This window comes from Paenibacillus ihbetae (assembly GCF_002741055.1).
Taxonomy (GTDB): domain Bacteria; phylum Bacillota; class Bacilli; order Paenibacillales; family Paenibacillaceae; genus Paenibacillus_AQ; species Paenibacillus_AQ ihbetae.
This window is the reverse complement of record NZ_CP016809.1, coordinates 4,757,854-4,815,524: the sequence shown is the minus strand read 5'-3', so window position 1 is coordinate 4,815,524 and position 57,671 is coordinate 4,757,854. Positions and strand designations below refer to the sequence as shown.

At 52.0% G+C, this 57,671-nt stretch carries 48 protein-coding genes (1 of these 48 running past the window's edge); 16 read left to right on the top strand and 32 right to left on the bottom strand.

The features are described 5' to 3' along the window. From BBD41_RS21620 to BBD41_RS21600, 5 genes are all read right to left on the bottom strand, one after another. Positions 1–1,900, bottom strand: the 5' portion of a protein-coding gene (locus BBD41_RS21620; protein ID WP_157929326.1) for a helix-turn-helix domain-containing protein. 389 nt of this gene lie to the left of the window's left edge; only the first 1,900 of its 2,289 coding nucleotides appear in the window; the start codon lies at positions 1,898–1,900; its stop codon lies off the left edge, out of view. 117 nt (positions 1,901–2,017) lie between these two features. Continuing rightward, positions 2,018–2,905: a carbohydrate ABC transporter permease gene (locus tag BBD41_RS21615; protein ID WP_077569070.1), complete on the bottom strand. Its 888-nt coding sequence runs from the start codon at positions 2,903–2,905 to the stop codon at positions 2,018–2,020. A 14-nt stretch (positions 2,906–2,919) separates the two neighbouring features. Further along, positions 2,920–3,834 (bottom strand): ABC transporter permease, encoded by a 915-nt coding sequence (locus BBD41_RS21610; protein ID WP_077567682.1) that lies wholly within the window; start codon positions 3,832–3,834, stop codon positions 2,920–2,922. Positions 3,835–3,943: 109 nt separating this feature from the next. Further along, a complete protein-coding gene (locus BBD41_RS21605; protein ID WP_077567683.1) occupies positions 3,944–5,596 on the bottom strand; it encodes an extracellular solute-binding protein in 1,653 nt (550 codons plus the stop codon). A gap of 17 nt (positions 5,597–5,613) precedes the next feature. Next, on the bottom strand, positions 5,614–7,236 hold the full coding sequence (locus tag BBD41_RS21600) for a discoidin domain-containing protein (protein ID WP_162292792.1): 1,623 nt from the start codon (positions 7,234–7,236) through the stop codon (positions 5,614–5,616). 400 nt (positions 7,237–7,636) lie between these two features. On the opposite strand from BBD41_RS21600, the gene BBD41_RS21595 reads away from it, so the two are divergent. Beyond that, entirely contained in the window at positions 7,637–7,864 is a 228-nt protein-coding gene (locus tag BBD41_RS21595) for a hypothetical protein (protein WP_157929325.1), read from the top strand. Between the two features lie 182 nt (positions 7,865–8,046). On the opposite strand, the gene BBD41_RS21590 is transcribed toward BBD41_RS21595, so the two are convergent. From BBD41_RS21590 to BBD41_RS21560, 7 genes are all read right to left on the bottom strand, one after another. Then, positions 8,047–10,392, bottom strand: coding sequence for a glycoside hydrolase family 3 N-terminal domain-containing protein (locus BBD41_RS21590; protein WP_099478685.1), 2,346 nt, complete (start codon positions 10,390–10,392; stop codon positions 8,047–8,049). 39 nt (positions 10,393–10,431) lie between these two features. Further along, on the bottom strand, positions 10,432–12,033 hold the full coding sequence (locus tag BBD41_RS21585) for a response regulator transcription factor (RefSeq protein WP_099478684.1): 1,602 nt from the start codon (positions 12,031–12,033) through the stop codon (positions 10,432–10,434). Further along, complete coding sequence (locus BBD41_RS21580) at positions 12,011–13,828, bottom strand: cache domain-containing sensor histidine kinase (RefSeq protein ID WP_099480730.1); 1,818 nt, start codon at positions 13,826–13,828, stop codon at positions 12,011–12,013. Before BBD41_RS21580 ends, BBD41_RS21585 begins: the two co-directional genes overlap by 23 nt. Before the next feature lie 33 nt (positions 13,829–13,861). Then, a complete protein-coding gene (locus tag BBD41_RS21575) occupies positions 13,862–14,692 on the bottom strand; it encodes a carbohydrate ABC transporter permease (RefSeq protein ID WP_077567687.1) in 831 nt (276 codons plus the stop codon). 17 nt (positions 14,693–14,709) lie between these two features. After that, the gene (locus BBD41_RS21570) at positions 14,710–15,585 is read right to left on the bottom strand and encodes a carbohydrate ABC transporter permease (RefSeq protein ID WP_077567688.1); all 876 of its coding nucleotides are present in this window, start codon (positions 15,583–15,585) and stop codon (positions 14,710–14,712) included. Positions 15,586–15,717: 132 nt separating this feature from the next. Continuing rightward, positions 15,718–17,028 carry an extracellular solute-binding protein gene (locus BBD41_RS21565; protein ID WP_077567689.1) on the bottom strand — a complete coding sequence of 437 codons (1,311 nt, stop codon included), beginning with the start codon at positions 17,026–17,028 and terminating at the stop codon, positions 15,718–15,720. A 156-nt stretch (positions 17,029–17,184) separates the two neighbouring features. Next, positions 17,185–18,204, bottom strand: coding sequence for a glycoside hydrolase family 130 protein (locus BBD41_RS21560; RefSeq protein WP_007127476.1), 1,020 nt, complete (start codon positions 18,202–18,204; stop codon positions 17,185–17,187). Between the two features lie 652 nt (positions 18,205–18,856). On the opposite strand from BBD41_RS21560, the gene BBD41_RS21555 reads away from it, so the two are divergent. After that, positions 18,857–20,116 (top strand): cytochrome P450 family protein, encoded by a 1,260-nt coding sequence (locus tag BBD41_RS21555; protein ID WP_099478683.1) that lies wholly within the window; start codon positions 18,857–18,859, stop codon positions 20,114–20,116. 110 nt (positions 20,117–20,226) lie between these two features. Here BBD41_RS21555 and BBD41_RS21550 read toward each other — a convergent pair whose 3' ends face one another. Together BBD41_RS21550 and BBD41_RS21545 are read right to left on the bottom strand one after the other, a co-directional pair. Further along, positions 20,227–21,141 (bottom strand): glycoside hydrolase family 43 protein, encoded by a 915-nt coding sequence (locus BBD41_RS21550; RefSeq protein ID WP_099478682.1) that lies wholly within the window; start codon positions 21,139–21,141, stop codon positions 20,227–20,229. Between the two features lie 22 nt (positions 21,142–21,163). Continuing rightward, the gene (locus BBD41_RS21545) at positions 21,164–21,772 is read right to left on the bottom strand and encodes a TetR/AcrR family transcriptional regulator (protein ID WP_077567692.1); all 609 of its coding nucleotides are present in this window, start codon (positions 21,770–21,772) and stop codon (positions 21,164–21,166) included. Between the two features lie 92 nt (positions 21,773–21,864). On the opposite strand from BBD41_RS21545, the gene BBD41_RS21540 reads away from it, so the two are divergent. Next, complete coding sequence (locus tag BBD41_RS21540) at positions 21,865–22,881, top strand: alpha/beta fold hydrolase (RefSeq protein WP_099478681.1); 1,017 nt, start codon at positions 21,865–21,867, stop codon at positions 22,879–22,881. A 94-nt stretch (positions 22,882–22,975) separates the two neighbouring features. Here the strand turns inward: BBD41_RS21540 and BBD41_RS21535 are convergent, their stop codons facing one another. The 5 genes from BBD41_RS21535 to BBD41_RS21515 form a co-directional block, all read right to left on the bottom strand. Continuing rightward, positions 22,976–24,436, bottom strand: coding sequence for an ABC transporter substrate-binding protein (locus BBD41_RS21535; protein WP_099478680.1), 1,461 nt, complete (start codon positions 24,434–24,436; stop codon positions 22,976–22,978). A gap of 72 nt (positions 24,437–24,508) precedes the next feature. After that, the gene (locus BBD41_RS21530; RefSeq protein ID WP_077567695.1) at positions 24,509–25,405 is read right to left on the bottom strand and encodes a carbohydrate ABC transporter permease; all 897 of its coding nucleotides are present in this window, start codon (positions 25,403–25,405) and stop codon (positions 24,509–24,511) included. Continuing rightward, positions 25,405–26,331 carry an ABC transporter permease gene (locus tag BBD41_RS21525; protein WP_077567696.1) on the bottom strand — a complete coding sequence of 309 codons (927 nt, stop codon included), beginning with the start codon at positions 26,329–26,331 and terminating at the stop codon, positions 25,405–25,407. Before BBD41_RS21525 ends, BBD41_RS21530 begins: the two co-directional genes overlap by 1 nt. A gap of 34 nt (positions 26,332–26,365) precedes the next feature. Continuing rightward, entirely contained in the window at positions 26,366–27,631 is a 1,266-nt protein-coding gene (locus BBD41_RS21520; protein WP_223260527.1) for a Gfo/Idh/MocA family protein, read from the bottom strand. Positions 27,632–27,690: 59 nt separating this feature from the next. Further along, positions 27,691–29,034: an acyltransferase domain-containing protein gene (locus BBD41_RS21515; protein WP_237086856.1), complete on the bottom strand. Its 1,344-nt coding sequence runs from the start codon at positions 29,032–29,034 to the stop codon at positions 27,691–27,693. 346 nt (positions 29,035–29,380) lie between these two features. Between BBD41_RS21515 and BBD41_RS21510 the strand changes: the two genes are divergently transcribed. Then, positions 29,381–30,403 (top strand): LacI family DNA-binding transcriptional regulator, encoded by a 1,023-nt coding sequence (locus BBD41_RS21510; protein ID WP_007127466.1) that lies wholly within the window; start codon positions 29,381–29,383, stop codon positions 30,401–30,403. Between the two features lie 267 nt (positions 30,404–30,670). Then, positions 30,671–32,650: a DUF4832 domain-containing protein gene (locus BBD41_RS21505; RefSeq protein WP_099478678.1), complete on the top strand. Its 1,980-nt coding sequence runs from the start codon at positions 30,671–30,673 to the stop codon at positions 32,648–32,650. A 163-nt stretch (positions 32,651–32,813) separates the two neighbouring features. Here BBD41_RS21505 and BBD41_RS21500 read toward each other — a convergent pair whose 3' ends face one another. Beyond that, positions 32,814–33,248, bottom strand: a complete 435-nt coding sequence (locus tag BBD41_RS21500; protein ID WP_099478677.1) for a carboxymuconolactone decarboxylase family protein — start codon at positions 33,246–33,248, stop codon at positions 32,814–32,816. A 95-nt stretch (positions 33,249–33,343) separates the two neighbouring features. Between BBD41_RS21500 and BBD41_RS21495 the strand changes: the two genes are divergently transcribed. Further along, entirely contained in the window at positions 33,344–33,799 is a 456-nt protein-coding gene (locus BBD41_RS21495; protein WP_099478676.1) for an Lrp/AsnC family transcriptional regulator, read from the top strand. 119 nt (positions 33,800–33,918) lie between these two features. Here the strand turns inward: BBD41_RS21495 and BBD41_RS21490 are convergent, their stop codons facing one another. The 8 genes from BBD41_RS21490 to BBD41_RS21455 form a co-directional block, all read right to left on the bottom strand. Further along, the gene (locus tag BBD41_RS21490; RefSeq protein ID WP_077567703.1) at positions 33,919–34,848 is read right to left on the bottom strand and encodes a dihydrodipicolinate synthase family protein; all 930 of its coding nucleotides are present in this window, start codon (positions 34,846–34,848) and stop codon (positions 33,919–33,921) included. Between the two features lie 45 nt (positions 34,849–34,893). Continuing rightward, positions 34,894–35,862 carry a phosphoglycerate dehydrogenase gene (locus BBD41_RS21485; protein ID WP_099478675.1) on the bottom strand — a complete coding sequence of 323 codons (969 nt, stop codon included), beginning with the start codon at positions 35,860–35,862 and terminating at the stop codon, positions 34,894–34,896. Then, a complete protein-coding gene (locus BBD41_RS21480; protein ID WP_077567705.1) occupies positions 35,862–36,689 on the bottom strand; it encodes a carbohydrate ABC transporter permease in 828 nt (275 codons plus the stop codon). The genes BBD41_RS21485 and BBD41_RS21480 overlap by 1 nt, the downstream gene beginning before the upstream one ends. Before the next feature lie 12 nt (positions 36,690–36,701). After that, on the bottom strand, positions 36,702–37,628 hold the full coding sequence (locus BBD41_RS21475; RefSeq protein ID WP_007127459.1) for a carbohydrate ABC transporter permease: 927 nt from the start codon (positions 37,626–37,628) through the stop codon (positions 36,702–36,704). Between the two features lie 108 nt (positions 37,629–37,736). Next, positions 37,737–39,056, bottom strand: coding sequence for an ABC transporter substrate-binding protein (locus BBD41_RS21470; protein ID WP_189636065.1), 1,320 nt, complete (start codon positions 39,054–39,056; stop codon positions 37,737–37,739). A gap of 214 nt (positions 39,057–39,270) precedes the next feature. Then, positions 39,271–40,914 carry a response regulator gene (locus tag BBD41_RS21465; RefSeq protein WP_099478674.1) on the bottom strand — a complete coding sequence of 548 codons (1,644 nt, stop codon included), beginning with the start codon at positions 40,912–40,914 and terminating at the stop codon, positions 39,271–39,273. Beyond that, the gene (locus tag BBD41_RS21460; protein WP_099480727.1) at positions 40,899–42,629 is read right to left on the bottom strand and encodes a sensor histidine kinase; all 1,731 of its coding nucleotides are present in this window, start codon (positions 42,627–42,629) and stop codon (positions 40,899–40,901) included. The genes BBD41_RS21465 and BBD41_RS21460 overlap by 16 nt, the downstream gene beginning before the upstream one ends. A gap of 31 nt (positions 42,630–42,660) precedes the next feature. Then, positions 42,661–43,965 carry an ABC transporter substrate-binding protein gene (locus BBD41_RS21455; protein WP_099478673.1) on the bottom strand — a complete coding sequence of 435 codons (1,305 nt, stop codon included), beginning with the start codon at positions 43,963–43,965 and terminating at the stop codon, positions 42,661–42,663. Between the two features lie 376 nt (positions 43,966–44,341). Between BBD41_RS21455 and BBD41_RS21450 the strand changes: the two genes are divergently transcribed. Continuing rightward, positions 44,342–45,265, top strand: a complete 924-nt coding sequence (locus BBD41_RS21450; protein WP_099478672.1) for a S66 peptidase family protein — start codon at positions 44,342–44,344, stop codon at positions 45,263–45,265. A gap of 81 nt (positions 45,266–45,346) precedes the next feature. Here the strand turns inward: BBD41_RS21450 and BBD41_RS21445 are convergent, their stop codons facing one another. From BBD41_RS21445 to BBD41_RS21435, 3 genes are all read right to left on the bottom strand, one after another. After that, positions 45,347–45,784 carry a DnaJ family domain-containing protein gene (locus tag BBD41_RS21445; RefSeq protein WP_077567710.1) on the bottom strand — a complete coding sequence of 146 codons (438 nt, stop codon included), beginning with the start codon at positions 45,782–45,784 and terminating at the stop codon, positions 45,347–45,349. 16 nt (positions 45,785–45,800) lie between these two features. Beyond that, on the bottom strand, positions 45,801–46,397 hold the full coding sequence (locus BBD41_RS21440; RefSeq protein ID WP_077567711.1) for a hypothetical protein: 597 nt from the start codon (positions 46,395–46,397) through the stop codon (positions 45,801–45,803). 225 nt (positions 46,398–46,622) lie between these two features. Continuing rightward, a complete protein-coding gene (locus BBD41_RS21435; protein ID WP_077567712.1) occupies positions 46,623–47,414 on the bottom strand; it encodes an ArsR/SmtB family transcription factor in 792 nt (263 codons plus the stop codon). A gap of 194 nt (positions 47,415–47,608) precedes the next feature. Here BBD41_RS21435 and BBD41_RS21430 point away from each other — a divergent pair, with 194 nt between their 5' ends. The 4 genes from BBD41_RS21430 (at position 47,609) to BBD41_RS21415 (ending at position 50,235) form a co-directional block, all read left to right on the top strand. Then, complete coding sequence (locus tag BBD41_RS21430; RefSeq protein WP_206098256.1) at positions 47,609–48,169, top strand: NADPH-dependent FMN reductase; 561 nt, start codon at positions 47,609–47,611, stop codon at positions 48,167–48,169. 57 nt (positions 48,170–48,226) lie between these two features. Beyond that, positions 48,227–49,402: an SGNH/GDSL hydrolase family protein gene (locus tag BBD41_RS21425; protein ID WP_099478670.1), complete on the top strand. Its 1,176-nt coding sequence runs from the start codon at positions 48,227–48,229 to the stop codon at positions 49,400–49,402. 21 nt (positions 49,403–49,423) lie between these two features. Continuing rightward, positions 49,424–49,768, top strand: coding sequence for an ester cyclase (locus BBD41_RS21420; RefSeq protein ID WP_099478669.1), 345 nt, complete (start codon positions 49,424–49,426; stop codon positions 49,766–49,768). A 65-nt stretch (positions 49,769–49,833) separates the two neighbouring features. Further along, positions 49,834–50,235 (top strand): ester cyclase, encoded by a 402-nt coding sequence (locus tag BBD41_RS21415; RefSeq protein ID WP_077567715.1) that lies wholly within the window; start codon positions 49,834–49,836, stop codon positions 50,233–50,235. Positions 50,236–50,358: 123 nt separating this feature from the next. Here the strand turns inward: BBD41_RS21415 and BBD41_RS21410 are convergent, their stop codons facing one another. Then, the gene (locus BBD41_RS21410) at positions 50,359–50,949 is read right to left on the bottom strand and encodes a TetR/AcrR family transcriptional regulator (RefSeq protein ID WP_077567716.1); all 591 of its coding nucleotides are present in this window, start codon (positions 50,947–50,949) and stop codon (positions 50,359–50,361) included. 356 nt (positions 50,950–51,305) lie between these two features. Between BBD41_RS21410 and BBD41_RS21405 the strand changes: the two genes are divergently transcribed. From BBD41_RS21405 to BBD41_RS21385, 5 genes are all read left to right on the top strand, one after another. Beyond that, a complete protein-coding gene (locus tag BBD41_RS21405) occupies positions 51,306–51,938 on the top strand; it encodes a nitroreductase family protein (RefSeq protein ID WP_099478668.1) in 633 nt (210 codons plus the stop codon). A 3-nt stretch (positions 51,939–51,941) separates the two neighbouring features. Further along, the gene (locus BBD41_RS21400; RefSeq protein WP_099478667.1) at positions 51,942–52,406 is read left to right on the top strand and encodes a VOC family protein; all 465 of its coding nucleotides are present in this window, start codon (positions 51,942–51,944) and stop codon (positions 52,404–52,406) included. Between the two features lie 443 nt (positions 52,407–52,849). After that, positions 52,850–55,333, top strand: a complete 2,484-nt coding sequence (locus tag BBD41_RS21395) for a DUF7948 domain-containing protein (RefSeq protein ID WP_099478666.1) — start codon at positions 52,850–52,852, stop codon at positions 55,331–55,333. Between the two features lie 182 nt (positions 55,334–55,515). Then, positions 55,516–56,322, top strand: coding sequence for a MerR family transcriptional regulator (locus BBD41_RS21390; RefSeq protein WP_162292791.1), 807 nt, complete (start codon positions 55,516–55,518; stop codon positions 56,320–56,322). Between the two features lie 16 nt (positions 56,323–56,338). Beyond that, the gene (locus BBD41_RS21385; RefSeq protein ID WP_077567721.1) at positions 56,339–57,571 is read left to right on the top strand and encodes an MFS transporter; all 1,233 of its coding nucleotides are present in this window, start codon (positions 56,339–56,341) and stop codon (positions 57,569–57,571) included. Positions 57,572–57,671 lie beyond the last annotated feature (100 nt).

Here is a 57,671-nt window from a genome sequence, read left to right as displayed (position 1 = left end):
GACAATAGTCGATCATTAAGCGCTCGAGCTCGGAGAAGGTTTCGAAGCGCGAGGCAAACATTTGCTCCACGGTCAGATCGGCGTTATCAAGCGGAATATTCATCTCCACAGATGTTTTAATGACTGTATTGATCATATCAAAACAAATATATTCGACTTGCTCAATCGAGATCGGCTGCGCGGCAACGCTGCTCATCATATGACACAGTACGCTTTCGGCCTCTTCGCCGTTACCTTGCTTGATCGCCATGACGAGCTGCTTCTCCATCTCAAGCGGATACCAAATGGTATTTTCCTTCGACTGCTTGATCTCGTGATACGCAATCACCTTGCCCGCACCTTTAACCAGCTTGTGCCGCAGCGCATAATCGGCCTGGGCGAAGGATTTATGGATCATCGCGATATCGTCGTGAACTCCCCCCACTCCGACGGTCACTGTGAGACTGTAATACTGACGAAACAGACTGGTTGCCTTCTCGGCTAAGCTTACTAGCGGCTTCAGCAGATCTTCCCGCCCCGCCCTCATATTAAGCACTAGCGCGACCCCGCGCCCTTGAAGAAACTCTACGCCGTATCCGCGGCCAACTTCATCCGCCAAATCCTCCAACATCTTCACCAAGCTGTATCGGATAACGTCCTGCATCGATGAGGTATGAGTCAGGGTGAACGCTTGTATATCATCGATCCGGAACAACAGTACCGCATAATAAGGTTTGTCGAATTGCAGCGATGCGTGCCCTAAGGTTTCCGGAATTAGATGACCGTCCAGTTTTCCGTCTAACAATGCTAAAATATACCGTTCCTTTAATAATGCGGCCTGACTCTTCAGTTCCAGCGATAAGCTCTCATTCTCCTTGGCAATCTCGCCGAAAGCCTCCGATATGATCTTTAGCTCGTCCCGGTCCGACGGTGTCTTAAAAATTCCCCGTTCATTAACGATAATCGCAAGCTTGCGGATCGGCCGGTAATTCCGAATCGAAAACACAATCGCCATGATGATGCCGATCAGCAAAACAGCCGTAACTGCGAAATTAAATATGGTTCTTGTTTCGTTCACTTTACTCAGCAGCTGCCCCTGATCTAATACGGCAATATAAGACCACCCTGTGGTTTCGGATGTAATAGGCAGCACGGAATACGGCTTGCCCTCAACAGTAACGGTGTCTTTCATCGCTTCTTGGCTTGCTTGCTTCACTGCTTCGAACACCGCGGCCATTTTGTTCTCGGAATCGTGATTGGAAACGCTCATGACCGGCGAATCCTGATCGTCGAGAATATAAATAAACCCGCTGTATCCGTTCAAGGAGCTCCGGATCATCTTTCGAAGCTCCTGTTCTTTTATCACAAAGAGGATAAGTCCGTATTTCTCCGGCAGCGGATGAACATACAACAATCTCCCCTTGTCATCCAGGCGTTTGTTTATTCCTTTTGTTATAGGAGATATGTCGTCCGACGTTAAATAATTTTGCAATTTGTACGTTCCGCTGGAAGCATAAAGAAGCTGCTGTTCGTTTCTTTCATAATAAATCGCCACATCTTGTATAAATCCGTTCGATGAACGATATTTCCTTAATTCATTGACCGCTGAGTACATCCCGTACCCATCTTGGGAGATCATGAATGGTGTCAATGCTGGATTCAGCGTGATTTGCAATGCCGTAAGATCCATTTCTTTGACCCTGGTATCCACGATTTCTTTAATTTGCCGCAGTTGGGTTGTCGTTGATTGTTCAGCTGCATTCTGAATAACGGAAATGAAGGATCCGTATACGACGGAGCTAATGATAAACAGCAGCACGACAACGATCAATACGTAAGAAAACAGATAGTGATAGAACCGCTTCGAATGCTTAAGCCCGTGACCGATTTCCTTGCACCAAGACTTCATCCATGATCTCACTAAGATATTTCCCTCCTAGGCGGCTCAGCTGTAATGTACCTTTATTATCGCGTGAGGCTGTCAGCAAGTCTATAAACTCACAACAAATTTACAATAAATTTACACACATTGTCATGTTCAACCTTTTAACGAGCCTACCAGCACACCCTTCACAAAGTATTTCTGCAGGAATGGATATAGCAATAACACAGGCAGGTTCGCAATGATCACAACGGCGTATTTGATCGACTCCGCTTCCATGATCCGCCGTGCCATCCCGGTTGTGTCCCCGGATTCCATCATGCTCGCCATCTGACCTTGAATCAGAATTTCCCTCAAAATAAGCTGCAGCGGGTATAAGTCCCTGTCTGTTAAGTAGATCAGTGCATTGAAGAATGCGTTCCAATGTCCAACTGCATAGAACAAAACCATGACGGCCAGTATCGGCTTGGATAACGGCAGCACAATTCTCAATAAAATTTTGATATCCGAACACCCGTCAATTTGAGCCGCTTCCTGAATTTCATAGGGAAGGCTCTGCTGGAAAAATGTCCGCATGATGATGATATTCCATACCGACACTGCGTTTGGGATAACCAAGGCCCATATCGTGTTGAGCATGCCCAGATCCTTAACGAGCAAATAGGTTGGAATCATTCCGCCGCTGAAGAACATTGTAAATACGATAAAGGCCATCAGGGCGTTTCTGCCTCTATAGTCCCTTCGCGACATCGGATAAGCGGCCATAACGGTAAGAACAAGATTGATCGCCGTACCTATTGCTGTATAAAGAACCGTATTCCCATAGCTTCTCAGCAACTCGCCGTTCTGCAGCACAATTTTATATCCGGCCAAAGTAAAGTCTCTCGGCCATAACCATACCTTTCCCGTTAACACGGCAGCCGTATCGCTGATCGAAGCAATCAAAACAAACCACAACGGATAAAGGACAGCTATTAATACCAGCGTGAGGAGGACGGCATTGACGATGACAAAACATTTATCCCCAAACGATTCTCTTTCCATGTTCGATTCCTCCCTTACCATAGGCTGGTCTTCCCGATCTTTTTGGCCGCATAATTCACAAGTACGAGAAGCACACAATTAATAACGGCGTTAAACAGGTCGACGGCTACCGAAAAACTGTACTGGGCGTCCAGAATACCGCTTCGGTATACGTATGTGGAGATGACGTCGGAGGCTTCCAAATTCAAGTCGTTCTGCATCAGCAGGATTTTCTCATAACCGACTGCCATAATATTGCCGACATTCAGGATTAACAGGATGACGATCGTCGGGGCGATGCCGGGCAGATTCACGTGCCAAATTCTTTGAAGGCGGGATGCCCCGTCCACTCGTGCGGCCTCGTGCAGAGCCGGGTCTATGCCGGCAAGGGCGGCGATATAAATAATAGAGCTCCAACCCATTTGCTGCCATACACCGGATAGGACATAGATCGACTTGAACCATACCGGCTCCATCATGAACGAAATGGGTTCACCCCCAAACCAAGTTATAACGCGGTTGATCATTCCATCTACAGGGTGTAGAAAGATGAAGATCATCCCAACCGTCACCACAATCGATAAGAAATGAGGAGCGTAGGTAACGGTCTGCACGGTCTTCTTGAATTTGCTATTCCGTACTTCATTAATCATTAACGCTAATATAATCGGAACCGGAAAGCCGACAACAAGCTCGTACAATCCGATTTCGAGCGTATTCCGTATCAATCGTTCGAAATAATAGCTATTAAAAAAACGTTCAAAATGATCAAATCCGACCCAAGGACTGTCCCAAATGCCACGATTGGCTATAAACTCCTTAAAGGCGATTTGCACCCCGTACATCGGGCCGTATTTAAAAATGATGAAATACGCTATAACCGGTAACGTGAGGGCGTATAACTGCCAATTTCTCCAAGCCGACTTTCTCCAATATTTCGATACAAACATCGCTTGCAGCCCCCTGCATCATCGTGATAAAACCAGTTCCCATGGAAATCCGCTGTTTTCCATGGGAACTGGAATGATAGAGATTAGAGATCAAAATCTTACCGTGTTCTTATCCGTTCTTGTATCTCTCATAAGCCGCCTGGTAAATTTCCATATATTCGGCCAGGCCCATCTTCTCAATCGTCTCCACATACGTTTCCCATTCACTGAACGGCACGTCGCCGGTGATGAACTTGGCTTGCATCTCACGAATATACGTGGAAATATCGGAATCGATCGCAGCCATTCTTGTATTTTCCTCCGTCGTGTAGCTGAACGGCGGCCACGTTTCTTCCGGTACATAGGGTTCCAGCAGTTTTGCAGCTTCTACGGATAACGGCAAGCTTTCACCGCCGCGGAAGTACTTTTGTGACACGATCCCTGGCATTCCCCCGCCCGGCCAGACAAGATATTGAGCGATCGCCTGGTCGAAGGACAGGCCTTTCGGATTTTTCACGATTTCGTCCAGAAATTCCGTCGTACCGTCAGCATTCCTTTTGAAAGTTACCCCTTCAAAGCCCATAAAGAACATTTCCGTGCCTTCGTCACTGAAGAAATAATCGATCCAGCGCATCGTCGCTTCCGGATGCTTATTGGCATTCGTGATGACAAAGTGTCCTAGTCCTGTAAGCGGCGAATTGCTGACTACCAGCTTATCGCCATGCGGCCCTGCCAAAACGGGGGCGCCGGTGAAATTCTCTATGTTCGCCCAGGATTCCGGATCCCAAGAGTTGTAAACGCCGTACACATCCTCACCCAACCGTGCAAGCAGCTCCGAAGAATTCACAGTAAAGATGTCCGGGTCGATTAATTCCTCGCTGTACAGTTTGTGAATATACTCCAGCATTTCCTTGTACTTCGTGTCGGTCGGGAAAAATCTCAATTCATCGGTTTCCGGATTTACATCCACATAAGCGTGCCGGGATCCGCGGTTTTGAAGACCCCAAGCGCCGTATAAATATTTGGTTAACCGGCCGATTCCGTCGGCTCCGAATGGAATCTCGTCCGCTTTGCCGTTCCCGTTCGGGTCTCCTTCTTTTATCGCTTTCAAGTAGTCATAGAACTCATCCGTCGTTTCCGGGAGCTTCAGATCGAGGGTCTCCGCCCATTTCGTATTGATCCATTGCTTCGGATTGATGAGAACCGACGTGAATGCAGGGTCGTACACTCGCGGGATCGAATAGATGTTGCCGTCCGGCATCGTTAACCCTTTCCGTATGTCGGGATTTTCATCCAGAAGCTTCTTGATGTTAGGTGCATAGTTGTCGATCAAATCGTTCAGCGGGATAAACATTCCCTGCTGTCCGTACTTCATAACGTCTCCGTCCGGAATGCCCGCTGCATAAAATACGTCCGGCAGCTCGCCCGATGCCAATATAATATTGCGTTGTTCATTCAATACGGAGGTGCTGATCATTTGCCACTCAACGTCAATGCCCGTCTTCTTCTCATATTCATTGAACAGCATCACATCGTTCCAATCCGGATGAGATCCGGCCGGCAATCCTGCGACGATATCCAGCTTAACGGGTTCATTCACGATCGGGAATCCGGATGCGTTCACTAATGACGCCTCAGCAGAAGGCTGCTCCCCTTGTTCATTGGATGTATTGGCTGGCGCCTCAGGCTCGGCATTATTACTGCCGGAGCTGCACGCCGTAACAAATAATAGAACCATGATGACGGTAAGAAGCAGGGGGCGTTTTCTCGTTCTTTTCAACATTCTCATCTCCTATGATTTCATGGTTGAAAGCGGACTTTGATTTCAGCAGCCGAGGCAGCATTACCGCTGCCCTGTGTCGCTTCCAGCTTTATAAAACGTACGCCTCCGGCACTGAAATCCGCCTTTTTCGGGGAATAATCGTGCTCCCAAACCCCGTCCGCTATTTTCATAAAGGATTCGCCGTCACTGCTGACATAAATGTTGTATCCCGTAACGATTCCATCCGGCTTGAAATCGGTGCGGGTTTGGTAGTCCAGCCCCGTGACATTATAAACATCTCCTAAATCCAATAGAATGGATTGCGGAAGCGGTTCTTGCGGCGCCCACTCTGTATGCCACATGGTATCCCGGTTCCCGTCGATCGCCTTGGACGCTTCATACCCGGCATGTTCGCTTGTAGAGGTTGCCGTCATTTGGAATCGCGGAACAACATGCTCTACCTGCGGCGGTCCGCCCGGAAGACGGTTTCTATTACGGATCATAAGATCTGTAACGACAGCCGCATGGTCGGAATAGAAAGGAACGGCGCGGTTTTGATGCTCCGGAAGCATTTCATCCACGGTGTAGGAATCAAGCACTCGAATTTCTTGTCCTTTCGTCCAAATATAATCGATTCTTCCCGGAGCCATCCCGAAACCATGGTACGGGCTCCATGTGCTGCCAGGATCGCGAGCTGCATCAGGGTTAGCCCAACGGTAAGTATCGATAAAGCCTTCCTCCTGGATGAGCGTTGTGACGGGCCATTGAAGGACGAGGCCTGCATGACCCGGCGCGTCTGCAAACCGACTGCTCCAATCCTCCGCTGACATCGTATTAAAATCACCTGCCATAATGATAGGCGAAGAATCACCAGTTAATAATCGGGGATAATTCTCGTAAAGGATTTTTCGAATCATTTGCATGCGGCGAGGCTGCAAGTCGGTCGCTACAATCTCGGCATTGGTGTATGTTCGAGGAATCCCGTATGTAATTTCGCCGACCGTTTGGTTTACGGCATCCCAAGCCCAGCCGTCATGATATAACCATGTATTGAACAGATTGACCTCTTGGCCGTCAGGTAACTGGATCTTAACCCCGCCGAAGTGGAAGCCGCTCATCAATCCGGCATGCGAAATGATCGGATATTGTTTCATAACGGGATAGCGCGTAAATATCCATAAATTATCGTCATTTGGCTGATGTGCCGCTTGGTTCGTTACTTTGATTCCGCTGTATCGAAGATCTTCTGGCAATCCCTCGTTGATTCCCTCCAAGATCTTTTCTCCTGACGCATAGGTTTCGATCGTGAATAAAACATCAGGATTTTCGTGGCGGATGACCTCGATAATTTGCTCCACGTTCTCCTGGCCGCCCGCCGAACGACCGCCGCCCCAAATGTTCCATTCCATGACGCGCACCCGCGTACCCAAAGCACCTTCGGTATATTCATGGTTTACAGCAATTTGGAGTTCACCTTGCGGCACATCGAATTCAGAGGAAACAACCTCCGCTTCGCCTTCCGGATATAAAACCTTTCGTGCGATCACTCCTTCTTCCCCGCTGACTGTAATTTGCACCTCGTTCCCGAGTCCGGCATGGCCGCCGGAACCTGCCCACACCTTGCATTCCTGTCCTGCGGCATGATGCGTTACCGTATGCAAATCGTTTCCTTCTATTGAAAGACGAGCCCGAGCTGCGGTTCCTTCTTCACACCGAAGCTCTAGTTGAAATTGAGTCCGGCGAGGAACGGAATCTCCTACGGCATAAACCGAAAAGGTTACGGTGTCATTCTTAACCCCTCCCTTAAACGGCTCTGAAGCGGCTTCAATCCTGCTTAAAGGAAAAAAAGCAACCAGCAGAACGAAACAAAGTGCCGCAGCGACTTCCTTCCTTACACGCATCATGGATATAGAGATCCTTTTCAGATGAATATCCTCCTTTCCAAATTGAGCTGTTTATCGTTCGGAAGCAAGCCAGAATTTGTCCCTCGCCTCCTCCCTGATGAGACTACCATCCCCGCTTTTTAACGTCTATCGGCATTCCGGACGCACATCTGCATTTTTGAACAAAGATACGTCTACGCTTGTAGTTATTGGGGATTTAATCCGGCCAGCCCGTATTCCAACCGGATTGAACGCGATCACCGGCAAGCTTCCCATGGAGTTGTTCTGCTTCGCGCTGGTCTCGCTGGTCTCTCTGGTCCTCATCGGCCTGAACGAGCTCAAGTCGTACATCGAGCGCGAAGGCAAAGGACATTCGGTCTTTCGATTTGAAATTTATATCCATTAATGGCCAGTCCGCAATAATCGAGATCGGTGCCGCCATAAAGCACAAAACGCAAGTTCCCGGCTAACTCGCCTCGGAACTTGCGCTTTGTTTCATAGAGTCGGTGATGCTTATCCATCTATCGCAGCTCATTGCATTACATAGCATCGAGAATATACTTTTGCGGGATGACCGCCTAGTAAGCCTTAGTTCAGAATCGCATTTCCGCTGCCTTCCCCCGTAATAATCAGCTCGGCCTTGGCGAGCTCCTGCGAACAACCGCCGATCCCGATTGTCACACGGCATGGCTCGACCGCAAACGACATCTCCCGGTTCCAGAAAGCCAGTTCCTCCCTGCCCAAGCTGAAGGTAACGTCCCGCTCCTCGCCGGGTGCCAGCTCCAGCTTTCGAAACGCCTTCAGCTCGGCAATGCGGCGGGTAATGCCCGATTCACGGGCCGAGATATACAGCTGAACGGTTTCTGCTCCGGGGCGACGGCCCGTGTTGGCGAGCCGGACCGTCACGGCGACTTTCCTGCCCTCCTGCAGCTCGAAAACCGAGATTTCACCCCGCGAGAGCCGAACGTCCCCGTACCGGAATTCCGTATAGCTTAGCCCGTAACCGAATGGATACAGCGGGGCGGACGGCATATCCACGTACACTCTCGGCCGCCCGGGATCCTTCTGGTTGTAATACACCGGCAGCTGTGCGGCGGAACGCGGAATCGATACGGGCAGTTTGCCGCTCGGGCTCGCCTTGCCGAACAGCAGCTCGCCGATGGCGGCGCCCCCTTCCGGCCCCGGATACCAAGCGCACAGCACGGCCTCGCAGTGCTCGACCACGCCGGCGAGCGCATGCGGACGCCCTTGGATGAGTACCAGGGCGACCGGCGTTCCCGTCGCAGCCACTTCCTCCAGCAGCCTCTGCTGCTGGCCGCCCAGCGAAAGATCGGCCAGGTCAACGCCCTCCCCGCAGTCCATCTCGGAAGGATTGCTCGTTTCGCCTTCGGGGACGATGGCCTCGCCATTGCTGTCGAACATCCCGTCAAAGCGGCGGGCGCTGCTGCCGCCCAGCACGAACACGCAGACGTCCGCCCCCTTCGCCGCCTCCACGGCCTCGGCCAAGCCCTCCTCGGACATATCGCGAATGCCGCAGCCCTTAGCGTAGACGATGTCCGCGTTTGCAGGGGCAGCCATGCGCATGCCCTGCAGCACTGTAATCCCGGTGCCTTCGCGTTGAACGCTCGTATAATCGCCGAGCTGATTGTAGAGCTGATCGGCGTTGGGGCCGATCACCGCGATGCGGCGGCGCTCCTCGCCCAAAGGCAGCAGGCAGCCTTCGTTCTTCAGCAGCACGGCGGATTCCCTGGCCACCTGCCGGTTCAACTCGCGGAATTCGGAACGGCCGACAATGGAGATCGGGCCGCTCTCGCTGACATATGGATTGTCGAACAGTCCCAGCCTGAACTTCAGACGAAGCACCCTACGCACCGCCCGGTCGATGTCCGCTTCCCGAACGAGCCCCTGCCGTACTGCGCCCTCCAGCGTCGAGAATGCCGTATCCCATAGGCTGAGATCCACGCCCGAGTCCAGGGCGAGCGCTGCGGCGGACTCGTAGCTGCCCGTCAGCGCCAGAAGCCGGTCGATTGCGACGCCGTCGGCCATGACGATGCCGTCAAAGCCCCACTCCTCGCGAAGGATGCCGGTTAACAGCCGCTTATTCGCATGGCAGGGCACGCCGTCGATCTCGTTGTACGCCGCCATGAAACCGGCGGCGCCGGCCGCCTTCCCGGCCATGGCGGCGGGAAGGTGGATCTCGCGCAGCTCGCGCTCCCCGATCGGAGCCGGTCCCGCATTGCGCCCGCCCTGCGCGGTGCCTTGGGCGCATAGATGCTTGAGCACGACCGCGACTTTATCCGGCCCGGCCATCTCCTCCGGCTTCTCGCCCTGCATGCCCCGCACGGCCGCTTCCGTAAACCGGGCGGCCAAGTACGGATCCTCGCCGTAGCATTCCTCGGACCGGCCCCAGCGCGGATCGTGGAGGATGTCGAGCGCCGACACGAGGCCGACGTGCGCGCCGCGGCTGCGGATCTCGGCGGCCGCCAAACCATAAGCCCGCTGAAGCAGCGCCGGGTTCCAGGTAGCGCCCGCGGCGAGATTGACCGGAAGCAGCGTCCCATCGAGCGCCTGATGCCCATGCGGACACTCCTCCGTCAGCAGCACCGGAATGCCGAGCCGGGTATGCTCCATCACGTACCGCTGGACCATATTAGCCGCTTTCGCGCTCTCCGCCGCCGTAATGCCGTTGCCGTAGTGGACACCGGACCACGGATCGCTGCGGAACAGCCCGTAAAGCGCGCCCATGCCGCCGCCCCAGGCCACCTCGGCCTTGAGCTCTTCGGTCAGATGGAACCCATCGTCCTTTTTAACATAGGCGTTCCACCCATACATTCGCTGGTTCAGCTGCCCTACCTTCTCCGTCAACGTCATTCTTCCGAGCAAATCCTCGATTCGCTCTTCCAACGGCGCTCGGGCAGACTTATATTTTTCCATCTTTTCATTCCCCCGCTTCATCGATGTGGGCTTCGGCCCTTAATGCACCCCGCCGCCCGCGTCCCTCGCGGCGCTGAGTCCGCGGTACTCCTTCGGCGTCATTCCGGTGTACGTTTTGAATACGGATACAAAATATTTGTATTCCTTATACCCTACTTTGTCCGCGATTTCAAACACTTTGTCATGCGTCGTGGCCAAGAGCTCTTTCGCATGCTCCATCCGCATTTCGTTCATATATTCCGTAAAGCCCTTTCCCGTGCTCTGCTTAAAAATATAGCTGAAGTAACTGGGCGTTATTTTCAGCCAAGACGCCACTTCGGAGGCCTTTAAATCGGCTCGGTAATGCTCGTTCATATACTTTTTCGCCTTTTCGATGATCCAGTACGATTTATCCATGCCGGACCGCTCGATAAACTTCAGCCATTCCCGCATATGTCCCTGCACGAGACGCTCCAATGAGCCATAAGAGTTGAAGTGGTTCATATCCGGGCTTGCCAGATGGACATCGTCTAGCCCGGTCTGGCCGCTTCTCCGCATTCGCTGCCTTAACAACACGGCCAATTCTTCATATGCGATCCACAGTTCCTCCGGCAAAAACCGCTTTTCCCGGAAAAACGCGAACATTTCCGCAACGAGCGCGTCCAGCTCGTTATGATCCCGCTTGAGCATTGCCGCCATCAGATTCCGTGCCGCACCCTCCGCATCGAAGTCGGCTGTGGCTGTACCCAGGCCGCGCCCGGCCGTGCGCGGGTAATCCGGAAGCAGCACCGTCTTATTCTCCAGCAAATGATAAGGCAGCAGGCGGCTAGCCTCCGCGCACCGCTCGGCCGTCTCGGTCAAATCGCCGTAGTGCCCGGAAGCTCCGCAGCATATCCCGGCCCTCTGCAGCACGGGCTCGGCCGCCTCCAACAGGCGGTCCCAGGCAGCTAGATCCATTCGGACCTCGGATACGATCAGTGTATACAACAGATTTTCGTGGTCAAATACAGAAATCAAGCGGAGAAAAGGACTCCGCAGCTCCGCATGCAGCCGATCCACCCAATCGTCCTGAATTTCGTCGTAATGTTCCGGAGGCTGCTCACCGAACCGTTCCATAAACCGAACCATCTGGGTTGCCAGCACGCGAAATTCCGCTCCATGCAGAGACGGCGGGGCTTCTTTGAGGTAAGCAGTCCCTTGACGCGCCATATTCGACAGCCATAATTTCGCTTCCTGGATGCCCCCGTCTCTTTCCCGGCCCCGAACGCCTTCGACAATGGCCTTGACGACTTCCGTCAATTCATCGATATCGACCGGCTTCAGCAGGTAGTCGCTAACGCCCAGACGAATCGCCTGACGCGCGTATTCGAAATCCTCGTAGCCGCTGATCATGACGATGCGGACATTCGGAAACCGCTCCTTCAAGCGCTCCGCCAGCTCAAGTCCGTCCATCCCCTCCATGCGGATGTCGGACAAGACGACATTCACGTCTCGCTCCTCGACGAGCCGCAGTGCCTCCGCCCCGTCATAGGCTACGTCCACGACCCGGACGCCAAGACGCTCCCAATCGATCGTGCGCCGCAATCCTTCGCAGATGACCGGCTCGTCGTCCACGATCAGCATATTGACAAGCTTGCCCCTAACCGTCCATTGATTGTCCATGCTTATCACCGCCTTGATCTTGAATATGTCCCCCAGGAAGCCTCAGCCTGACCCAGGTGCCTTTTGAAGAAGTGCTGACCAACTCGAGCCCATAGCCGGGTCCGAAAAAGATCGAGATCCGCTCATGAATATTGGACATCGCTCCCTGCCGGCCCCCTTCCCTGGCCCTCCCCTGAAGCGATGCCATCACCTCTTGGCGGCGCACTGCCGGCATTCCCTTGCCGTTGTCGATCACGTCGATCACGATTTCATCGGCGACCCGGGAAGCGTTCACGAGGATGTCATTCATCGGTTTGCCCCGGTCATACCCGTGCTTGAGGAAATTTTCCACCAGCGGCTGGATGGTCGCTTTCAGCATTGGCGTATCCTCCAGGCCTTCTTCCATCGATAACGTATAGGTCAGCTTGTCACCAAGTCGTCGCTGCTGCAGATACAGATACGATTGAACGAATTCCATCTCCCGGCGCAGCGTCGTCCGGTAGCTGCCGTTATTAACGCTGGCGCGGAAGAACTTGGACAGCATTTCGATCAGCTGGCTCGATTTTTCCGCATGCTCTAATCTAGCCGTCCAACGGATCATGTCCAGCGTGTTGTAGAGAAAATGCGGATCCATCTGGTTCTGCATCAGCTTCAGCTCGGACTCGCGCTCCCGGAGCTCCAGCTTGTACTTATGCTCGATCAATTGCTGGATGGTGGATACCATTTCGTTGAACGTCCGGTTCAGCTCCGCGATTTCATCCCGGGATTGGATCGGGACGCGAGCGTTGAAGTCCCCGTAGGCGACTCGGCTCGCCTCCTTCTTCAGCCGCAATATCGGAGTGATGATCGTATAATGAAAGCCGATCAGCGCCGTCAAACCGAGCAGCAAAATCGCGGCGAGTATGAACAGCATCAGCATTTTGACGCCGCGGAACTCCTCCGCCACGGTAGCCTCGGGAATCAAAGCCACGACGTTCCAGCCCGTGCTTTCGATCGGCTTGTACAAGGTTAAATAGCGTTTGCCTTCAACCGGATAATGAAAGAAGCCTTCCCTTCCGGAGGAAAGCTTGCTCACCAGCGTCTCGTCGGGCGCAAATTCTTCGCTCAATCCGCCGCGAGAGCCGAGTACGATCTGACCCTGCTCCCCAACGATGAACACGCTTCCCTGACCCTCCTCGAATATCCCCTTCTCGAGCAGATTGACGATGCCGGCCTCGTCCATGCGGATAGTCAGCCTGCCTAACGGCTTCGTAATGTCATTGTACGAATTCAAAATCCGGAACATCGAGAGGAGGCGGGTGGGCCCGTACCAATCGCTGTTCAGGCTGTAACCCTCCGTCCAGACAATGCCCCCCTTGCGGGCCTCGGCCTGATGCACCCACATCGATTCATCCCCGCTGAACGGCTCGCCCATCTCGATGAAACTTCCGTTGTAGCCGGAAATTTCGATCGAGCGGATATAGCTCCGGGACATGAGCTGAAAGGTAAGGAATTCTTCGATGTTGCGCTTGAGATTGGCCTGCTGGCCGCTGCTTAGGGGAGGTGATGGCCTCAGGAAGGACCGCATATCCGGACTAAGGATGAGATAGTTGGCGATATCCTCCACCATTTTGGTTTGCTCTCCGAGCTGGCTCGCGACGTTATCCAAATTCCGTTTGGTAGAGTTCATGAATTGGTCCGTCAGGACCTGATTGAATTTATATTGAGCGACGACGCCGACGCCGAACGTAGGCAAAATGACGAAGAGAAGAAAAATCGCGAGCGCTTTCCGCTTCAAGCCGAAATTTCCCAGGTATTTTCCGTAACGGGTCTTCATGCTGTTCTCCCCTTCCATCCGCCTGCCCCCGCGTTAGCCTTTGACCGCGCCTGCCGTCATTCCGTTCACGAGCTGCTTCTGCAGCAGCAGATAGAAGATCAGGATCGGTATGAGCGCGATCGTCAGAGCCGCCATTTGAAGCGTAAGGCTCGCCGTTTCAATGCCGGCGAAATTGGCCAGCCCGAGCGGCAGCGTTTTAAGCTCCGTCGAAGTGATCAGGACCAGCGCAAACAGGTACTCGTTCCAATTATAAATAAAGTTCAGTATAATGACCGTCGCCAGGGCCGGCCGGGTAATCGGCAAAATAATCGACCAGAAGATGCGATACACGCCCGCGCCGTCCATGACGCCCGACTCTTCCAGATCTTTAGGGAATCCCCGCATAAAGCCCTCTAGAATAAACACGGTCAATGACAAGTGAAAAGCCGTATACGGCAAAATCAACGACCAGTACGTATCGAGCAATTGCAGCTTTTGCATAATCAAAAAGATCGGTATCAAGGTTGCATGGATCGGCACCAGCATCCCCAGCAAGAACAAGCTATAGGTCACGCCCCGCAGCTTGAACTGGAACCGGGAAAGGAAATATGCGGCAAGCGCCCCCAGAAGCACCGTAATGATCAGGGAAGCAAAGGTAATGATAATGCTGTTCAAAAAATAAACGTCCATGTTCGCAACTTCCCAAGCCTTGGCGTAGTTCGAAATCTGCAGCGTATGCGGCAGCGAAAACGGCGAGGAAGCGTATTCCTGCTCCTCCTTGAAGGAGTTGACCACCATCCAAAAGAGCGGGATTATATTCATAATAGCGAACAGGCCCAAAAATGTGTATGCGAATAACTGGAACAGGCCCGAATTTCTCTTCATGGCGTTTCCTCCTTTCGTTAAGCGTCCTTCTCGCGTCCGATCCGATTGATGAGCGTAATGACGATCAGGCTGAACAGCAGAACCAGGATGGATACCGCACTGCCGTAACCGTAACGCATGTTGATGAACGCGCTGTTGTACATGTAAATGGTCATGACTTCCGTCTGGTGCGCCGGGCCGCCGCCCGTCAGGATCTGAATGAGGTCGAAGACGCGGAACGAGTTGCTGATGCTGTATACCACGCCGACCATAATCGTTCCCCGGATCATCGGAATCGTAATCCGCAGCGTTCGCTTCAGGCCGGTGGCCCCGTCCAGCTCCGCAGCCTCGTTGACTTCATCCGGAATGTTCTGCAGTGCAGCCAGGAAGATCACCATATAAAGGCCGCAGTTCTGCCAAATATAGGCGATGCTGATCGACAGCATCGACCATGTCGAATCTCCCAGCCAATTCTGCTTCCAGCCGTCCAGCCCGATCATGCCGAGCAGGTTGTTCAGCATGCCGTATTCGGTGTTGTACACCATGCCCCAGATGAGGGAGACCATGACCGAGGAAATGACGACCGGCATGAATCCGATGGTTCGGAACAAACCGGACCCTTTCATGCCTCGGTTAAGCAGCAGGGCAAGCAGCAGGCCGAGCGGAATTTGTCCGATCAGGCCGGTCACCATGATGATGACGTTGTTTTTCACCGAAAGCCAAAACGTGTCGTCGCCTAAAATTTTTACGTAATTATCAAGCCCGGCGAAAGTCATCGAGCCGATCCCGTTCCAGTTCATCAGGGAATAATACAAGGACAACCCGATCGGAACGATGGCAATGCCCAGATAGATGATCAGCGCCGGAAACAAACCGAGGAATATGGCGAGTTTGGTTCCTCTTAGCGTTTGCATCAGGGTTCCTCCTTTGTTGCACCCCTGCCCAACCCCCGAAGAAGGAAGAAAACCCGTTGAAGCTCGGGTTTTCCACATCGTTTCGGATTTGGGCAACAAGGTGAATGATTGAATGGTACGTTACAGTTACTGCTATTGATTCATGTCGTCAAACGTTTCCTGCATTTCCTTCGCAACCTCTTCCGGCATCCCGTGGCCGACGGTCAGCGCCTGCAGCCCGTTCTGAAGCACATCAACCACTTGAGTCGGAATAACGCTGTCGAATACCGGGGCAGTGCCATTGCCTGTCAATTCCAGCATTTCTTTCAGATATGGGCTCGCATCCTCCGGCACCTCTACCTTCGCCGGGACGACGACGCCGCTGCTGATCAGTTCTTTGTACAAATCCTCGCTGACGAAAAACTTAAGAAACTCCTCAGCGGCTTCCCGTTTCTTCTCGTCCAGCCCGCTCTTGATCGCAATACCGTACTGAACGACGCCTGCGCTCTTGGACGGATCGCCTTTGCCGCCTTCCACGCTTGGGAACAGGGCAATGCCGAACTTGTCGCCTTCCTCGTTGTTGATGCGAACCCGGCCGTCAACCGTGGCGGACGAAATATGCATAGCAGCTTTGCCTTGGATGAAATAATCCTGCGCCTGCACCGAGTCCATGTTGTTGGCGTCGGTATTGAACGCATCCAGCTTGGTCAATTCGTCGATGACCGACAACGCCTTCACGAACTCCGGATCGGTAAACTTGGCCTTCTTCTCCAGGACGTTCGTTAAGAAATCACTGCCCGTAAAACGGTCGCCGATGATCGAAATATAGGACGATTGAAGCGGCCATTGTTCCTTGTTCCCGAGTGAAATCGGCGTAATGCCCGCCTCTTTCAGCTTTTTAACGGCATCGATGAATTTATCGTACGTATCGGGGAACTGATCATAGCCGACTTGTGCGAACATGTCCTTGTTGTAATAGATGATATCCACAAAGTTTTGCTTCGTTGGCACTGCGTACTGCTGCCCGTCCACATTGAACCCGGCCAGCGCCGATTCCGGCAGGATTGAGGACCAGTTGTCCATCAGACCGTTGATCGGCTGCAGCAAATTCCCCGCCACCAGCGGATCGAGGTCCGCTCCCGGCCAGACCACGTTAATATCCGGAAGATTGTTCCCTGCCGCAAGCGTACGCAGCTTGGTCTTGTATTGGGCGGCCGGCACGCCGTCTTGCTTGATCACGATGTTCGGATGCTGCTTCTCGAATTCGGCAATCCGGGCCTTGTACACTTCGTTGTCCACGTTAGGCGAAGTCCATGGATGCATCATATTTAGCGTGATTTGCTCTCCTTCGGCCCCGCTGGCGCTGCTTCCAGCGTTGTCCTTGCCGCAGGCGGCAGTGAAGAGTGTAATCATCGCGACCAGTCCAAGCAGCAGCATTCTTTTGCCTTTGATTGTTTTGTTCATAACCAGCCCTCTTTTCGTCATAATAAAAGTCTCTGAGATAATAAAATTAAATGGTGTATTTACGATCACAACGGGTTATCTTTCCTGTAAAAAATGACTGTATGCGGTTTCAAATTGCTATCATGATGAACCGCGGTATTCGCGGTCATCTCCTGATCAGCTTTGCGGTTCGTTCAATATATAATCGACCAGCTCGTCCAGCGGCACGGTCGCCAGTGCAATCGCCGTATCGGTCACACCATAGTAAATGTATAACAGACCGTCCTTCACCACATTGCCGGTCGGGAAAATAACGTTCGGAATCTGGTACCCGAATTTCTCGTAATACGTCTCCGGCTCCATGATGAAATTCCGGGTCCGGGCGATGACTTTTTCCGGATTGTCGAGGTCGAGCAGCATCGCCCCTACGCGATATACCACCTCGTCGTCCACGCCGTGATACAAGACGAGCCATCCGCGGTCCGTCTTAACCGGCGGCGTCGATCCGCCGATCTTTCGCGATTCCCAGGCCGGATTCTCCCCTTTGGCCAACAGTCTTGGCTCCTCCCAATGAATCAGATCATCGGAATACGTGATCCACATCGCCGCTTTGTCCGTGCCGTATTGATCCCCCACGTATTCTTCTGGCCGACGAAGCAGCACGTATTTGCCGTTGATTTTTTCAGGGAACAGGATGTTGTCCCGGTCATTGATGTCCAGCGGCGTCGTGTCGGTCAAAAACTCCCAATCGATCAGGTTTTTGGAGGTGAGGATCGAGGAACGGGTCAGCCAGTGGCCTTCCTGTTCGCCCCAACCGTCCGGATATTCCGGAATCGAACGCTCCGGGACGCCCCGTCCGGTCGGATAATAGCTCATGGCGCAAGGGCGCAGCGCGTAGTTCATATAAAAAGTGTCGTCAATCTTGACAATGCGCGGATCCTGCACGCTGCCGTACGGGAACCCGAGTTGGTCCGGCGTCACGATCGGCTCGTCTTTCACGTGCGTGAAATGCACGCCGTCTTCGCTTTCCAGCAATCCGAGGAAGTTTTTGCACGGCGTAAGCGAACCGGCTGTCCGCTCGATCATGTAAAACTTCCCGTCCTCGATAATGACGGCAGGATTAAATACGGTAACTTTCCGCCATTCGTATCCTCCCGGCACCACGATCGGATTTTCCGGATGTCTTTCAATCTTCATCTGTAGGCCTCCTCATGTAAATCCCTAAAACTTGGTAACCCTAATTTCGCTTGCGTTCCATTGCTTTTGAAGCGTCTTGATTCCTTTCTGCCCGGTCTCGATCGGGAGACGAATGTTGTGAATCCGCTTTATTTTTTCTCTTCGGAATCGCCGCTTGAGTTACAAGCAACCGCTTATAGGGCTATTATAGGCCGCTTTCGGACGGCATAATATCCTGTGAACTTTAGAAAACATCCGAATTATCGGGGCAATCTTGTAAACGCAAACATGATTCGAGTAGGACCGGCCAAACATTCGTGCTTGCATTTGTGGCAGTCACGTACTCACGTACGAGATAGAATTCCTCAAAACCGTGACCCTGTCACTCTGAGCTGCCGGTTCAACGACCGCCAGACGGACGCCTGAATTTGACCGCGCTCTGATCACTAATCTATAATTATATTGAACAATTGTTCATTATTTGGATCATTCATTAGGAGGGAGGTTATGGTTGTCCGGAAGCTGTTCATCAGAAATATCTACTATTCTTAACGTGGCTCAAGTAAGGAGGAAATGGTTGTTTATTGGCAGGAATGCAAGACATTGCGGATATTGGAGTCTGCTTGCCATTTAGAGTGGGGAGACAAAATCGACCTGTGAGAGGATGGTTACCATGGACAGATCGAAACAAAGCGTATCAGATCAAGCCGGATTCAGCTTTTTTGGCGGGGAGAACATTACTGACCCGTTCCCGTTATTCGCTCACCTTCGCGCTAGCGGTGCCGTGATTCCGATACCGAATCCGCTAGGCGGTTCCGGGGGAACGTGGATCGTTACTCAGATGGAGGAAGCCATCCAGGTGTTGAAGGATCACGCTCGCTTCACCGTGGATCCCAGCTCGCTCGACGGTCATCAAGACATTCGGAGAACGCTCGCCGAAACGGCGGAAGCATCCGCTCCCGCGACCTTTTTTACCGGCAAATCCATGTTATTCGTCGACGAGCCAGATCACAAGCGGCTGCGCGGCCTGGTTTCCAAAGCTTTCACGCCCAGATACATGGAAAGCTTGCGCCCCCGCGTTCAAGAAATTGCCGACGAGCTCCTCGACCAGGTACAAGCTCAAGGGCGGATGGACATCGTCAAGGATTATGCCTATCCGTTGCCGATCAATGTCATTTCTGAAATGCTGGGCGTACCGTTGGAAGACCGGGAGCAAATCCGCGTCTGGTCTGAGGCGCTCGCACGCGGCCTTGGCTATGAGAGGCAGGATCCGGCGGTCGTAGCCCATATGAGCGCCTTCGGCGAATATACCGCACGGCTTGTAGCGGATAAACGAAAGCGCCCGGCCGAGGATTTGATCAGCCAGCTGATCGCCATCGAAGAGGAAGGGGACCGCCTGAACGAGGATGAACTGATCTCGATGATAACCTTATTGATCTTTGCCGGCCACGAGACCACATCCAACCTGATCGCGACAGGGACCTTGATGCTCTTGGACCATCCACGGCAATGGGAGAAACTCCAAGCCGATCCCGGTCTCGTGCCGTCAGCCGTCGAGGAGCTGCTTCGCTTCAACGGACCTGCTACGGCCTCGGGACCGCGCTACGCCACCGAAGACGTTGAGCTTGGCGGACAGCGGATTAAGAAAGGGGATATCGTGATCCCCGTGTTGAAATCGGCCAATCGGGACGAGAGCAGGTTTACCGATCCGGAAGAACTCGATGTTGCGCGTCGGATCAAACGCCATCTCGCATTCGGGCATGGGATTCACATGTGCTTGGGGGCGCCGCTTGCCCGCGTGGAAGGAGATGTAGCGTTCGGCACGTTGGTCAAGCGCATGCCGAATCTGAAGCTCGCCATCCCAAGGGCGGATATCGCCTGGCACTTTACGCTCTCCTCGCAGAGCTTGGCTTCACTGCCGGTCACGTTCTAAAGGGCAGCGCATCCGCTCTCGGGCGCATATCCAGCCCTTCGGCATTCACCGCTTTTAGCAACAGGACTTACCGTAAAGAAGCGCCTGCCGTTAAATCGGCAGGCGCTTCTTTACGTCATTTTCACAGGCAAAATCCGTCCATCCTCCGACAACTCCATGATGTCCAAGCACAGGACGCGATAATTCCGATCCGTCTCCGTCAGCGGCCGGCGATGGTAGACGATGTACCACTCCTCTTCCCCCGCCTGGATGAAGCCGTGATGGCCGGCTCCCGTCGCCACGTCCGGATCCTGCTGCAGGATTTTCCCGACCCGTTCGAACGGGCCGAGAGGAGAAGATGCGCAGGCATAGGCCACGGAATAATCCGGTCCTCCCCATCCGCCTTCCGCCCACATGAAATAATAAAGCCCCTTCCGCTTGATCATGCACGGTCCTTCCACGTATTGGTCCGGCGTAATCTCGATGTAAGTGCGGCCGTCCTCGAACCGGTCCAGGCTGATCATGTCCTCGTTCAGCTTGACGACGTTGCAGCGTCCCCACCCGCCGTAATACAAATACGCGGTGCCGTCATCGTCGATGAATACATGCGGATCGATGGGCTGAGCGCCATGATGGAACCGGTCGATCAGCGGCTTGCCGATCGCGTCGCGGAAAGGCCCTTCCGGCTTGTCGGCGACGGCGACGCCGATTCCCCCGTACTCGTCATCACTCTGAATGTCATTGGCGCAAAAGTACAAATAATACCGTCCGTTCCGTTCGATCGGCGACGGCGCCCATAATGCCCGCTTCGCCCAAGGAATCCGGTCGATGTCCAAAATGCGCTGCACCTTCGTCCACTTAGCCAGATCCTCGGAATAGAACGCATCGAAAAACGTCTGCTCGTCATAAGGAGCCGAGTATGTCGGATAGATCCAGTACCGCCCTTCAAATATTCTCGCTTCGGGATCCGCATACCAGCCGGGGACGATCGGATTAGGAGCAAGCTGTGCGTGCTTTCCGTCCGTCCGTTTTTCATGCTTCGCCATCTTCATTCCTCCTGTCGATAGGTTATATTCCTTTGCCTTGTTGAGCGCAGAGCGACTCCAGGTGGGAGGTTACCAGAGCCTCAAGCCTTTCCACAGGCAGCCGATCCGGCTGCATCATGCGATGCATGGCGAGCCCGTCGATCAGCGCGAACAATTTTTCCGTCTCCAGATCGATATTCAAGTCGGGGCTTGCCAGCTGGTTCCTGACGATCTCGTCCACCACGAAACGGGAGACCTTATGGATCCCGTCTTGAATTTCCGAGCTTAATTTCCTTAGTTCGGGATAGACCAGCGCCTTCGAATGAAACGCAAACCACACCTCCATTTCCAGCGTTCTCTCTTCATCGACGGGCAGAAATTGCAGCAGCAGCCGCTTCAAGTCCTCCATTAAAGGCCCGTGAAGCTCGAATGTCTCCAATCTGTGCTCGACCCGCTCGACGAACATATTCATGCAAAAGGCAAACAGCTCAACCTGCGTCGAGAAATAATGGCGCATGGAACCGACGGACAATCCCGCCTCTTCCGCGATGCGGCGTACGGTTGCCTGCTCCAGGCCCGAGCGCCGGATCACGTTTAATGCAGCCTCTGCGACCAAGCGTCTTTGGGTGTCATGATTCACGATTTTTGGCATGGCTCTATTATACGCCCTTTTCTTTTTTAATACAACGTGTTAAAATCCTTTTTGGTACATCGTACTAAATAAAATCGGGAGAGGAACCATCCATGGGAAAGGACAAAAAGAAGAAGAGCGCTTCAATATGGAGAAAGCTTGCATACGGGTTCGGGAGCATCTTTGCTGTTGTCGTTATGGCGCTCGCCGCCGGCTTCGTGTATGAGTCCATCGCTGCCAAACAAGCCGCGAAGGATTACCCGCCTCCGGGCAAAATGGTCGATGTCGGCGGTTATGCTCTGCATGTGGTGAAAGCAGGCAGCGGCTCCCCGACGATTGTATTCGAAGCCGGAAGCGGCGAAACGAGCCTGTCCTGGCGCGACATTCCGGACAAGCTTGCCCCGTATGCAACGGTCGTCACCTACGACCGCGCAGGTTATGCCTGGAGCGAGAAGGCAAGCCGCGAACGCACCGGAGATCAAATCGTCAGCGAGCTGTATCGCGCTTTGAAGCAGGAAAATATCGAGGGTCCCTACCTTATGGTCGGTCATTCTTTGGGCGGGATGTATGCCCGGCTGTTCGCCGAGACCTACTCGGATGAGGTGATGGGCCTGGTGCTGATCGATGCGAGACCCGAGGATGACGCCAGGGATACCCAAGCGATACTGGAAGCGGAGAATTTTGCCGGCAACCCGCCGGCCTCCACGCTCAAGCTGCTCAAGCAGTCCGGCATTCTGCGCCTGTTCCAGGACGATTTGCTGAAAGGTCTCGTAGCCGAGGAAGATCGCGGACCATTTATCAATGTCATTGCACAGCCGAGCTACTTCGAAGCGAAGGAAGAGGAGGCGGAGCTGGCTCATACGACTGAAGATGCCATTCGGGGGCAGCATTTGGGTTCGTTGCCGGTGCGGGTGATCGCCCGGGGGCTCCCTCAGGATTATGCCCAAGCGGGCATTTCGGAAGCCGGCGGTCGGAAGCTTGAGGAGATATGGCAGGCCGGGCAGCGAAAGATGCTGGATATTTCGACCGACAGCCGATTGATCGTCGCCGAACAAAGCGGCCACATGGTCATTCATGATCAGCCGGAGCTCGTCGTCGATACGATTCTCGATGTTTTGCAGGGCCGGTAAGCACCCTTAACTATCCCCGGAACTGCCGGATACGCATGATGAAAAAAACGACTCAAGCCGGATTTAAACATCCCTTGAGTCGTTTCCATGTTCTTTATTTTTGGTTCGCCAAGAAATCGTCCAGCTGACGCTGAACTTCAGCTACATATTCATCAATGCCCGCCGCTTTCAGCTTCTCGATCGCCTTTGGATATTCCGTTTCGAAATCCACGAAACCGGAACGGATCGCGGCCATATCCTTGCCTGCTACTTCCTTCAGGGCTGTCTCGATGAGCTTGACGTTTTCATTATTGAACCGGAACCCTAATGAGGCGGATCGGACGGCATCGTCGTCCCAGCTTTTATATTGATCAATGGACGCCTGGGCCACTTCCGGCCCGAACAATTGATAATTTTGGTTTCTGAACATCCACTCATAGAAAAATTCGCTAGCGGTCAGCTTTTTGATTCGTCCGTCCACGATTTCGTAATCCCTGCCTTCGACGCCATACAAGGCGAACAAATAATTGTCCTGCGACTTGTAAATCCAGTTGATAAATTTCATGGCGCCTTCCGGATTTGGAGCGTTTACCGGCATACCTAGAACTTCCCCGCCCGCCGCCGTAACATATCGCGGTTTCTCTTCGGCTAACAGATAAGTTTTAATTTCGGCTTCCGGAGCATTCGCCTTGACGGCATCGATAATTTCCATTTCTTTGCCCAAGGAGCCTTCTACCCATAAGTACAATCCTGTCTGCATGCGGGAATCTCTTTCGTTGTATTTAATTGTCAGATCCTCCGTATATAACCCGCCGTCATACATGCTGCGGTTAAACTTGGCAACCTCTTGGAACGCCTCGGTTTCATAATAGCTGTACGCTTTCTTACTGTCTTCCCCGAATACCACCAAATCCTCGACCGCGATCCAGTTATATTGTTCATCGGCAAAGTAGCGGGTTAACGGCTTGAATATAATATCCGCCGGCCCTTTCATTTCAGGAAACTTCTCTTTCGCCTTTGCTGCGAATTCTTTCAAATCGTCCGGGGTCTTCACCTCCGTCATTCCTACGGCTTCAAGGATATCCTGACGAACAGCGACCAGCTGATACATCGCGGAGGACGGCGCGTATGCCGATGGAATGCCATAGACCTTTCCGTCAATCGTTGCTCCTTGAAGCTGCTCCTTCGGCAGCACCTTTAACATATCCTTACCGTGCTGCTGAATCAAATCATCCAGCGCCATGGCTTGCTTCTTGTTTACGATAGTCGACAGATCCGGAAGGCCGTCCCAATATAAATCGATGGGTTCATTGGCCGCCAGCATGATATCTTTCTGCTCCCAATACTGGGCCCAAGGCACGAATACGACTTCCACCTTCAAGCCGAGCTCGGACGCCATTTTGTCGGCAAATTCCTTCTGAAGAAATTCATCCATCCGATCGCTTCGCTCGCCTGGGTACAGAATCGTCACGGTTTCGAGCGCGGCCTCCCCCTCTTTCCCGCCGCCGCATCCTGCTAAAACCGATACGGATGCGATCAATAAGGCCAACAAGATCAGCATTTTCCTTGCCATCATTTAAGACCCTCCCCAAATAAACAAAATTCATCTATGTAAAGCCTGAATCGGCAGTAACCGCGCAGGTGCCGTCTATTCCTTGACTGCACCGGCCATAATCCCGTGCACGAAGTATTTCTGAACGAAGGGATACAGGAAAATGATCGGCCCGATCGTAATGACCGTAACGGCCATTTTCACGGTCTCCGCAGGCAGCGTAATGCTGCCTGATGCACCGGACGGAATGCGCCCTGAGCTGACCGCGTTGACGTTAGACAGAATGTTGTAAAGGTAATATTGCAGCGGAAATAAATCCTGATCCTGAATGAAGATGAGCGCATGCCACCAATCATTCCAATATTGAAGCGCATACATTAAACCGACCGTAAGCAGTGCGGTCTTGCTTAACGGGAGGGCTATTCTCATATAGATCGTAAAATAATTGGCGCCGTCCATCTCCGCAGCCTCATAAAGCGATGTCGAGATGCTCGCAAAATACGTGCGCATAAGAAACATATTCCAGACGCTGAAGATGGAAGGCAGAATGAGGGCCAGAATGCTGTCCTTTAATCCGTAGTAATTAACGCTCACCATGTACCACGGGATTAAGCCTGCTGAGAAAATAATCGTAAAATTGCTGATAAAGGCCAGCACATTGCGGTATTTGAGCTTTTTGACGGACAGGGAAAATGCAATCAGGCTCGTAAGGAGCAGGGCGCCCGTCGTTCCCGCAACCGTGATGAAGATCGTCACGCCGTAGGATTTCAGTATTTTCATGCCGCTGTTAACGAAGATGTATTTGTAGGTATCCCAGGTAGGGCTCATGGGGAGGATGGAATAGCCGTTTCTTGCGACGGCCTGCTCTGAAGAAAAGGATACGCTTAAGGTTAAAACAAGAGGATACAGACAAACGAGTGCGAATAAGCCGACGAAACCGTAGGCAAAGGCGATGACCAGCTTATCGCCGAGCAATCGATTCTTTCCAATCATTAAAACAGACCCTCTCCGTCATTTATTTTCTTAGCCGATTGATTGGCAGCCGTAATCAGGATTAACCCCATCAGGGACTGAAACAATCCGATGGCCGTCGCGTAAGAGAAGCCCAGCGTCCGCATGGACTGATATACATAGGTATCGATGACCGTTACCTCATCGGCCAGGACCGGGTTGTTGCCAACGATGCCGTAAATCATCCCGAAGTCGCCATAGAAGATCCTTCCCACGCTGAGCAGGGTTAAGACGATGATCGTCGGTTTCAACATAGGAACGGTCAAGTAAAAAATCCGCTGCAATTTGCTGGCTCCATCGACTTTAGCCGCTTCGTACAAGCTCCCGTCGAAATTGGACATCGCCGCCAAATAGATAATGGAATTGTACCCGCTCCATTTCCAGACGCTCGACAGAATGATAATCCATTTCCAATACTTCGGCTCCGAGTACCACCTGATCGGCTCGGCTCCAAAGAACTCCAAAATGTTGTTGGCAACGCCCACATCCGTGGAAAAGATGCCGTACAGAATCGCACCCACGACGACCCAAGATAAGAAGTAGGGAAAGAACATCATGCTTTGGGCGATTTTTTTGTAAGCCTTATGCCGGATTTCCTGAAGCAGGACGGCTATGCTCACCGGGACGACGATCCCCAATATAAGACCGAAGAAGTTGATATACAGCGTGTTGTAGATCACCTTCCACCCCATGCTGTTCTCCGAGAAAAAGAATTTGAAGTTGTCCAGCCCCACGAACTTGCTGCCGAAGATCCCGTCCACCACATTAAAATCGGTAAAAGCCATCCATACGCCCGCAAAAGGGATGTACGAGAACATGATCAGCACGATAAGCGCTGGCACGCACATGAGATACAGAATTCGATTTTTCTTGATTTCATGGAGAAACCCCTTAACGACGGAGCCCATCCCCTCACCACCTTTAACTTTGCATTTCGAACGATTAGGCTGTAATGCTTTGCCGCAGCTTCGCCTTAAGCTCATCCATATCGATTACGGCACCGGTCATTCTCGCCTCTTCCGCAGCATAGGCCATGATGTGGCTCTCTACCGACATTTCGATGGAGGATCTGCTGCTGAAATCAGGGTTTTTCAAATTCTCCAGAAAATCGATCATCAGCCCCGTATCACCGCCGTTGTGCCCACCGCTTACGGCAGCCGGCCGAATGACGGTTTGCTGCTGGGCTTCGGCCATATTGGAGTTAAATCGAGTGACCTCGATGACATTCAAGGTATCATCGCCCCGAATTTCACCGTGCTCGCACATGATTTTGATGGTGCGGTACATTTTATTGGTAAATCCGCTTAAGTTAAAGGTCGCCGTTACCCCGTTCTTGAACTCGATCAGGGTTACCTGATGATCGCACACATCATTATCCATCCGATACACGCAGCGTCCGTAAGGGCTTGTTTCGAGCTCCTTAAGCAGCCCCTCTTCCGATTGATCAGCCGAAACGACCGTAGCCGGCCATTGCCCTCGAACGGGCAGATAGGCTTTTCTTGCATCGAAGCGGCAATCCGCGGCAACCTTGCAGTCCAAGCATCGATCAGCGCTGCCTTCCGGTGCATTCTCCTCTTTAAAATAAGCGAGATCCCCGTAAGAAGAGATCCGCTTTGCGCCGCTGTCCACGAGCCAGGATAAAACATCCATATCGTGGCAGGATTTCTGCATAATGATCGGGCTGGCCAGATCGCTTCTCCTCCAATTGCCCCTGACAAAGGAATGGGCCATATGGAAATTGCCGATATTCTCGTTATGCTGAATGGTGACGACCTTGCCGAGTTCCCCGCTATCGATGATTTTCTTAATCTCCATAAAAAAATTCGTGTATCTCAGCACATGGCATACAATCACTTTCCGGCCCTTTTCGCCGGCTTTTTCCTGAATTCTCATGCATTCTTCGGGACTTGGCGAAATGGGCTTTTCGAGCAAAATATCATAGCCAAGCTCAAGCGCAGCCATCGTTTGGGCATAATGATCCCGGTCCATGGAAGAGATGATGACGGCGTCGCAAATGCTCCCTAATCGATAAAATTCTTCAATGGATGCAAATTGCCGCTCCGGCGGAATCCGGAACTCGTCCGCAGCCGCCTTTCTTCTCGCGAAGTCCGGCTCGACCACCGCGGCGATCTCGTCACTTTGATGAGCATGCCTTGCATAGATCATGCCTCGTTGTCCTGCTCCGATTAATGCCAGTTTCAACTCCATTACCTCCAGCGATTCGTATTTTGTCTAAACTCGTTCTCTGCAATCGCGCCTGCCTCATTTTATTCTTCCTGCGGGATACGACCGGAACGTTTCGGCAAGTGGCTGTCCACGGTTTGCAGGAACCGCTTCCGGTCTGCATCCGTTATATATGGCATGCTGCCGATCCGCGGAACATCCTCCCTAAGCACCACCATGCTCAGCGTGTTGAACCTTGCCCCTGCCTTCATATATCCGGCCGCGGCCCGCTGCAGAGAAGTCGTCAGCTCGACGGGGCTGCCGACCGGGTCCGCCTTCCAATCGCCAAAGACTTCATAGCGCAGCATGCCGTCCCCCTCCAATGTCGGATAATTGTAAAACTGCCGTTGAACGCGGACGATATTGCTTTTTTCACTGTCCAAAATAAGCGATAACCGGGTATCGTAAAGCCAGCTCGAGCTCCAGAAACCCTTGATTGACAGCTCGGGGAAAAATCGGTCGTAAAATTCAAGCGCCATGGCCATGGATTGCTTAACCCGCTCCGGCGTATAGCCTGGACCCGACGGTATATGCAAGGCGAGAAGCGTATCCCCCACTTCCAGGACCCGCTCCCACTCCTGCTTCAGGATCGGCGTCGTTTCTCGTTCCACGAATCCCATCGGATTGATCCGGTTGGCAATGATGAAGGTATCGTTCTCATGCCACTCCGAAGTGAAGCTCCCTTCCACGTCAATCACATCGTTGATGCCGTTTCGTTGTCCGTCGCTGCGAAACTCTTCCCCTGCATGCCGAAGCGCTATCACCTCTCGCGTACCCACCTGCCGAAACATCGTGAACGGGTCCCCGAATCGGTAGGGGATGAAATAGAACCGGTCTAACAGAAAGATGGAGCAGGTGTAGAAATTCATCACCCATGGAAAATCATGAACCTTAGGATCGCCGTAGAGCGCCAATTTTTCCAATTGATGCTTCAGCGGCTGATGCGGGATGTGCTCGTAGTACGCTTGGGGCACTGAACGCCGCCGCAGCTTGTTCATGGACGGAACGACACAGGCGAGCAGCAGTAGGAAGGAATAGAGATCTCCATGGTGTCTCATGCAACCCGGCGTCATATTCGAGTAAGGTGTCTCGTCGCACCGCTCGCGCGCGGAACACATGTCCTCCACCAAAAATTTGGTGAAGTGAAACAATACGTCGTTTTGCTCGATCTCCTCGATGCCTTCTACAAGCCGCTGTCGGAGATGATTAGGTACTTGATAGGACTCGAAGAGCTCGGAGAGGTATGTTCGCGGGATAAGCTCGGAATTGTTGTTCGGTGTATACATGTTGAACTTTGCTTCCAGACCCTCAGGCAGAACATCGAAGCTGCAGAATGCAGCACACTCTTTAAAATTCATCAGAATCGCCATTTCACGGTTTACCCCCATTGGAATAATGAACGCCTTACGATGTTTCATTTTTTTGTTACGTTATTTTTACGTAAACAACATTTCTTGTTTAGTGATTTCATGTTATATCATCCTAACTTCATCTTGCAATAGAATTTTTGATTTTTTATCATTTTTACGTAACATGTCGCGACAGAATCATGTTATCATTGATTTCAAAGCAAGACTCATATAAAATGTAGTCACGCAAATAAATACGTAACAAACAACGAAACAAACAACGAAACATAACACAAAGTTCTTATGAATCATTGTTTGAAAGGTAACATTCCTATAAACTCATAAATGGTGATCATTTGTAACAAAAAGGAGAATGGTTTTAACGATGAGTACGATTCGGGATGTTGCGAAGCTAGCGAATGTATCCACTGCCACCGTGTCCAGAGTTTTAAACAATGATACGAAATATAAAATCACGGAAGAGACCAAGGAACGGGTATGGCAGGCCGTTACGCAGCTCAACTATAAAATCAGTTCCAGCCCCAAGCGCAAAGTCGCAGTCAAGGATCAGACCGACAGCAAGTCACATATCAAAATCGGATGCGTCTTAAGCGTGACGAAAGATAAGTACAACGATCCGTACTTCATGTCGATCTTATCCGGCGTAGAAGAGCGGCTTCTCAGTGCAGGGTATAGCATCTCTTTTATTCGGACCGGCATCGAGCTGGATGATCGCAAAATCCTATTCAATACGTTCAGCGAACCGATTACCGGCCTGATCCTGATGGAGTCGTTGAACAGCGAAACCTACGAGTATATTCGCAAGCAGGTCCCTTACATCGTAGGGATTGATACGGAACGCGGGGATATCGATAACGTGGGCTACGATCATTACAATGTGGCTTCGGTGGCGGTGAACCATCTCATCGAGAAAGGCCATACCCGGATTGGATATATCGGGGGAAGCGGATTGACGGGAAATTTGAAGGACAGCCGCCGCTATCGAGGATATTACGCCAGCATGCATGCGGCGGGATTGTCGGTGAATCCGGATTGGGTGATTGATTGCTTATGGGATGAGGCGGTTTGTATCGAGCAAATCAATCATTTATGCCAAACCGGCAAATATCCTACCGCCTTCTTCGCCGGAAGCGATTTGATGGCGATGGCCGCCCTTAACGGGTTGTACAACAACGGTATTTCCGTTCCGAATGAAGTGGCCGTTATCGGCCTGTCCAACATTGAGGTATCCAAGTACTCCAATCCTCCGCTATCGACGATCGACGTGCCCACCAAGGAAATCGGCATGGTCGCCGTTGATAATCTGATCGACCGCATCAACGGAAATCGGCTGCTGCCGAAGAAAGTGATTCTGCCTACCCGCTTGATCGTACGCAGCTCGACTTAAGTGAATTTTGAAAGCCGGCTAGATGGAAGGCTGCCGTCCAACCGTGCTCCATGACTGCGCACCGCGCGCACTGGAGATTGGCGCATGGCGTACAGCTAAACTCCAAATTTCGCACATGCATGAAGCACCTGAACCGGTGCTCTTTTTTTCAGAAAGAATCCCGATACAAAGAAAGGGGGTGAGCCTTGAGTCAATCGCGATAGCCAGGATTGCCGAGTGTAAGCCTGCAGCTATACGAACGCCCATATTTGTAGGAGGAGGTTTGATATGAGAATACGGGGTAATTCAGTGAAAATGATGATTGTAGTGATGATGGCCTTGCTTCTGACGTTGTCCCCTTTTCCCGTCTCGATTTCGGTTGCGGAAACGGCCTCTATCGAGATTGACGGCGATGCAAGCGACTGGGAAGGGATTCCGTCCCTTTCCACAAATTCCGGAGCAGCCAAAGTTCTGAAGGCTTCCCACGACGAACAACACCTATATCTCCTTGTAGAAGGCTCCGGTCTGAGCACGACCATGGGCAGCTTCTGGTTGAATACGGACGGAAGCGCTGTTACCGGGTATCAGGCTTATGGCTGGGGAGCAACAGGGATTGAGTGGCTTCTCGAAAATGATTCCCTGTACCGCTATGGAGGCAACGGGAGCACATGGAGCTGGAATTGGTCCTCCTCGCTTCCTTCCTCTCAATTTACACGGACTTCTTCCCTCATTGAAGCTGCGCTTCCGCTTCAGACGCTTGGACTAACCGCAGGCGGCAGCGTTAGCGTCGGATATCTGGATAACAACTCGGATACCCATCGCCTGCCGGGGCAAAACCAGCCGCTCCCGCTTTATACCCTTGATGAAAGGAATCCCGGAGAAAACATGGTCGAATTCTATCCAACCGAGCTGGATGATCCGCTCAACAATCCATTTAAGGGCTGGGCACCTTCCGCAAAATCCACCGGCTATCCTCAGGACCACCGTCTTGTATATGTCGGCGTCACTTGGAAAGAGCTGGAGCCCGCGAAGGGGCAGTATGATTTCAGCGCAATTGAAGCAGCCAATCATTTCGACCATTGGCGAAGCCGTGGCGTCAAAGTCGTTCTTCGCTTTATCATGGACAGTCCTTCGGGCGTCCCTCACCGGGACATTCCGGACTGGCTGTACAACGATATGGTCCGACTCGGACAATCGCCGGGCAAGGCTTATCATGATGAAACCGGAGGCATGGGTACGGGCAACAACATCGGCTTCTCCCCGAATTACAGCTCCGACTATTTGATTGCGAGGCACAAGCTGGCCATCGAGGCGATAGCGGAGCATTACAACGCGCCTGACAGCCCGATTGCTTTCGTGCAAATCGGTTCGCTCGGCCATTGGGCTGAATTTCACACCTGGCCCTATGTAGGACCGAACGGGGAAAGCAACTATACGGGAGCCTTTCCTCCGAACGAAATTTCCAACCAATACATTCAACACTACATCGATGCATTTGCCGATCAGGAGGATCACACGCAGTTAATGATCCGGCGAAGCGTGGACCTTGCCAAGAATAACAACAAAGGCCTTATTCTAGGCATGTATAATGACGTTTTCGGCGACCAGCCAAGCTTCGATTCCGAATGGGGCTGGTATACGGGCACACAGAACGGTTATTGGGACGATATCGGCCAGCGGCAGCCGGGCCATCCGAATTTCTGGGATGTCCGCATCTCCGGCGGTGAATTTTACGGCGGTGCCTATGGCATGAATGCCGCACTAACGACAGGCAGCGGCTTTAATGAGACGCTGCGGCAGACCGAGCTGAGCAAGCCGAGCTGGCTCGGACCGAACGCCCCCGCTTCCTTGGCGGTGGGCAATCCGCTTCAAGGCAATATGGATCGGCTGAAGAAACGAATGGGCTACCACTTTGTCTTGAACAAGGCAGCCTACCCGGAAGCGCAGAACGGAGGCACGCTAGACGTATCCGTCATCGTGGAGAACAAGGGCGTCCAGCATTTCCCGTTCCACTGGCCCATCGAGCTTCAGCTTCGCAGCGGCGGGAGCATCGTGGCGCGTCAAACGGCAAACGCAGACTTAACAGCCTGGAGAACCGGCTTGCATACGGTGTCAGGTTCTCTCTCCACTTCCGCGCTTCCAAACGGTACCTATGATTTGGCCATCGCAATCTTGGATCCAGCCTCGAACCGGCCGGCGGTTGATTTTGCGAATACGGACCGACTGTCCGATGGTGCTTACAAGATTGGCGTGTGGACTAAGAATTAATCAGAGCATGCCGTAAAATGAAAGATCAGCAGATCAGGCCGTTATGAACGTACGGCTCCGAGCTGCTGATCTTTTTTTCGCTGAGATGTCCAGCGCTTTCTGTAGAAGAAAGCTGCTCCTATCGGGTGACAGCTACATCCAAATCCCTTGGATTTTAGGACTTTCAGGGCTGCAGATCCATCACCGCCCCGAACATTTGGGAAGCGGTGGTAAAGCACACGAAGGAGCACAGCTCCGCGATCTCAGGCTCCGAAAATTCACTTCTTAACACGTCGAATGTATCTTGATTGATGGAGGCGCGGTGGTTTAGAAACAGATCCGCGAAGGCCACCGCCAGGCTGATTCTGGAATCTTCGTGGCTGATTGACGGCTTGCCTTTCGCTTGACAGTATTTACACCCGTTCCCGAAAGCAAGCGTGCGGCGAACTTGTTCTTTAAGCTCCTGACTTAAACGACCGCTCTCATAAAAGGCTTCCTCCAGCTCCACCCACTGTGCTCGAATATCTTCATTGTGACCCAGCAGCTGTTGAAATGGCGTATCCCCTGACTTGGAGTAAGAAATTCTCGCCAAGGTCATCCCCTCCTTCCACTTCTCCATTATAAAGGCTTGCCCCCTCGAATTCCTTTACAATTGAAATCATTCATGTATGATAATGTTACAAACACAACATCATTCGTGAAATGAGGTTCCATATGAAAATCGACGACATTGATCTCTCCATTCTGGATGAGCTTGCGCGGGATGCCAGACTGTCCATGCGGGAGCTTGGCAAGAAAGTAAATCTCTCCCCTCCCTCCGTAACGGAGCGGGTGCGCCGGCTTGAGAGCGAAGGCGTCATTACCGGGTATACGATCGGGATCGACCGGAAAAAGCTTGGATTCGGGCTTGAGTGCATCATGGAGGTCACCGTAAGGAACGGGGATTTTGAGAAATTCAAGGCATTTGCCCAGGCGCACCCCCGCGTGCTGGGATGCTGGCGAACAGCGGGGCGGGCCTGCTTTTTCGTCAGGATCTGTGCGGCGGACTTGGGGGAAATCGAGGCGTTCGTGAACAGCATCGCGACCTATACCTCCCCTTCGACCCATATCGTTTTTTCCGAGGTGAATATCGTTACCAACCTAAAAGAGCAGCTCTCACCTCCATCGTGATGCTCAACCTATTCCCCTTCCTCTACCTCTTCCTCTGTGCCTCTGCTCATTGAAAAAAGCTCGCATCCGCCCCCTAAAGAGGCGGTCGCGAGCCGGTCCTTGCTTGCAAAATCCAAGCCTTATGATGAAATCGGAAACTTTTGGGCATACCGCTTGGACAGCCGGTGCAGCTGCTCGACCTCCAAGCGTTGGGTGGCGCTGAACTCCTCATGGTTTTTCGAGCGGCAGCGATAGTTCGTCAGCACGCCTTCGAGCATAAGATAATACTTCGCGTTCACGGGATAAAGCTGTCGTTCGATGAAGGAGGCGACGCTGAGGAAATCGGACAACTCCTTCGCCTCCTCCGGCCGGCTCTCCCAATTCCGGAACAACCATGTATACAGCTCCGGATGGAAATTGGCCATCACGCCGCTGAAGCCGAAGGCCCCGAGCCGGTAGCTGCCGAGAAGCGTCGCCGTATTGGCGTTGAAGATTTTCAAGCTTCCTCCCTGTACCGCCTTGAGCTTGTCCCCGATCAGTTGCAGATCGCAGCTCACATCCTTGATGAACCGGAAGCGTCCGGTATCCGAGCACTTCTTCAGCATCTCCGTCGTCAGCAGACGCCGGTACGGGGCCGGACACTCATACAATCCGAGAGGTACGTGTTCCGGAATGCGCGCGAGCAGCTTATCGAGATTCGCCAGCCACACGTCGTCGGACTCGTCGGGTCCGGCGAGCCGATTCGTGATCAAGACGACGGCGTCGACGCCGGTTTCCGCGATGGCGTTCAGCTCTGCGGCTTGGTCTTCAAATTCATCGGATACATGCCCCGATGCAATCACCGGCACCCGGCCGGCCGCCTTCGCTTTGACGAAGGCGGCGATCAGTACGCGCTCCTCCAGGGTCAAGGTATACATTTCGCTGGATTGACACACCGCAAACAGGCCGTCGGCCCCCCGTTCGATATACCAGTCGATAAGCCGCTCCAGGGCCTCGTAATCCACTTCGTTCTGCTCCGTAAACGGCGTTAGCATAACCGGCCAGTTGCCGTTGGTAATGTTCTGATACATAGGCGTCCCCTCCTCATTAGGTTCGCATCGTTCATGCGTGATTGATTACGCTGTTGGCGTCAACAAATGCTGCGGCTCGCGTCCCTCGAAAATATCCAGCAGTGCCTGCGCGGTAACCATGCTGACCCGCTCATACGTCTCGTACGTCTCGGCCGCGGTATGCGGCGTCGTGATGAGATTACGGGTCCGCAGGATCGGATTGCCGGCGGATACCGGCTCGGCCTCATAGACATCGATGGCTGCCCCGGCGATGACGCCCGATGTGAGCGCCCTGGCGAGCGCCTGCTCGTCCACGACGGCTCCCCTGGCCGTATTGATGAACACTGCCGATGACTTCATCTTGGAGAAAGCCCCATCATTCATAATATGGTACGTCTCGTTCAGGCTGGGCAAATGCATACTGACGATATCGCTGTCCGTCAGCACTTGCTCGAAGGTTGTCAGCTTCACGCCATACTCCGCCGCCTTGGCGGCATCCGGATATTTATCGTACGCGATAAGCTCGACGTCGAAGCCCTTCAGCTTCTTGGCGGTCAGCTGGGCGATATTTCCGAATCCAAGGAGACCGACCGTCCCGCCGGCAAGCTCGGAGCCGACAAAACGGTCCCAGCCGCCGTTCTTCGTGGATTGGTCAAGCAGCGGAATGCTCCGGCGCACGGCGATCATGAGGCCGACCGCCAGCTCGGCCACCGCATTGGCATTGCCTCTTGGAACATTCGTAACCTGGATGCCGTATTTCCGTGCGGCCGCAAGATCGATATTGTCCACGCCGACGCCGAAACGGGCGATCCCTCGGAGCTGGGGGGCCAATTGGAATACCTGCTCATTCCAGGTGTCCACGCCGGCAATGACGCCGTCGACCGAGCCTACCACCTCCTTCAGCTCCTCGAACGTCAGTGGACGTCCATAGGGGTTCTCCATGATTTCGCAGCCATTATCCAGCAGCAGCTGCTTGGCATTCGCACACAGCTTGGAGTAATTCGTGGCGGTGACCAGCACTTTTTTCCCTTTCATTATTTAACCCCTCCTACCGTCATTCCGCTGACCATATATTTGGATGTAAACAGGTACATGATGATGACCGGAATCGATGCGACGATGGAGCCTCCCATCAGCGGCCCCCATGCGAAGACGTCGCCCACGATCATGTCCGACAGCCCCAGCGTGATCGTCTTGTCCGCGCCTTTGGTGACGACGACCAGGGCGTACAGATACTCGCTCCAGCACAGCGTGAACGAAAAGATGAAGGTAGCCGCAATACCCGGCGCCGACAGCGGAAAGATAATCTTGGTCATGGTGCTGATTCGGGAACACCCGTCGATCATGGCCGCTTCCTCAATTTCGTCCGGAATGGATTTGAAGTAAGAGATCAGCATCCATGTGGCGTACGGAATCGTAATCGTCGGGTAGATCAGCATGAGCCCGTATATGGAATTGTTGATGCCGATGGCCGTTACCAGCATATACAGCGGAATGAACAGAACCGCTCTCGGCATCAAGTACGCGTACAAGATGCTCTTGGAAATAAAGCTTCTCCCTCTGAACTTGAGCTTGGAGATCGCGTATGCGGCCAGCATGCTGACCACGATTGAGAACACGGACACGATCAGGGAGACGAGCAGGCTGTTTTTGATATTCGTCATGAAGCCCTTTTCGTTGATCAGCCTGTCATAGGCGGTTCCAAGGAACTCCTTCGGCCAAAACGTAGGCGTCATGGAATAGATCTCCCCATTGGATTTGAAGGACGTAATGACCATCCAATACAAAGGAAAGAGCGCGAACAAGAGCAGCAGGGCGAGTGTGGCATATACCGTGATCTGCTTGCCAAGCGTAGTTTTCATCAAAATCACTCCTTACTTGTCGGACGCCAGCGAACGCTTGGTCACATAGTTGATCAGCATGATCAAAGGCGGCAGCGTAATGACGGATATCGCAATCGCTTTGCCGAGGCTCATGTTCAGGAATCCTACGGTATAGCTGAGCGTGGACAGAACCTGCGTGCCGTTGTCCGGGCCGCCCCGCGTGAGAAGCCAGATGATCTCGAAGTCGTTCAGCGTCCAGATCGTCGTGATGACGGAGGACAGGATGGTCACTTCTTTAACCGAGGGCAGCGTCATGTAGAAGAAGCGCTTGATCGCTCCAGCCCCGTCCAGCATGGCGGCTTCGTACATTTCCTTGGACACCGTCTGCAGGCCCGCCAGAATGGCGATGCCCATGAACGGAATGCCTCGCCAGACATTCACCAGAATGACCGAGAACATGGCAAGATCCGGTGTGGCCAGCCAGCCGACGGGACTGTCGATGAGCCCTGTCTTTAGGAGCAGCGCATTCAATACGCCGCCGACGTCGGAATAGATCCACTGCCAGGTAAACACGGAGACGATCGTCGGGATCGTCCACGGGAGAAACAGCATCACCCTGAAAAAGTTGCGGGCAACGATATTCTCGTTGAGCACAAGCGCCATGATCATGCCGAATACCGCCTTCAAAATGACCGCGACAAGCGTAAAGACCAGCGTGTTCCAGACCGCCTTCCAAAACACGGAATCAGCAAGCAGCTCCGCATAATTCCGCAAGCCGACGAACGTTTCGGGAACCCCGACCACCTTATTCGTCAAGCTGAGGTATACCGCCCAGCCGAATGGAATCGCCATGACGGCCAGCAAATAAATCAGCACCGGGCTCATGAGCAGGTAGGCCAGCCAGCTGCCGCTCTTGCTTCGCTCCCTCCCGGATGCCGGGAGAGTTCCCGGCGTCGTTTGAACCTCCAAGCTTTTCATGGATAGCACCTTCTTTCTGTTGCCTCAGGCACCCCCGCAGCCAGGCCGTGCCGAATGCCTGTGACCGGGCTGCGAAGCCTTATGGTTGTGATGTCTAGCTTCTATCGCCTACTTGCCATATACCGCCTCGATCTTGGATTGCAGCTCCTCCACCGCTTGCTGGGCGGTAAAGCCGGAATCGAGGAGCATTTTTTGGAAAACGTCGTTGACATAACGGAGGTTGTAGATCTCTCCAGCCTTCGGATTATACACCCCCGGGTATCCAAGGAAGGCGAAATGAGCGATGGAGTCGACGAATCCCTTGTTCTTCTCCTCCTGCCATACTGCTTCGGTTGCCAAATCCTTATAGATCGGGCCGGTCAACGGAGCCCCGTTCTCCACCCACGTGCCGTACCATGTTTTGTCCGTCATATATTCGATGAAGGATTTCGCCAGGTCTTTGTTCTTGGATGCCTTGAATATGCCCAGATTGTTGCTGATCCCAGGCACTACGGCTCCTTTCGGCCCTGCCGGCAGCATGGCGATGCCCGTATTCTCATACAACTCGGGGTTATCGTTCTTGATCGTGGCCGCCAGACTGCCGACGTTAAAGATCATGGCGGATTGACCGCTCAAATACGATTTGTTATTGCCGCTGTCGTCCCATCCAATGGAGCTCGGCGGAGTCACCTTGTCCTCGATGAAAATATCCCTGATCAGCTGTACCGCTTGCAGGGTTTCAGGCGTATTGACGACCACGGTCTTGCCGTCCTCGGTATCAAGCGATCCCCCATGGGACCAAATAATCGCCCGGGTCAGCCATTCGGCGTCCGAATTTCCCTTGCCGTATCCTAGCCCGGCCCCGTAGATGCCCTTGGATGGATCCGTAAGCGCCTTTGCCATTTCGCGGAATTCCTCCCACGTTGCCGGGGGCTCGCTGAACCCTGCGGCTTGCAGCATGTCCTTGCGGTAGTACAGCGCCGTCGATTCAGTCCAGAGCGGTACCCCGTACAGCTTGTCCTCAAAGGTTACGGATGCTTTCAGACTGTCTTGAATCTCCCCGTTTGCTTTCTCCACCTTTCCGACAAGATCGGTCACATCCTCCAGAACTTCCTTGGCATAGAATTGTCCAACCTCCTGATAACCGAAAAAGGAAACGTCCGGCGTTGTCCCCGATTCAATGGCTGCCGACCATTTCGGGTAGAAATCCTCGTACGCGATAAACTCCACGTTCACGTTCACATTATGTTCTTCTCCGAACTGTTTTGCTCTCTCCTGAATCATCTGGTTCTGCTCTTCGAACATCTGCTTCTTCATCCAGAAGGTCAGGGTTTCCTTGCCCGGATCGGCATTCCCCGAGCCGCTGCCTCCCGTTCCCCCTGCGCCGCATCCCGCCGTCAAAATCAGGGCCAAAACGGCCGTTATCCATCGAATCATGCTCTTCTTCATCTCATCATTCACCCCTCGTATATAGTGGAATGCCTTTACACCATTCATTGTAAGCGCTTAATGGACAGGGTTAAATGATAGAGGCTTAACATCGGCTCTCCTTCCTTAACACGATGCCGGGCAAGCGGCTGCAGCGGCCGGCGCACATAAAAAAGCCCGCTTCCAGCAAGAACAAACCGCTGAAAACGGACGGTATACGGGCGAGAGCCTGGAGTTACGGCTTTCCCGCCTCCAGGTTGTTTCGGTACTCCTGGGGCGTTACGGAATAGTATTTCTTAAACACCCGGATGAAATAATTTGGATTCTGGTATCCCAGCTTCAAGGCAATTTCGAAGTTTTTCAAGGAATGGTCGGCAAGCATCTCCGCTGCTTGCTCCATCTTCAGTCGGAGCACATAGTCGCTCAGGTTCGAGCCGGTCTCCATTTTAAAAAGCCGCGACACATGCACCGGATGCATATACATATGATCCGCAATCGCCTGCAGGGAAATGTCCTCGGACAGATGGTCCCGGATGAACCGTTTCATCCGGGACACGGCGGCACTCCGGTCACTGCGTGTCGCGCGCTCGGCGCTTTGCTCCAGAAGCGACAGCACCTGGTTTACCCACTTGCCGAGCGTGGCCGCGTTCGTGCATTGGGAGAGTCCCGTCACGTCCGCAAGGGATGCTCCCAGGTAATCGCTCAAGCTGCGTCCGTTCTTATGCGCATAAGCGCTCAGGGAGGAATAAATGAAGAAAAAGGCTTCGGTGACATGCTCCTGGGATTGGCTGTGCGCGAGCGACAGCTCCTTCAGGATCTGCTCCAGCTTGTCCCTGACCAGCTCCCAGCTGCCGGACTCCAGCAGATGATGCAGCAGCGGCGGCTCATAGCATTTTTGCAAGGAACGTACCGGATGGAGCTCCTCCTCGTCCGCGGCGTACACGAACATATCGCTGTGGCTGCCGATGTGGCGGCGCAGCGCCAGTAGGCTGTCCTGGTACAGCTTGCGCACATCCTCCGGAAAGCGGCCCCGCTTGCCGATCAGCACGGAAATCGTTCCTTTCAGATAACGGCTGACGTTCATTTGCAGCTGCGAAGCGCAATGCTTTAGCTCGTATTCCGGGACAGTATCGGGCGGACGCTCCGCCTTCGGATCATGGCTGTCAAAAACAAAAAATACAAGGTACCCGTGAATGTCCCGGCACCGCCATAAACGAAACCGGTCGCCGAAAATTTCGTCCGCCATATTGCCGATGGCATACTCCATAACCGAGGAGTCGTACGGACTCATCTCCGTCAGCCGGTCCTCCATCCGGACCAGCATCAGGGCTGCTTCGCTGCAGATCGCGGAGCTCATCTCAAGCAGCTCCAATTTCTTGGTCCATACGTCCTCCGGGGAGTTCATGCCCTGCAGCAGCTGATTCAGAAATTCGCTGCGCATTTGGGGCAGATTGGCGCGGAAAGCCTGAACCGCCCGGTTATAGGTTTCGTCCGACTCCCGCTCCAGCCGCAGCGATTCCACCGCCTTCCCTACTTTAGCCAGGACGACTTCGTCGCTAACGGGCTTCAGCAAATACTCGGAAGTGCCAAGCGAAATGGCTTCTCTCGCGTAAGCAAACTCGGCATGCCCGGACAACAGAATCGTTTTAAGCTTCTTCCACCTCGTTCTCGTTATTTCAATAAGCTCGAGACCGCTCATCCGCGGCATTTTGATGTCGGATATCATAATGTCCACCGGCTGCGTCTGCAGGATTTCCAATGCTTCGAAGCCGGAGTATGCCTTGTGCACTTCGTCGATCCCGACATGCTCCCAAGGTATCGTATGCGCCAGCCCCTCGACGACACTGGCCTCATCGTCAACGATCAACAATTTATACAAGCGGATTCCTCCCTTCCGAGATCCGAATCGTTCCAGCATAATTCAACCCGCAGCCCGCCGGACGGCGATTCCGAGAAGGACAGTCCGGATGATTTGCCGTAACGGGTGACCAGTCTCTGCTGGATGTTCCACAGACCGAACCCTCCGCGCTCGTGGAGCGGCTCCTCGATCTGCCGCCGCAGCTTAGCCAGAATGGCGCGGTCCAAGCCATCGCCGTTATTGTCGATCACGATTTTGCACAGGCTCCCCTCGATCTCACCGTGAATGTGAATGAATGCAAAATCCAATTGATCCTCGACGCCATGAATAACGGCATTTTCTACGATAGGCTGAAGCAAGAGACGCGGTATCTCAAGCTGCTGCATATTTTCGGGAATCTCAATCTCGAAGGTTAATCGCTGAAGACGAAGCATCTGAATGGTTAAATAATTTTCCACCAGCTTGACCTCCTCTTCAAGCGGCGCGGTCGGTTTCTCTAACCGGGTCGTATAGCGGTAATAATCCCCGAGGTTTAGGGCCATGGCTACAACGGCTTCCTTCTCGCCGAGATTCGCCATATTTTTGATATAGAACAAGCAATTGTACAGAAAGTGGGGATTGATTTGCGATTGAAGCTGCTTAAGCGTCGCTTCCTTGGAACGCAGGCTCTCCTTGTATACCCGTTCGATCAGATCCTCGATTTGCTCGGCCATATTATTGAAGGCGTGAAAGAGATACATGAATTCATTCTTCGGCGCATCCTGCAGACGGGTCATATATTGACCGTCCCGGATCCTTCGAACCGCATGCAGCAGCCGGGAAATCGGGCGCTGAACGTTACGGTACAGCAGCAAAGTCAGCAGCAAGACAAGCACGAGCAGCAGCGATACGGAAATGTAGAAGAGGGTGCTGCTCAAGGTAATGGGAGAATACACGCTGTCCAGCCGGACAAAATCAACCAGATACCAGCCCAGGCTGCCGGACCGGACGTAATTCATGACGTATTTGCCCTTCCCCGACTGCACGATTCGGCTGCCTTGATCCCCGAGCTGTATGTCCCTTAACGCGTCTACAGCTAATTGAACGGTCTCGCTAACCGATGTGCTGCTTGCAATGACAGGTCTGCCGGGCGCGTACAGAAACGGCTCGCTGTCCCCATCCTGCTTCAATCGGTTCAGCATATTGATTACATTCTGGTCGGTAAACCGGATCTCCACGACCAGATCCTTCGAGGAAGCCGGCGTTCTCATCCAGCTGAAATAGGCCTGGCCTTGCGAATCGTGATGATAGGACCAGTCCTGCATACGGGCTTGGGCCAAGTACTCGGCATCATACTTAGCCGACAGATCCGTCGTGAGCAATTCCTGATACTTCGTGAGGTACATCAGAATTTGACTGTCCCAGCTGCTCGTCGCAATCTGCATGTTCAGCATGTCCATGATCCGCTGCTGGCTGTCGATTCGCTGCATCGGGGTACTTCGGGGACGCTCCGCCAGATAACTCTTGATCCCGTCATCGCTGCTTGCGATGACCGAATATTTGGTCAGCTGGTCGACCATGGTGTCCATTTGGCTCATGAAAAATGTCAATCGATTGTGCTGCCCCACCTCCACGGTCGATCGGACCACGTTAATGCTGACCTGATGGGAATAGGCATACAGCAGAATCGTCGGGATCACCAGGACCGCCAGCAAGGTGGTCAGCTTCGCAAATGTGCTTGTTCTTAACCGCTTCATCGATCATCCCCCCGTGTCAGAGCGATTCGCTCTACTTCTCGCTGTCGATCAGCTCTTGCAATTGAACGTTTGCGGATTCGGCCGCCGCTTCGATGTCCTCCCCGACCAATCCCTTCACGACGATGCTGCCGATGATGTCCCGCGCTTCCTTCACATGAATGACCTTCGGGCGGTCATAGCTCATTCCGATCGGAATCGATTCATTAATGATCGGGATCAGTCCTTCCGGAAAGCCGGAGATGCCTTCCTCGTCACGCCAGAGCGAGCTTCTCGCTCCCGGGTTTCCGATCTTCTGGGCTTCCAGGACCATCTCCCTTCCCGAAGCCCACTCCATGAATGCCCATGCGGCTTCCTTGCGCGGCGAGTTCGCATTCATCGCGATGCCCCAAGCGGTGGTGCTGTAGGGCTTGCGGCCGGCGTCGCCTGCAGGAAACATCGCATACCCGATGTCCTCCTTATTCAGCCCCGATTGCGATAGCAGGGAGTAAATCGCGCTGGCATCGGTAAAGAAAGCCGCCTTCCCTTGGGCGAACAAATCCGCGGATTGCGGCCAGCTGAAGTTGATTGCACCGGGAGGCCCATAGTTCCGGAGCAGATTCACATACCGCTTCATTCCCTTAAGCGCTTCCTCCGTATTTAGTGCCGCCTGATCCTCGATTAGAAAATTCCCGCCTTCGGAGTATATGAATGAGGAGAGCTGGGTGACGAGAGCGCTTCGCTGCCCTCTTGCAACAAAGCCGTAGACGCCATGCTCGGGGTCATGCACACGCCGGACCGCCTCTTCCAGCTCGTCCAAAGTTTGCGGCACCCCGATTCCTTGCTTCTCCAGCAAATCCTTCCGGTAGAATAGAATCTGCTGTTCGGTCGACAGCGGAATGGCAAGCAGCTTGCCGTCAACCGTTACCGATTCCAGCGCCGTGCCGGAAAAATCGGCAAAATCATAGCGGGGGTCCGAGACAGCATACGATTCCAAGGGGGCGAGCCAGCCATTGTTCTCATACAGGCTAAGCTCCTCCAGCGGTCGGATCATGAACACATCGGGACTTTCGCTTCCTACCGTCATTTGAACGAACATTTTTTGACTGAGCTGCTCATTGGTCAACGCTTGAAAATCCACCTGGATGCCCGTCTTCTCCTCGAATTCCGGAAGATGGGCGCGGAGGATGTCCGCCACCGGATTTTTGGCCATATACGCGGTGATCCGCACAGGGTCCATCGGCCGCTCCGATTCGGCCATACGGCCGTCAATGCCGCTGCCCCCTGCCATGCACCCTGCTGCCAGCATCGTCAGTGCGGCCATCCATAACACGCTGCAGAAACGTCTTGCTAGTTTCATAATCCCCCTCCGTTCAGTTACGTCATAAATCGATATTAAAGCGTTTACAAACAAGAGAACACTGAAAAAATTTAACAAATGGTATCTATATTTAGCGACTTTATCCTCCACCGTATCCTTCGGCGCTTTGCGGGAATGCCTGTCTTCCGCGTCATCAGCCCGCTCTTAACATGCTTGAACAGCTTGAGCCGACAGATCTTTATGCACAGAAAAGTGCCCTTTCGCTAACTTGGAATGGAATCCAGCCACTTGCGAAAGAGCGGTTTTATGTTTAGCAAAGCCCTGTTTTAGTAATGGGGAGCCGATTTTTTCAATATAATCTAGAAGCATTTAAGAAAAGCGGCTGCTTCTATGTTCAAAGGAGGAAGATAAGAATATGCCGATACGTCCGCCTATATTGCAGCGGGGCGATACCGTCGGAATCGCGACCTTGGGCAGCCCGCTCGCGGCAAACATCATTGATGCACGGATCAACTTTCTCAGAACGCTCGGGTTCAATGTCGTGTTGGGCCGATATGTATACGCGCAAAACGGGTTTCTTGCCGGTACGGACGAACAGCGGGCGTCCGATTTGATGATGATGTTTCAGAGCGAGCAGGTCAAGCTGATCCTGCCCACAAGAGGCGGCACCGGAGTAGCCGGAATCCTTCCCTACCTTGATTATGGCGTGATTCGGAATAACCCGAAGATCATTACAGGCTACAGCGATATAACGGTATTGTTAAATACGCTGCATCAGCTTACGGATTTGATCACCTTCCATAGCCTTCTGCTGATTGACTTCAAACCCGATACGCCGGCCTATAATTTTGACCAGTTTTTTGCGGCTACGTCGTTATATTCGATAACCCGGCCGATTCAGAATCCGCCGGGCATGCCGCTGGTAAGCCGGATTCCGGGTAATGTTACAGGACCCCTCGTTGGCGGTAACCTGACATCCTTTGTAGACACGTTAGGAACCCCCTTCGAAATCGATACGCGCGGTAAAATTCTCGTCCTTGAAGAAACGCATGAGCCTACCAATACAGTCTACAGATACTTGAATGATTTGAAGCTGGCCGGAAAGTTCCGCGATTGCATCGGCATCATTACGGGGGAATGCACGGGCTGTCAGGCTGCATACGGCAAATCCTATCAGGATATCATCGACGAATTCATCGTACCGCTCGGTAAGCCGCTGATCACAAACCTCGCGACGGGTCATGGCATATATAAAGCCGCTTTGCCGATTGGCGCAACGGTTAATCTGAACTCGGTCAACAATACCATAACGGTGGTCGAGCCTACCATCAGTGTATAAAACCGGTTCCGTCCATCATCAACAGCTTCATCGAAATACAAAAGAGACCTTGAGCTCGTAGCTCCAGGTCTCTTCGCCGTGTTACTCCCATTTATCCAAGGCTGCATGCAAATTGACAGCCGACAGCAGCCCTTTTTGCAGCTGTGCATTCGGAACCGTCCGGTTGTACTTAATAATTTTTTGATTAATGGCCTCATACTCTGACTCCGAAATCATATCAGGGTCTAAACGGTCCAAAAGCCGCTTGATGTCGGCAGCGATTTCTTTTCTCAGCTCAATCCAAGCAGGCTGGTAATTCGCGTTCTTCATGATCCCTGTCAGAACATCCCCGTCTTCGATCTTGATGGGTTTTCCCTTCAAGGGTAAATCGTCAAATCCGCCTTCTCGGGCAAACCTGTCGATGGCTGATTCCAGAAGCGAGCTGCTGGTCGACATTTGGCGCCGCTGGTTTTCTTGATTCTGATCTTCTTCAGGTTCAGGGGCAGCTGCTGCATTTAGGGGGTCAACATTCCGGTCCATTTCGTCACCTCCGTTTTTACATATCAGGGAAATAGATTCTTTGCTTCGATGTAATATCAAAGATTTTATACTCTCCCTTGCCATCCTGGTTAATATAAAGCTCATAGTCATTCTTTTCGTAAAAGAAAGGCTGCTCGTCGTCCTTGGGAACCTCTTTAAAGAATACTTTATCCGTAACCGTCGCTTTGTAAATGAAGCCGCCTTCCTCCTTGGGTTCAACGGATTCTCTTTCGATGGTATCGATCTCGGCCTTGCTGTGCTCCTTCACGTCATCCGGATGATAATCCTTCAAGGCGTTGTATCTCGGATGGCTCTGCATGGAAATATCGAACAGAACATTCAAGTAACCTTCCTGAAATGCTTCAGGAGTCGTGAATTTATAGTAATCTACGATGTACTTGGTTATGAGTTCTCTTCCGGCCGCGATCCTTGGATCAAGGTCGACGTTATCTGCCGGCTCCTGCGGCTCCTCCTCGTTTTCTGCCGGTTTCATTTGCTCGTTGCTTTGGACTTCCGGCTCCGCAACCGGCTTTTCGGAAGAATTGCATGCCGCTAACAAGGTCAACAGGAAGAAGAGTGAGACCGACATGAATACCAGCTTCTTGTTTCTCATTCTGTGTTCCCTCCACTGTACCATGCAGAATTATCCAAAATATAACATGCTGCAATTGAAATTACCAGTTCGTTTTACGGCATAGCAAAAAACCCGCCAAACCTTCGAAAATTCTCGAGTCCAGCGGGTCTTTCATAATATACAACCTGCGATTGAAGTCCCTTTGCAGCATCGCTCTAGAGACAGGTCCCTAGGGTTATCAGCTAGGAGGCTGGGACCCCGATTTTATCGATCTTCGGCAGAACCGGCATGATTCTCTTGAACGAGCATCTCCCCGGTTTCAAGCAAAGTTTTCAAGCCTGAAAGCACAACAGGCAATCCGTTCTCCAGAATTTTTGCAGTGCTTACCGCTTGTTCGAATTGATCATGCACAACGGTGACAAGGGTTACGTCCTGATACTCCGCATGTGCACCGATCTCCCAAGTAATTTGCGATGCGGAGTCGTTCTCCGTACCGGGAAATGAAATAAAACGCCAGCTCATCACGAGCTTATGAGGAGGGTCTATCTCCAGGATGACCCCTTCCGCTTTCTTCTCTTCGCCGTTCCATAACTCAAATGAAGATTCAACTTCCCACGTAGATCGAATGGCGCAATTGAACCAAAATTTCGATGTTTTGACAGGGTCCGTAAGAGCTTGCCACACCTGCTCAGGCTTTGCCTTAATCGCTATCCGGTGGATATGCTGTGGTTTGTTTTCCAAAATTAATTCACGCTCCAATTCATTTTGAAGAGATGACAATCCGATTGCCCAAGGTTCGGTGAACTTGCTGACCCATCGTTCGTAGATTTGACGTATGGGGACCGCATTCAAATAATGCAGCTTTTCCCGCCCTACTTTTCTTGTGGTAATGAGTCCTGCTTCTTCTAGAATATTAAGATGCTTCATGACACCGAACCTGGACATATCGAGCGGAATGCAAAGATCGTTCAGCGTCTGTCCGTCCGATGCTTGAAGCAGATCCAACAGCTTACGGCGGCTGGGATCCGCAAGCGCTTTGAATATGTTATTTTCCAATTGCACACCTCCTTCTGACGTTATGAAAAAAAATAGCTTGAATCCACTTGACACGTTACCATTTAGTCACGTATGATGAAAGCATAACAAGTGACTTTATAGTCACATATTATCACAAACGGATTTGTTTGTCAGCCGGCGGCATGCAAATCCCCTGACCCGAAGTCGACCATTTTAGAAAGGTGATGTTCAACATGAAAGTAACCATGATCGCGGGAAGCAACCGTCATAACGCAACAAGCACGCTCCTTCTCCGTTACATAGAAAGCCTAATGGAGGCTCAACATGTTTCGGTCGCATTTATCGATTTGTCGGAGCTGCAGCTGCCACTTTTTTCACCGGACAACTGGGATTTTCATCCGAACGTACAGCATATGCTGAAGGCCGTCGCAGATGGGGACGGTTTGATCCTCGCCACCCCGGAATACCACGGCTCCATATCGGGCGCACTCAAGAACGCTTTAGATTATGTAAACGTTAATCAAGTATCAGGCAAACCGGTGCTTGCCGTAAGCTCGGCTGGCGGCCCGCTCGGAGTCAGCTCGCTTACGCATCTGCAAGCGGTTGTGCGAAATTTGCACGGGATTAATTGTCCCGAGTGGATCTCCATCGGGTATGGATCCAATACATTCGGATCAGACGGTGCTCCACTGGATGATGGCTTGAGAGACAGGGTTATCAGCTCGGTCGACCGATTCTTAAAGCTGACCAAACAGCTTACCGCAATAGTCGCGACAGCGGCAGCAGCAAACTAATTTTTTTCGAAAATACGTTACCTAACAGTAACATGTTGTAAAGGAGGTTAATCTGCAATGAATGAACAGCAGCATGCTGAAGGCCATTGGATCGGCTCCTGGATCGCGAGTCAAACGTATGAGGATCGAACGGTTGCGGAAGAACGGTTCGAGGATCAAACCTTACGAATGATTGTGCATCCGCATGCATTCGGTTCCAAGCTTCGGTTAAGGTTTTCCAATCTCTACGGTTCCGAGCCTGTGCACTTCGGTAAAGTTGCCGCAGCTTTATCCGAAGAGGATGGTCTTATCGTTCCCGGTACCTGTCGGCATGTGACCTTACATGGCCATACAACCATCACCATTCCTGCCGGAGAAGAAATTTATACCGATCCTATCGATCTTCAGCTTCATGAAAATACCGATGTTGCAATCAGCATCTATATTCCGGCATCGACTAGGACCTCAACTTGGCATTTTTCCCCTCCTAGCATCACCTATGTTGCTGAGGGAAACCGAACGGATGACAGAGACACGGGACATTTTCGGAATAAGATACATTCTTATTATTGGCTATCCGGACTAGAGGTATTGACCTATGGTGATCCGTTTCGTGTCATTGTTGCTCTTGGAGACTCCATTACGGAAGGAAGCACTTCTACCCCAGGCACGAACCGACGATGGCCGGACTTTTTCCAAGAACGGCTGGATCTGGAACAAATTGCGCTTCCCGTCTCTGTTCTCAATGCAGGGATCGTCGGGAATCAAATTTTGACAAACGGCCCGGATGCCGGAATGCCCCTTGGCGGAGAGTGCATACTTTCCCGCCTGGAACGCGATGTGTTCTCTCATTACGGTGTTACGGATGTTATTTTTCTCGCAGGCATTAACGATATTGGGATCGGAAATGCAAGCGCCAACGAGATCATTGCCGGAATGAAGGAAACGGCAGCCAGAGTGCATGAGAAGGGACTTCGCATCTTTGCCGGTACGCTCCCGCCATTTGGGAATGCCCCTTATTACACAAATGAAAAAGAAATCATCCGGCAAGAAGTGAACCGCTGGATCCTCGCCAACGAAGGATTTGACGGCATCATAGACTTTAACGAGGGGCTGGCTGATCCGCAGCATCCCGAACAACTGCTGCCCGCCTATGATTTCGGCGATCATCTTCATCCGAACGATAAGGGATTCCAAGCATTAGCCGATTGTATCCCCTTGTCCCTCTTTGGGATAAATTCAAACCATATCTAAATCTAAAAAGGAGATGTTTGTATGAACACGATGGAACAAAAGAATGTAGAAACGGTAACCGCGTTTATCGAGGACGTTGCAAATCAGCATGTTTTGGAGAATACGGATCAATTCTTTATCCCCCAAATGATTGAGGCGTTCACGGATCGTTGCTTCACTGTGGATGAAATCCTGGTTCAAGGAGAGAAGGTCATCGCAAGAATGTTCATGACAGCGGTGCATGCTAGCCATTTTGCAGGAAACCCTCCTACAGGCAAAACCGTAAAGGCGACTCAATTTCGCGAATTTCGGGTAATCGACGGAGAAATCATCGAACACCACGGCTGGTTTGATACGGCAACACTTTTACCTCAAATAAAGGCTTAACTTCGGCAGGTTCGAACGACTGTCTTCGTTACGGCAATCTAAATAAGAAAAGGAGATGTTTGGGAATGAAAACGATAGAACAGAGCAATGTAGAATTGGTTGGCGACTTTATCGAGGCATTCTGGAATCGAAGTGAACTGAATTGCGTGGATCGATTTCTGTCCGACGACTATCAGGAGCTCGCTTACGAATCCAAGGAAGGTCTGAAAAGATTTGCTGCCACGATCTTGGAGGCATTTCCGGATAAACGCTACACCGTGGAAGAAATCATTGGTCAAGAGGATAAGGTACTCGTCAGAATGACGGTAAGAGGCACGCACCAAGGCATGTTCTTTGGAGCTGCGCCTACGGGCAACTCGATTGATGTCACGCTGTACCGTCAATATCGTGTCGAGAACGGCAAGATCACCGAGCATCGCGGCTGGATCGATATGGTGACCATGTGGCACCAGATTCGGGGGAACTGACCCGATTATATGTTCTCCCGTGCCATGCTGGAAAATGCAAACAACCGATCCCATCATGGATCGGTTGTTTTACATGTTTCGAATAGGAGAGCCTCCTTTTCACTCTCACTCATAAAGTCCTCTTTACGAAAAAATCCGGGTACTGATTTTTGTAAGGAACTTCGACCATTTTTCTTGAAATTGCGGGTCAGTAGGCTCGCTTCCAGTCACCATCTTCGTAACATCCCCGAAAATAAGGGGGTACGTAGTCAATGCGCTAATAGCCAAAGTCAACAGCTCCGGTTCCAAATCCTCCGGCACAAGACCTGTGTCTTGTTTCGATTTCATATCATCAACGTACGATTGAAGGGCTTCCGCTCTTCTTTTTTTCCTCGAATTCTGCTGCGGCTGTTCTTCAAGTGCTTCCCAAACCGTGAACCTTAAGAAATCCATTCTTGTTCGACAATTTACTTGGAAACGATGCTCCGCGGTATTCACAGGATCAGACGGAAATTGGGTCGTCCATTCCGGCAATTCGACTGTCATTTGATCGAGAACCGCCACTAACAATTCTTCTTTCCCTTTAAAATAATGATATATCAGTTGCTTCTTTACATCAGCGTTTGCCGCGATGGCCTCGATCCTCGCACCCGTATATCCCTTCTCGAAAAACTCTTGTCTTGCTGCTTCAAGAATCCTCTTTCGGGTACGTTCGGCGTTACGTATCTCCCCCATTATTCAGCACCTCCGCTACAAGCCTATTCATCATAATGGTAAGTTTTAATTTCCCTAAAGTCAAATTCAAATGAAAACTTAGTCAGTTTTACTTGACATAAGTAAAGTTATAACTTACCATATGGTCAATAGCGCTGAGCTTCCACTTTATGACAACGGCTTTGTGTGTTGACTTCAACGAAATCGTTGGTCGTTCTAAGCCTAAGCAGGCGATGCCGCAGCGTCTTCATCATATCGAGAAAGGAGGTTGCTGATCTCACTAGCGCAAGCACATATGAGCTGCTCCGGTATTTGGTAAGTCAATGTAAAAGAAGCTTATGAACCGTTTATCATTCTATTGGAAGAGGTGTTTTGTCATGGCGACAGTAGTAGAAACCAGCGTCATTAAAGTGATGAAAGAACGCAGCAGCGTGCGAAAATATCAAAAAGGGATCAGTATTCCACAAAGTACGCTGCATCAGATCCTAGAAGCGGCCGCCACCGCTCCATCGGCATGGAATCTTCAGCATTGGAAATTCGTCACCATTCAGAATCAAGAGAACAAAGAGCGTTTATTGCCTATCGCATATCATCAACAGCAAGTTGTTGACGCTTCAGCGGTAGTCATCGTACTTGGTGACACGAAAGCGAATGAGAATGCTGAGAATGTATATGGAGAATCGGTCCGTGCAGGCTTCATGGCAGAGGAAGTTAAAAATTCAATTGTCGGCGATATAGACAGTCATTACAAAAACGCCGAGCATGCAGGGATACATGATGCCATCCGGAATGCCTCTTTTGCAGCGATGCAGCTTATGCTAGCCGCAAAAGCCCATGGAATTGATTCAGGGCCGATGGGAGGATATGATGCAGAAGCTCTTAGGAAAGAACTAAACATTCCCGACCGTTATATTCCGGTATTGATGTTGACTTTAGGCTATGCGGAACAACCGGCTTATCCAACGACCCGTTTCCCTGTCGATCAGGTTGTTGTCCGCGAACGGTTTTGATATATGGATCAGAACATGCTAGAAACGAACGTCATCACCCAAATCGGATTGCTTGTCAATGACATTGAAGCAACGAGCCGGGCCTACGCAGAATTCTTCGGCGTTGATAATCCCGGTTGGTTCTGGTCGGATCGATTCGCAATTGAAAAAACGGAGTTTAGAGGTGTTCCTACGGGGGCTCGTGCAAAGCTGTCCTTCTTCGATATGGGTTCGCTTCAGCTGGAGCTGATCGAGCCGGACCATCATCCGAGTACATGGCGAGAAAGCCTGGACCGTAACGGGGAAGGCTTTCATCACATCGCTTTTATTGTGGAGGGCATGAAGGAGAGAATCAGCATATTGCAGCGCAATCAAATACCTGTCTTGCAGCATGGGGAAAATGCCCAAGGTGATTACGCGTATGCCTACATGGACACATTTCCTCAATTGAAGCTATTGATCGAGCTTTTCGAACGGGAGAAAAAGTAGATTTTCTGTAAATTACAGATATCTTCTTCCGAAGAATAACGCTAAAGTCATCGAGAGCGATCCGAGCCAATAGAGACCCTTTAAGCTAAAAGCTTTAGGGTCTCTTCGCCATAACTGACATTTATCATATGGAAGCAAAGTGGATACGATGCAGATCAACTTTAGTGTTACTTTCTTGGTATGGAGCAATCCCCCGAACAGACCGAAGAATACCCCCGTCTGTTATCCTAACGCTTTCCTTCCTTTTCTCCCCCCCTCTCCATGTTTCTTTTCCGCCCTCCCCCGTAACCTAGGGATATTAGCACATTCCATCCGCTCTAGCTTAACGTATTTATAAACATATGCCGGTATGACGAAGCCTTCCAGCCTTCCTAACAGACGATATTGGTGAAACCGGCCTCGAACAGGATATTTAATATCGATCATTCGAAAGGAGGATTGCCATGGAGTACGGGGAAAAGTTGAAACCGTTGGGAGCATACGGCAAGCTTCCTCTGGCGTTTATTCCCAATTCCGGGCAAGAAGATGACCGGTTTTCGTTCTACGTACAAGGCAATGGCTTTCGATACGCCTTCGCTCCGGACCACGTGATGATGACCTTTTATGTTATAGACCCGCTCTCCCTGCCTTTTGCCACAAACGGGGCCGCCGGTTCGCGCATTCGGGAACGGACGGATCAAGAGCATGAGCGCCAAATAAAAGGCGTCAACTTGATATGGCGTTTCTTGGATGCCCATTCCGCCATTACCGTGGAGGGCACCTCGCCGGAGCCGGGAAAGGTCCACTTCATTCACGGAACCGACTCCCAGAAGCATTACACGAATCTTCCGCTATATCGGGAAGTTACCTACCGGAACGTATGGTCCGGCATTGATGTCGTATTTCAAGGAATCGAAGGCAAGCTAAAATATGATGTGGTGATGCAGCCGGGCAGCCGTGTGGAGGACATCCGGCTCGTATGCGAAGGTACCGATGATATCCGGATCGATGAAGCCGGCAATTTGCAAATCTTTACTCCATTGGGTACGTTGACAGATCAGAAACCGGTGGCTTATCAAGTGGTGGATGGAAGCAGAAACATATTAGACTGTGCTTTTATACTCTCCGGAGAAGCGGATGGGAATAAGATCGTCGGATTTAAAATGAAGGAAGAGTATAATCCGAACCTGCCTTTAGTGATTGATCCGATCCTGCTTTATTCCACTTATCTCGGCGGAGGAGGCGGTAATCTGCTTCTTACTCAGGCTCAAGGTATCGCCGTCGATGATTCGGGCCATGCGTTCGTAACAGGATATACGGATATCCCTAACTTTCCGACGACCCCGGGCGCTTTTCAAACAGCCCCTCAAGGTGGATTTGACGCTTTTGTGATAAAGCTGAATCCAGCCGGGACCGACCTTGTCTACGCCACCTATCTCGGGGGAAGCGGTGAAGATCAAGGCTTCGCTATTGCGGTGGATGCTGCGGGTAACGCGTATGTAACGGGATATACGGAATCCGCCGATTTTCCGGTGACCCCCGCCGCCCTGGATCCAACATTCAAGGGCATGCGGGAAGTTTTTGTGACTAAGTTGAACTCATCCGGTTCCGCTCTGATCTACTCGACCTTTTTGGGGGGACTTGGTTCCCTGCGTGATGAGGGCCACGGCATTACAGTCGACGCTTTCGGTAATGCATATGTGACGGGATTCACAGATGCTACCGATTTTCCGGTAACCCCGGGCTCTTTTAACACGACATTCAATGAGGGTATAAATGTATTCGTGACGAAGCTGGATCCAGCCGGCTCTTCACTCGTTTACTCCGGTCTCCTTGGTGGAATGATGACGCCCAACAGTCAGGGTAGGGCTATCGCCATCGATTCTTCAGGTCATGCTTATGTAACAGGTTCAACCGAATCTCCCGATTTCCCGGTGACTCCCGGTGCTTTCGATGTCACCTTTAATGGTGTTCTTGATGTTTTTGTCACAAAAGTGAATCCGGCCGGGACCGGCCTCGTGTACTCCACTTTTCTCGGTGGAAGTGCAGCGGATGAAGGGTTTGGCATCGCGGCAGATATCTCAGGAAATGCCTATGTAACCGGGATGGCAACCTCAACCGATTTCCCGGTGACTCCGGGCGCTTTTAGCACAACGAACAGCGGTGGTGAAGATGGATTTGTAACCAAGCTGAGCCCAGCGGGTTCCGCTCTCGTCTATTCCACCTATCTTGGGGGAAGCGCGAGCGATGCGGGGCGCGGTATTGCGGTAGACGCTTTCGGTAACGCAAGTGTGATCGGCGCGACGTTTTCTGCCGACTTCCCGACAATTCCCGGCGCCTTTCAATCCCATTTAAGAGGTGCTGAGGACGCGTTCTTTACCCGGGTAAGTTTAACGGGTACATCTTTACTGTATTCTTCTTATCTTGGAGGAAGCAGTACTGACGGTGGTTTCGCAATCGCAATGGATGAATTCGGCAATGTTTATGCTGCTGGTCATACGGAATCGGCTGATTTCCCGGTGACCCCGGGTGCATTCGATGCGACACAAAGCGCATTTGATTCGTTTATCGTGAAAATAGGGGAAAACCTTGTACCCGGACCACCGGGGCCGCCTGGTCTACCAGGACCGCCTGGATCCGAAGGTCCTCCAGGGGCAACAGGTCTGCAAGGGCTGCAAGGACCGCCCGGGCTAAGAGGACTGCCGGGTGTAGAGGGACCGCCCGGGTTACGAGGAGGGCCTGATCTGCAAGGGGCTGCAGGACTGGAAGGGCCGCTAGGTCTTAGAGGGCCGCAAGGGGAACCTGGACCACCCGGACCACCTGGACCACCAGGTCCGCAAGGGCCGCCTGGCATTCGAAAAAAGTGCGCAAAGCGGATCCGTAAAAAAACGAATAAAAAGAAACGATTTCTATGTGTATGCCGCAAAAACAGGAAAAGTTCTCAATGAGGGCGGCCTTATGCATTTAAGATCGAAATTGGAGCGAGGAGATGTATTGTAAAACGTCTCCTCGCTCTTTTCTGTTAAATAACAAGGTTATTTTTGCATTATAGGCCTTGACTTTCCCCTTGTATGGAAAGTTTATAATAAGGCCACGGTAACCCCGACATATCCAAGAAAGGGAGATGATTATGTTTAAGATCAGCGAGTTTTCCAAATTGAGTCAAGTTCCTGCCAAAACGCTGCGCTTCTATGATCAACTTGAACTGCTCAAACCTGCATACACGGACCCGCAAAGCGGTTACCGGTACTATACAAGCGATCAATTGCTTGTCTTACATCGGATTCTCGTGTTTAAAGATATTGGATTTACGCTCGAACAGATTAGGCAGCTCCTTCATGATGACGTATCACCCGATGAAATGCGTGGGATGTTTCGCCTGAAGAAAGCAGAGGTGCAGTCGTTAATTCAGTCGGAAATCGAGCGATTGAGGCGAATTGAAGCGAGGCTGGAGCAGATTGAACGCGGTGGATCGCCGCATGATGAGGTTTTGGTTAAAAAGGTGGATCCGCTAATGGTCATTTCGGTCAGAGAAACCACGAGCAGGGTGAATATCCCTTATTTATTTGAAGAAATTGACGAATATTTCAAGTGGAACGACGTGCCGCTGCCCTCTTCGCATATGGTCCTGTGGCACAGTTGCGCGGAGTGCGAAGATAATATCAACCTGGAGATTGCCTGCCCTATTCAGCTTCCACTCCCCGACTCGGATCGATTCAAGACGAAAGTGCTCCCCGAAATGACCGTTGCGTCGGTCAAGCACGTCAGCCGCCCCGACAGAGATACACCGGTGAGTATCGATCTTGGTTCCTGGATTGAAAGAAATCATTACCGAATAAGCTCTGAGATGCCGAGCAGAGAATGTTATTTATCAAAGCAAGAGGGCAGTGAGTTATGTTATATCACCGAAAGCCAGATGCCGATTGCAGCACGCTGAAAGGAGAGCATATACCATGACGGACTCACAAGACTTCAGTAATCTTTCCAACCGAAGAAGAATGACTGCACTCATTCTCTTAACCCTCACGGTATTTGCAATTGGCACGGCCGAGCTTCTCCCCATGGGACTCTTATTGCCTATTGCAACCGAGACCAAAGTTTCGATTTCTACCACAGGCATGCTTGTGACAGGATACGCTCTGGGCGTCGTCATAGGGGGACCCGTATTGTCGGCGTTAGCTGGAAGATTACCGCGAAAAACCGTATTAAGTGTATTCCTGCTCGTTTTTATTATAGGCAGTATCGTTTGCACCGCTGCTCCCTCGTATGGTTTATTGCTGGCAGGGCGAGTCATAAGCTCCTTAGCACACGGAACCCTGTTCGGCATGATCGTTGTCACTGCAAAGAATTTGGCTCAGCCAGGCAAGGAAGGAAAAAGTATCGCACTGGTCGGATCGGGACTGACCGTATCCGTCATCCTTGGTGCTCCCCTCGGAACCCTTCTTGGTCAACATTTGGGCTGGCGATTTCCTTTTCTGGTCATATCGCTTCTTTCTGCTGCGGCCCTGCTGGGCATCATGAAACAGCTTCCTCCATTACCGCGATCGAAAGGGGGCTCATTAAAAGGTCAGCTGCGTATCGTCAGCCGTCCCGATTTCCTCCTGGTTCTGCTCATCACCATATTCGGAACCGGCGGGACCTTCGCCGGGTTTACCTACATTACTCCGATTCTAGAACGAATAACAGGCTTCTCTAGTGATTCGGTTACAATCATTTTGCTTGTTTTCGGAGCAGGCTCGTTACTTGGCAACATCGCGGGAGGCAGCCTTGCCGATAAACGGCTCGTACCGACCTTGTTTGGCGGATTAATACTGTTAGCCGTATCTATGGCGGTATTTACTTGGTCGAGCCATAGCAAAGCTGCTGCCGTAATTAGTGTTTTCATCTGGGGAGTGGCCGCTTACAGCATTATTCCCGCTCTCAACATGTTAGTGCTGAACAAAGCCGGAGACGCACAAGAACTGGCCTCGACGCTCAATATATCGGCCTTCAATCTGGGCAACGCAATCGGCGCATTCATAGGCGGACTGGTGATCGATAGTACGTTGGGACTTGCTGCCGTACCGTGGGTTGCCTCCGTCGTCACACTGCTCGGGATTGTTTTGGCAATATGGAGTGTAATTTTGGAGAAGAACAGGAAATGTGATCGACTCCCTGAATATCCGTTCGAAAACCGGACCGCATAAAAAGCAAGCATGCTTAGGCATCGGAGATGTGACGAAGCATAAAGCAAAGCCCTTCCGACTTCCTCCAGGGAAGCGAAAGGGCTAATGAGTTTGCTTACTC

Coding starts and splice junctions, on each gene's coding strand:
- BBD41_RS21515 (WP_237086856.1), bottom strand. CDS start 29,034: ATGGGGGTAAACCGTGAAATGGCGATTCTGATGAATTTTAAAGAGTGT.
- BBD41_RS21440 (WP_077567711.1), bottom strand. CDS start 46,397: ATGAGAAACAAGAAGCTGGTATTCATGTCGGTCTCACTCTTCTTCCTG.
- BBD41_RS21540 (WP_099478681.1), top strand. CDS start 21,865: ATGGGAAAGGACAAAAAGAAGAAGAGCGCTTCAATATGGAGAAAGCTT.
- BBD41_RS21385 (WP_077567721.1), top strand. CDS start 56,339: ATGACGGACTCACAAGACTTCAGTAATCTTTCCAACCGAAGAAGAATG.
- BBD41_RS21475 (WP_007127459.1), bottom strand. CDS start 37,628: ATGAAAAGCTTGGAGGTTCAAACGACGCCGGGAACTCTCCCGGCATCC.
- BBD41_RS21545 (WP_077567692.1), bottom strand. CDS start 21,772: ATGCCAAAAATCGTGAATCATGACACCCAAAGACGCTTGGTCGCAGAG.
- BBD41_RS21580 (WP_099480730.1), bottom strand. CDS start 13,828: ATGAAGACCCGTTACGGAAAATACCTGGGAAATTTCGGCTTGAAGCGG.
- BBD41_RS21450 (WP_099478672.1), top strand. CDS start 44,342: ATGCCGATACGTCCGCCTATATTGCAGCGGGGCGATACCGTCGGAATC.
- BBD41_RS21510 (WP_007127466.1), top strand. CDS start 29,381: ATGAGTACGATTCGGGATGTTGCGAAGCTAGCGAATGTATCCACTGCC.
- BBD41_RS21555 (WP_099478683.1), top strand. CDS start 18,857: ATGGACAGATCGAAACAAAGCGTATCAGATCAAGCCGGATTCAGCTTT.
- BBD41_RS21585 (WP_099478684.1), bottom strand. CDS start 12,033: ATGGACAATCAATGGACGGTTAGGGGCAAGCTTGTCAATATGCTGATC.
- BBD41_RS21455 (WP_099478673.1), bottom strand. CDS start 43,965: ATGAAACTAGCAAGACGTTTCTGCAGCGTGTTATGGATGGCCGCACTG.
- BBD41_RS21480 (WP_077567705.1), bottom strand. CDS start 36,689: ATGAAAACTACGCTTGGCAAGCAGATCACGGTATATGCCACACTCGCC.
- BBD41_RS21395 (WP_099478666.1), top strand. CDS start 52,850: ATGGAGTACGGGGAAAAGTTGAAACCGTTGGGAGCATACGGCAAGCTT.
- BBD41_RS21570 (WP_077567688.1), bottom strand. CDS start 15,585: ATGCAAACGCTAAGAGGAACCAAACTCGCCATATTCCTCGGTTTGTTT.
- BBD41_RS21445 (WP_077567710.1), bottom strand. CDS start 45,784: ATGGACCGGAATGTTGACCCCCTAAATGCAGCAGCTGCCCCTGAACCT.
- BBD41_RS21505 (WP_099478678.1), top strand. CDS start 30,671: ATGAGAATACGGGGTAATTCAGTGAAAATGATGATTGTAGTGATGATG.
- BBD41_RS21565 (WP_077567689.1), bottom strand. CDS start 17,028: ATGAACAAAACAATCAAAGGCAAAAGAATGCTGCTGCTTGGACTGGTC.
- BBD41_RS21495 (WP_099478676.1), top strand. CDS start 33,344: ATGAAAATCGACGACATTGATCTCTCCATTCTGGATGAGCTTGCGCGG.
- BBD41_RS21470 (WP_189636065.1), bottom strand. CDS start 39,056: ATGAAGAAGAGCATGATTCGATGGATAACGGCCGTTTTGGCCCTGATT.
- BBD41_RS21550 (WP_099478682.1), bottom strand. CDS start 21,141: ATGGCGAAGCATGAAAAACGGACGGACGGAAAGCACGCACAGCTTGCT.
- BBD41_RS21610 (WP_077567682.1), bottom strand. CDS start 3,834: ATGTTTGTATCGAAATATTGGAGAAAGTCGGCTTGGAGAAATTGGCAG.
- BBD41_RS21425 (WP_099478670.1), top strand. CDS start 48,227: ATGAATGAACAGCAGCATGCTGAAGGCCATTGGATCGGCTCCTGGATC.
- BBD41_RS21415 (WP_077567715.1), top strand. CDS start 49,834: ATGAAAACGATAGAACAGAGCAATGTAGAATTGGTTGGCGACTTTATC.
- BBD41_RS21525 (WP_077567696.1), bottom strand. CDS start 26,331: ATGGGCTCCGTCGTTAAGGGGTTTCTCCATGAAATCAAGAAAAATCGA.
- BBD41_RS21575 (WP_077567687.1), bottom strand. CDS start 14,692: ATGAAGAGAAATTCGGGCCTGTTCCAGTTATTCGCATACACATTTTTG.
- BBD41_RS21530 (WP_077567695.1), bottom strand. CDS start 25,405: ATGATTGGAAAGAATCGATTGCTCGGCGATAAGCTGGTCATCGCCTTT.
- BBD41_RS21400 (WP_099478667.1), top strand. CDS start 51,942: ATGGATCAGAACATGCTAGAAACGAACGTCATCACCCAAATCGGATTG.
- BBD41_RS21430 (WP_206098256.1), top strand. CDS start 47,609: ATGAAAGTAACCATGATCGCGGGAAGCAACCGTCATAACGCAACAAGC.
- BBD41_RS21390 (WP_162292791.1), top strand. CDS start 55,516: ATGTTTAAGATCAGCGAGTTTTCCAAATTGAGTCAAGTTCCTGCCAAA.
- BBD41_RS21535 (WP_099478680.1), bottom strand. CDS start 24,436: ATGATGGCAAGGAAAATGCTGATCTTGTTGGCCTTATTGATCGCATCC.
- BBD41_RS21615 (WP_077569070.1), bottom strand. CDS start 2,905: ATGGAAAGAGAATCGTTTGGGGATAAATGTTTTGTCATCGTCAATGCC.
- BBD41_RS21520 (WP_223260527.1), bottom strand. CDS start 27,631: ATGGAGTTGAAACTGGCATTAATCGGAGCAGGACAACGAGGCATGATC.
- BBD41_RS21590 (WP_099478685.1), bottom strand. CDS start 10,392: ATGGAAAAATATAAGTCTGCCCGAGCGCCGTTGGAAGAGCGAATCGAG.
- BBD41_RS21460 (WP_099480727.1), bottom strand. CDS start 42,629: ATGAAGCGGTTAAGAACAAGCACATTTGCGAAGCTGACCACCTTGCTG.
- BBD41_RS21420 (WP_099478669.1), top strand. CDS start 49,424: ATGAACACGATGGAACAAAAGAATGTAGAAACGGTAACCGCGTTTATC.
- BBD41_RS21560 (WP_007127476.1), bottom strand. CDS start 18,204: ATGAAGATTGAAAGACATCCGGAAAATCCGATCGTGGTGCCGGGAGGA.
- BBD41_RS21500 (WP_099478677.1), bottom strand. CDS start 33,248: ATGGAGAAGTGGAAGGAGGGGATGACCTTGGCGAGAATTTCTTACTCC.
- BBD41_RS21490 (WP_077567703.1), bottom strand. CDS start 34,848: ATGTATCAGAACATTACCAACGGCAACTGGCCGGTTATGCTAACGCCG.
- BBD41_RS21485 (WP_099478675.1), bottom strand. CDS start 35,862: ATGAAAGGGAAAAAAGTGCTGGTCACCGCCACGAATTACTCCAAGCTG.
- BBD41_RS21605 (WP_077567683.1), bottom strand. CDS start 5,596: ATGTTGAAAAGAACGAGAAAACGCCCCCTGCTTCTTACCGTCATCATG.
- BBD41_RS21410 (WP_077567716.1), bottom strand. CDS start 50,949: ATGGGGGAGATACGTAACGCCGAACGTACCCGAAAGAGGATTCTTGAA.
- BBD41_RS21405 (WP_099478668.1), top strand. CDS start 51,306: ATGGCGACAGTAGTAGAAACCAGCGTCATTAAAGTGATGAAAGAACGC.